At 69.0% G+C, this 55945-nt stretch carries 38 protein-coding genes and 5 pseudogenes; 20 read left to right on the plus strand and 23 right to left on the minus strand.

Annotated elements, in window-relative coordinates; genetic code table 11:
• Both FGD71_RS01040 and FGD71_RS01045 read right to left on the minus strand, forming a co-directional pair.
• Positions 1–975: serine/threonine-protein kinase (locus tag FGD71_RS01040; RefSeq protein ID WP_140935788.1), on the minus strand; the 975-nt coding region annotated here is incomplete at its 3' end.
• Positions 976–1115: 140 nt separating this feature from the next.
• Positions 1116–1559, minus strand: a complete 444-nt coding sequence (locus tag FGD71_RS01045; protein ID WP_119098468.1) for an ATP-binding protein — start codon at positions 1557–1559, stop codon at positions 1116–1118.
• Positions 1560–1692: 133 nt separating this feature from the next.
• Between FGD71_RS01045 and FGD71_RS01050 the strand changes: the two genes are divergently transcribed.
• Entirely contained in the window at positions 1693–2529 is an 837-nt protein-coding gene (locus FGD71_RS01050; RefSeq protein WP_119098469.1) for a helix-turn-helix domain-containing protein, read from the plus strand.
• Positions 2526–2732: a DUF397 domain-containing protein gene (locus FGD71_RS01055; protein WP_119098439.1), complete on the plus strand. Its 207-nt coding sequence runs from the start codon at positions 2526–2528 to the stop codon at positions 2730–2732. Before FGD71_RS01050 ends, FGD71_RS01055 begins: the two co-directional genes overlap by 4 nt.
• Positions 2733–2829: 97 nt before the next feature.
• Here FGD71_RS01055 and FGD71_RS01060 read toward each other — a convergent pair whose 3' ends face one another.
• The 4 genes from FGD71_RS01060 to FGD71_RS01075 form a co-directional block, all read right to left on the minus strand.
• Positions 2830–6009: a type I restriction endonuclease subunit R gene (locus tag FGD71_RS01060; RefSeq protein WP_119098440.1), complete on the minus strand. Its 3180-nt coding sequence runs from the start codon at positions 6007–6009 to the stop codon at positions 2830–2832.
• Complete coding sequence (locus FGD71_RS01065) at positions 6006–7340, minus strand: restriction endonuclease subunit S (protein WP_119098441.1); 1335 nt, start codon at positions 7338–7340, stop codon at positions 6006–6008. The genes FGD71_RS01060 and FGD71_RS01065 overlap by 4 nt, the downstream gene beginning before the upstream one ends.
• The gene (locus FGD71_RS01070; RefSeq protein WP_119098442.1) at positions 7337–9328 is read right to left on the minus strand and encodes a type I restriction-modification system subunit M; all 1992 of its coding nucleotides are present in this window, start codon (positions 9326–9328) and stop codon (positions 7337–7339) included. The genes FGD71_RS01065 and FGD71_RS01070 overlap by 4 nt, the downstream gene beginning before the upstream one ends.
• 100 nt (positions 9329–9428) lie before the next feature.
• Positions 9429–11639: an N-6 DNA methylase gene (locus tag FGD71_RS01075; RefSeq protein WP_119098443.1), complete on the minus strand. Its 2211-nt coding sequence runs from the start codon at positions 11637–11639 to the stop codon at positions 9429–9431.
• A 267-nt stretch (positions 11640–11906) separates the two neighbouring features.
• Here FGD71_RS01075 and FGD71_RS01080 point away from each other — a divergent pair, with 267 nt between their 5' ends.
• Positions 11907–12479 carry an Rv1352/Rv1906c domain-containing protein gene (locus FGD71_RS01080; RefSeq protein WP_240436327.1) on the plus strand — a complete coding sequence of 191 codons (573 nt, stop codon included), beginning with the start codon at positions 11907–11909 and terminating at the stop codon, positions 12477–12479.
• Positions 12480–12623: 144 nt separating this feature from the next.
• The gene (locus FGD71_RS01085) at positions 12624–14315 is read left to right on the plus strand and encodes a DUF6119 family protein (RefSeq protein ID WP_162930987.1); all 1692 of its coding nucleotides are present in this window, start codon (positions 12624–12626) and stop codon (positions 14313–14315) included.
• A 914-nt stretch (positions 14316–15229) separates the two neighbouring features.
• On the opposite strand, the gene FGD71_RS01095 is transcribed toward FGD71_RS01085, so the two are convergent.
• Both FGD71_RS01095 and FGD71_RS01100 read right to left on the minus strand, forming a co-directional pair.
• Positions 15230–17893, minus strand: a complete 2664-nt coding sequence (locus tag FGD71_RS01095) for a phospholipase D-like domain-containing protein (RefSeq protein WP_119098445.1) — start codon at positions 17891–17893, stop codon at positions 15230–15232.
• On the minus strand, positions 17890–19302 hold the full coding sequence (locus tag FGD71_RS01100) for a hypothetical protein (RefSeq protein ID WP_240436328.1): 1413 nt from the start codon (positions 19300–19302) through the stop codon (positions 17890–17892). The genes FGD71_RS01095 and FGD71_RS01100 overlap by 4 nt, the downstream gene beginning before the upstream one ends.
• Before the next feature lie 499 nt (positions 19303–19801).
• On the opposite strand from FGD71_RS01100, the gene FGD71_RS01105 reads away from it, so the two are divergent.
• Complete coding sequence (locus tag FGD71_RS01105; protein ID WP_420878221.1) at positions 19802–20413, plus strand: hypothetical protein; 612 nt, start codon at positions 19802–19804, stop codon at positions 20411–20413.
• 150 nt (positions 20414–20563) lie between these two features.
• Here FGD71_RS01105 and FGD71_RS01110 read toward each other — a convergent pair whose 3' ends face one another.
• Entirely contained in the window at positions 20564–22030 is a 1467-nt protein-coding gene (locus FGD71_RS01110; protein ID WP_119098448.1) for a WGR domain-containing protein, read from the minus strand.
• 538 nt (positions 22031–22568) lie between these two features.
• On the opposite strand from FGD71_RS01110, the gene FGD71_RS01115 reads away from it, so the two are divergent.
• Together FGD71_RS01115 and FGD71_RS01120 are read left to right on the plus strand one after the other, a co-directional pair.
• Positions 22569–23309: a YihY/virulence factor BrkB family protein gene (locus FGD71_RS01115; protein ID WP_119098471.1), complete on the plus strand. Its 741-nt coding sequence runs from the start codon at positions 22569–22571 to the stop codon at positions 23307–23309.
• A 125-nt stretch (positions 23310–23434) separates the two neighbouring features.
• On the plus strand, positions 23435–24211 hold the full coding sequence (locus tag FGD71_RS01120) for an alpha/beta fold hydrolase (protein WP_181359097.1): 777 nt from the start codon (positions 23435–23437) through the stop codon (positions 24209–24211).
• Between the two features lie 109 nt (positions 24212–24320).
• Here the strand turns inward: FGD71_RS01120 and FGD71_RS01125 are convergent, their stop codons facing one another.
• The 7 genes from FGD71_RS01125 to FGD71_RS01155 form a co-directional block, all read right to left on the minus strand.
• On the minus strand, positions 24321–24974 hold the full coding sequence (locus FGD71_RS01125; protein WP_119098449.1) for a DUF4360 domain-containing protein: 654 nt from the start codon (positions 24972–24974) through the stop codon (positions 24321–24323).
• 326 nt (positions 24975–25300) lie between these two features.
• Positions 25301–27499 (minus strand): glycoside hydrolase family 127 protein, encoded by a 2199-nt coding sequence (locus FGD71_RS01130; protein ID WP_119098450.1) that lies wholly within the window; start codon positions 27497–27499, stop codon positions 25301–25303.
• A gap of 65 nt (positions 27500–27564) precedes the next feature.
• Complete coding sequence (locus FGD71_RS01135) at positions 27565–31806, minus strand: Ig-like domain-containing protein (RefSeq protein ID WP_140935789.1); 4242 nt, start codon at positions 31804–31806, stop codon at positions 27565–27567.
• Between the two features lie 2 nt (positions 31807–31808).
• Positions 31809–33833, minus strand: a complete 2025-nt coding sequence (locus tag FGD71_RS01140; protein ID WP_119098473.1) for a glycoside hydrolase family 127 protein — start codon at positions 33831–33833, stop codon at positions 31809–31811.
• Between the two features lie 14 nt (positions 33834–33847).
• Entirely contained in the window at positions 33848–34672 is an 825-nt protein-coding gene (locus tag FGD71_RS01145; protein WP_119098452.1) for a carbohydrate ABC transporter permease, read from the minus strand.
• Between the two features lie 95 nt (positions 34673–34767).
• Complete coding sequence (locus tag FGD71_RS01150; RefSeq protein WP_240436329.1) at positions 34768–35766, minus strand: carbohydrate ABC transporter permease; 999 nt, start codon at positions 35764–35766, stop codon at positions 34768–34770.
• Positions 35767–35897: 131 nt separating this feature from the next.
• Positions 35898–37217 (minus strand): ABC transporter substrate-binding protein, encoded by a 1320-nt coding sequence (locus tag FGD71_RS01155; protein WP_119098454.1) that lies wholly within the window; start codon positions 37215–37217, stop codon positions 35898–35900.
• A gap of 287 nt (positions 37218–37504) precedes the next feature.
• On the opposite strand from FGD71_RS01155, the gene FGD71_RS01160 reads away from it, so the two are divergent.
• The 4 genes from FGD71_RS01160 (at position 37505) to FGD71_RS01175 (ending at position 45725) form a co-directional block, all read left to right on the plus strand.
• Positions 37505–38533, plus strand: coding sequence for a LacI family DNA-binding transcriptional regulator (locus tag FGD71_RS01160; protein ID WP_119098455.1), 1029 nt, complete (start codon positions 37505–37507; stop codon positions 38531–38533).
• 109 nt (positions 38534–38642) lie between these two features.
• Positions 38643–41882, plus strand: coding sequence for an ABC transporter permease (locus FGD71_RS01165; protein ID WP_119098456.1), 3240 nt, complete (start codon positions 38643–38645; stop codon positions 41880–41882).
• A 26-nt stretch (positions 41883–41908) separates the two neighbouring features.
• The gene (locus FGD71_RS47200; protein ID WP_205571066.1) at positions 41909–44764 is read left to right on the plus strand and encodes an FtsX-like permease family protein; all 2856 of its coding nucleotides are present in this window, start codon (positions 41909–41911) and stop codon (positions 44762–44764) included.
• On the plus strand, positions 44757–45725 hold the full coding sequence (locus tag FGD71_RS01175) for an ABC transporter ATP-binding protein (RefSeq protein ID WP_420878220.1): 969 nt from the start codon (positions 44757–44759) through the stop codon (positions 45723–45725). The genes FGD71_RS47200 and FGD71_RS01175 overlap by 8 nt, the downstream gene beginning before the upstream one ends.
• Before the next feature lie 38 nt (positions 45726–45763).
• Here the strand turns inward: FGD71_RS01175 and FGD71_RS48265 are convergent.
• The 6 genes and pseudogenes from FGD71_RS48265 to FGD71_RS49860 all read right to left on the minus strand — a co-directional run.
• A pseudogene (locus FGD71_RS48265) lies at positions 45764–46158 on the minus strand (oligopeptide/dipeptide ABC transporter ATP-binding protein); the annotation flags it as partial.
• A gap of 13 nt (positions 46159–46171) precedes the next feature.
• A pseudogene (locus FGD71_RS01185) lies at positions 46172–46369 on the minus strand (NAD(P)/FAD-dependent oxidoreductase); the annotation flags it as partial.
• Positions 46370–46472: 103 nt separating this feature from the next.
• Positions 46473–46805 carry an SDR family oxidoreductase gene (locus FGD71_RS50035; RefSeq protein WP_205571068.1) on the minus strand — a complete coding sequence of 111 codons (333 nt, stop codon included), beginning with the start codon at positions 46803–46805 and terminating at the stop codon, positions 46473–46475.
• Entirely contained in the window at positions 46790–47275 is a 486-nt protein-coding gene (locus FGD71_RS01195; protein WP_119098458.1) for a RidA family protein, read from the minus strand. Before FGD71_RS01195 ends, FGD71_RS50035 begins: the two co-directional genes overlap by 16 nt.
• Before the next feature lie 49 nt (positions 47276–47324).
• The coding region (locus FGD71_RS48275) for an HAD family hydrolase (RefSeq protein WP_244951186.1) at positions 47325–47699 on the minus strand (375 nt) is incomplete at its 5' end.
• A 1-nt stretch (position 47700) separates the two neighbouring features.
• Positions 47701–48261, minus strand: a pseudogene (locus FGD71_RS49860) (HAD family hydrolase); the annotation flags it as partial.
• 99 nt (positions 48262–48360) lie between these two features.
• Between FGD71_RS49860 and FGD71_RS01205 the strand changes: the two are divergent.
• From FGD71_RS01205 to FGD71_RS50040, 3 genes are all read left to right on the plus strand, one after another.
• Positions 48361–48546 carry a hypothetical protein gene (locus FGD71_RS01205; protein ID WP_119098460.1) on the plus strand — a complete coding sequence of 62 codons (186 nt, stop codon included), beginning with the start codon at positions 48361–48363 and terminating at the stop codon, positions 48544–48546.
• A 109-nt stretch (positions 48547–48655) separates the two neighbouring features.
• On the plus strand, positions 48656–49342 hold the full coding sequence (locus FGD71_RS01210; protein ID WP_119098461.1) for a GntR family transcriptional regulator: 687 nt from the start codon (positions 48656–48658) through the stop codon (positions 49340–49342).
• A gap of 1387 nt (positions 49343–50729) precedes the next feature.
• A complete protein-coding gene (locus FGD71_RS50040; RefSeq protein WP_425329656.1) occupies positions 50730–50939 on the plus strand; it encodes a DUF2180 family protein in 210 nt (69 codons plus the stop codon).
• Positions 50940–50959: 20 nt separating this feature from the next.
• Here FGD71_RS50040 and FGD71_RS50045 read toward each other — a convergent pair.
• Positions 50960–51283: pseudogene (locus FGD71_RS50045) on the minus strand (transposase family protein); the annotation flags it as partial.
• 584 nt (positions 51284–51867) lie between these two features.
• Between FGD71_RS50045 and FGD71_RS01230 the strand changes: the two are divergent.
• From FGD71_RS01230 to FGD71_RS01250, 6 genes and pseudogenes are all read left to right on the plus strand, one after another.
• Entirely contained in the window at positions 51868–52353 is a 486-nt protein-coding gene (locus tag FGD71_RS01230; RefSeq protein ID WP_119098465.1) for a RidA family protein, read from the plus strand.
• Between the two features lie 123 nt (positions 52354–52476).
• Positions 52477–53583 carry an alanine racemase gene (locus FGD71_RS01235; RefSeq protein WP_119098475.1) on the plus strand — a complete coding sequence of 369 codons (1107 nt, stop codon included), beginning with the start codon at positions 52477–52479 and terminating at the stop codon, positions 53581–53583.
• Positions 53584–53661: 78 nt separating this feature from the next.
• A complete protein-coding gene (locus tag FGD71_RS01240) occupies positions 53662–54396 on the plus strand; it encodes an SDR family NAD(P)-dependent oxidoreductase (protein WP_119098466.1) in 735 nt (244 codons plus the stop codon).
• A gap of 332 nt (positions 54397–54728) precedes the next feature.
• Positions 54729–54977, plus strand: a complete 249-nt coding sequence (locus FGD71_RS01245; protein ID WP_240436330.1) for a cupin domain-containing protein — start codon at positions 54729–54731, stop codon at positions 54975–54977.
• Between the two features lie 133 nt (positions 54978–55110).
• Positions 55111–55279: pseudogene (locus tag FGD71_RS48280) on the plus strand (IS110-like element IS110 family transposase); the annotation flags it as partial.
• A gap of 100 nt (positions 55280–55379) precedes the next feature.
• A partial coding sequence (locus FGD71_RS01250; protein ID WP_119098467.1) for an extracellular solute-binding protein occupies positions 55380–55945 on the plus strand: 566 nt, incomplete at its 3' end.

A 55945-nucleotide genomic window follows, 5' to 3' on the forward strand; every position in this document is an offset into this window, starting at 1 on the left:
GGGCACCGCGGAGCCGGGCCGCGCGGCGGCTCCGGCCCGCGCGCGGGGTGCGAACGGGCGGCGGAACACGCCGGTCGGATCGGGCGTCCCGGCAGGCCCCGCCTCGTGCTGCGCGGGCTGCTCACCCGCTGCCGGAAGGAAGGGCCGCAGCCGCTCGTACACCTCCTGCACGTCCGCGGGCCGCGCCTCGGGCGCCTTCCGCAGCAGGTGCAGTACGAGCTCCTCCAACTCGGCGGGTACGTCGGCGCGCAGCTGCCGCAGCGGCGTCGGAGCCGCGTTCACGTGCTGGAACATCAGCAGGAACTCGCTGTCCGCCGTGAACGCCAGCTGCCCGCTGAGCAGTTCGTGCAGCACGCACCCCAGCGCGTACAGGTCGGCCTGCGGCGTGAGCTGGCCGCCCCTCACCTGCTCCGGCGACATGTACTGGTACGTCCCGATCGGGCTGCCGGTCGCGGTCAGCTTGGTGACGTCGGTCCGCAGGATGGCCGCGATGCCGAAGTCCAGCACCTTCACCGTCCCGTCCCGCGAGACGAGGATGTTGCCCGGCTTCAGGTCGCGGTGGATCACCGGCACGTCGTGCGCGTACGACAGCACCGTGGCCACCTGCGCCGCGACGGCCACGGCCCAGCTGACAGGCAGCGGCTTTGGCTTCTCGGGGTGGATGTAGCCGGTCAGCGGTACTCCGTCGACCAGCTCCATCACCAGGAACAGATGCTCGTACGAGTCGTCCAGCACCGCGTCGTACACCTGCGGCACACCCGGGTGCTGGATACGTGCCGTGATCCGCGCTTCGCGCTTGAAGCGCTTGGCGAACTCCTCGGCGAGGTGCGGGGACGTGACCGACTGGCCCCTGATCACCTTCACGGCGACGGGCCGGTCCAGTACGGCGTCGTAGCCCCGCCAGACGTCGCCCATGCCGCCGTGGCTGAGCTCTTCCAGGAGTTCGTAACGTCCCGCGACCGGCTTCTGTGGCACCCATACCCCCGTCGAGTGTTCTCGCCGGCGTGCGGTGGGTCGGCGCCGGTCCGACTGGTCGGGGACAAGTCTCGTGGGTGCGGCGATCTTCCGTCCAGCGGGCGTGCCGTTTACCGGTCAGGGGCGGCTGGGATCGTCAGCTACGCCCAGGTCGTCTTGCCCGGGCCGTCGGCCCGCGGGCTCCAGGCCCAGAGGTCCGCGAGCGCGGCGACAAGGAGCAGGCCGCGGCCGTCGGTGTGGTCGCCGTCCGGGTCCGCCGGAGCTTCGGCAGGCAACCGCTCGCCGCGGGTGTCGGTCACCTCGATGCGTACGGTCCTGTCGTGGGCGGTGAGCCGCAGGTGGAAGTCGCGGCCGGGGACGTGTCCGTGCCGGACGGCGTTCGCGCACAGTTCGGCGGCGATGAGCGTGAGTGCGTCGTGTACCTCGCTGTCGTACGGGATGCCCCAGGCGTCGAGCCGCTCGCCGCAGAGGCGTCGGGCGAGGCGGGCGCCCCGTGGGGTCGAACTGAAGCGCATGGCGAAGTGGTGGGTGGGGGTTGGCAGTTGCGTGGTGGTGGTCGTGTTGCCTGCGGGATTGCTGGTCATGCCTTCACCGTTGCGTTTGGTGGCGTAGCGTGACCAGAGGTGACGCGCCGTCGCGGACGTGTTGTACGTGACGGGGCGGGGCGTGTACGTGCGGTGCGGGGGAGAGACGGTGGCGGTGCTGGTGGCGGCGACCATGCGGGACGACGAGGCGGGGCAGCGGCCGGAGGACGAGCCGGGCTCGGGTGTTGTGGCCGCGTTCGGACGGCAGTTGAAGCTTTTGCGGGTACGAACGGGGATGGACCGGGCGGCCTTTGGGAAGCTGGTGGGGTACGCGGCGGAGTCGATCGCGTCGATCGAGCAGGGGCGGCGGATTCCGCAGCCCAGGTTTGTCGACCGGGCGGATGAAGTGCTGGATGCCGGGGGTGTGTTGGTTGCGCTGAAGGACGTTCTGGCCCGGGCCCAGTACCCGGCGTTCTTCCGGGACATGGCCCGGCTGGAGGCGGAGGCGGTTGAGCTGTGCGCTTACGACACGCTTCTGGTGAACGGGCTCATGCAGACGGAGGAGTACACCCGCGCGGTCCTGGGAATGCGCCGCCCGTTGCTCGACGAGGAGACGATCGAGCTGCGCGTTGCAGCCCGCTTGGCGCGCCAGGAGATCTTCAGCCGTTGGCCTGCTCCGCTGCTGAGCTTCGTGATGGACGAGTCGGTTCTGCGAAGGCGCATCGGCGGGAGGACGGTCCTGCGCGGACAACTTGAACAGCTCCTGTTGATCGGACAAAAGCGCAACGTCGAGCTACAGGTGATGCCGATGGACCGCGATGACAACGCGGGCGTTGATGGGCCGTTCACGGTGATCGCGCGTAAAGGCGGCGAGCAGTTTGTGTACACGGAAGTCCAGGGGAGCAGCAATCTGCTCACCGATCGCGACGGGACGCGGCTCGCCGCCGCACGCTATGGGATCATCCGAAGTCAGGCTCTCAGCCCGCGAGAGACCCTTGGATTCATCGAGAAGTTGCTGGGAGAGCTATGACCACCGTCGAACCCTCAGACCGCCACTCTGGGATCGCCTGGTTCAAGAGCAGCTACAGCGGTGCTGAGGGCGGCCAATGTGTCGAAGTCGCCGCATCCGATGACGCCGTACTGATACGGGACTCCAAGCAACTCGCCGGGCCCGTGCTGGCCGTTGGGAACGAGGCGTGGGCCGGGTTCTTGGCTTTGGCGTCCGGTCGCTGACGAGCGGGAGGCCCCGCCGTAGGTGTGCGAAAGCGTGAACACTTTCAGGGAAAGTGTTCACGCTTTCGCGTAGGTGCCTCGGCCGACGGGTCCGGGACTACACGCCGTCCAGGCCCTCCTCGCTGCGGATCATGCGCCACGCGGCGCGCCGCGCGCTGCGGTCCAGGTTCGACTTGAAGTTGCGGTCGGCGCCGAAGTAGCGCTTGCCGAGGGTGTCGATGGTGGAGACGTGATCCATCATGTAGCCGTTGAACGCCTTGTCGAAGACAACGCCGAAGTTGTCCTCGTCGTTGACGACGGCGGCGGCGCGGACCTTCGGGTCGTTCTTGGCGGCGTTGAAGGCGGGGAGGACGTCCTCCTCGGTGAACTCGGTGCCGAACTTGGCGTTGAACTTGTCGATGAGTTCCGAGAGCAGTGACTTCTCCGCCTCCTTGGCGCCGCCGGAGCCATCGCCGAAGCCCTTGAGCTCGGCCGGGCCCTCGGGGCTCAGGGAGACGTCGTGTTCGCCGGTCTTCGCAACACGCAGGTGGCTGAGGTCGATCTCGCCTATGTCGACGCCGCCGTCGGCGCGGCGGGGGAGCCGGTTGAGGAGGTAGCGCCCGTAGAGGTGCAGCCGCTCCAGGTCGGGGTCGTGGTACGGCACGATCTGGGCGAGGAAGCCGTACTTGCGGACGTAGTCGTTGAGATCGGCGCGGAAATCCTCCGCGGTCTCGACGTCGTCGTCCTCCTCGCTCTCCACCAGCGCGGTGAAGCGGATGACTGCGGGGGAGAGGAGCCGGTACAGCTCGGCGTGGAGTTTCTCCCACTTGGCCTGGGAGCCGCCTGCCTTCTCCTTCGCCTCGAAGTAAGCCGTGGCGAACTCGTCCATGTCCTGCTCCGAGACGATCGGCGCGGACATGACGCGGCTCTGTGCGGTGTAGAGGAGGTTGGGGTCGGAGGGGAGGGTCTCCGCCTCTTCGAAGTACGGGCGGAAGGCGTCCTGGATGTCCTCGGCCTCGTTGACGAAGTCCAGGACGGCGAGGTCGGCCTGGGACTTGCGTTCGGCGGTGCGGTTGAGACGGGAGAGGGTCTGGACGGCGGCGATGCCGGTCAGGGTCTTGTTGACGTACATGGTCGTCAGGAGCGGCTGGTCGAAGCCGGTCTGGTACTTCTCGGCGACGACGAGGAGCTTGTGCTCCGGCTGCCCCTTGCCGCCCGCCTTGACGGCCTTGTCGTCGGTGCGGGTGTACGCGAACGCTTTGGGCAGCGCGCTCTCGGACAGCCCACCGTTCTCCTTGCTCTCGGTCGTCTCCTCGTCGTCGATGGTGAGGGAACCGGAGAAGGCGACGAGGACGCCGAGGTCGGGGTACTTGGTGTCGTACGCCCGGTCCTTGATGTAGCTCTTGATGGCACGCGCCATCTGCACGGCGGAGTGCCGTGAGGCCGTGACGACCATGGACTTGGCGCGCCCGCCGAGCCGGCCACGGGTGTGGGTCACGAAGTGCTCGACGATCACCTGGGCGTGCTGGGAGACCGTGTGCTCGTGCATGAGCGCGAACCGCGCGAGCAGGCTGTTCGCCTTGGAGGGATCGACCTCTTTCTCGTCCCGATTCAGGTTGGCGAGCTTCCAGTACGTGTTGTACGTGACGTAGTTGCGCAGGGGATCGAGGATGAAGCCCTCCTCGATGGCCTGGCGCATGGAATACGTGTGGAAGGGGCGGTAGACGGCCTTGCCGTTCTCCGTGCCCTCGGTGCCGAAGAGTTCGAGGGTCTTCGCCTTCGGGGTGGCGGTGAAGGCGAAGTAGGAGAGGTTGGCGGCCTGGGAGCGCTCGACGGCCTTCGCCTTGAGCTTGTCGTCGAGTGTGACGGTGGTCGCGCCTTCGTCGTCCGAGTCGGAGTCCAGTCCGAGGTCGCGCAGGGCGGACTTCACGGCGGTGGCGGCGTCACCTGACTGGGAGGAGTGGGCTTCGTCGACGACAATCGCGAACTGGGTGCCCTTTATCTCGGTGGGGTTGCGCTTGATGTAGTCCAGCAGCGCCGGGAACGAGTGCAGCGTGACCGTGACGATCTTGCCGGTGTCCCGGGAGAGGGCACGGGCGAGCTGCTCGCTCTTCGCACCATGCTTCTCGTCGACCTTCACGACCAGGCCGTCCGTCTGCGAGAAACTGCCGACAGTTTCCCGCAGTTGGGCGTCGAGGTTGCGGCGGTCCGTGATGACGATGACCTTGTCGAAGACGGGTTCGCCGGGCTTGACGCGGTTGTTCGCCAGGGCCTCGGTGTCGAGGAGACGCGGGTCCGTGTCGGCGTGCAGGTCGCTCAGACGGTGGGCGAGCCAGCCGATGGTGTTCGACTTGCCGGAGCCGGCGGAGGCCATGACGAGGTAGTTCTGGCCCGCGCCGTGGGTGGCCGCGTGGGCGGTGAGCTTCTTGACCACGTCCCACTGGTGGTAGCGCGGGAAGATCGTGGACTTCGTTGTCCCGCCGCCGGGCGTCTTGTGCTTCTGCTGGTGGGCGAACCGCTGGAGAAGGTCGAGCCAGTTGTCCCGCTGCCAGACCTGTTCCCAGAGGTACGAGGTCGCGTACGCGCCGTGAGTGGTGGGCTGGGGGTTCCCGGCTCCGCCAGGCCGTCCGGGGCCGTTCGAGCCGGTGTTGAAGGGCAGGAACTGGGTGCTCTTGCCCCGAAGTTGGGTGGTGACGAAGACCAGGTCCGGGTCCACGGCGAAGTTCGCGATGACCCGCCGCGTGAAGATCAGCTCGGTCGGATCGCGATCCGTCCGGTACTGCTCCTTCGCGTGCTCGACCCCCTGACCCGTGAGGGGGTTCTTCAACTCGGCCGTAGCAACCGGGATTCCGTTCAGGAAAAGGGTGAGGTCGAGGCGGTGGCCCCAGTCGGCCTGCTTGGTGGCGTAGGGGAGTTCGCGGACAACGGTGAGGCGGTTGGCCCGGTAGCCGTCGAGAACGGTGTCGTCAGCAACGAGGTTCGGCTTGAAGTAGGCGACGCGGAGCCGGACCCCACGGTCCTTGACCCCGTTCCGGAGGACGTGCAGCAGCCCGTCGTCAGCGATGGCCCGGTCCAGGCGCTGGGCAAAGCCTCGCTGGGCCTCGTTCGCGTCGCCATAGACGGTGCGTAGCTCATGCCATTCGTCGGGCTGGGACTTCCCGAGGAAGGTGAACAGCTCGTTGGTGTCCAGGCCGAGGTCGGGTCGGTAGTCCTCGGGGTTCGCTTCGCGCCAGCCGCGCTCAAGGAGGGCGGCAACTATGGCGGAGCCGAAGGCGGACTCGTCGTGCACGGGGCTCATGCCGGGACTCCGTCCGTTACGTTGCGCCCGCTGGCGGTGGATACGTCGAATTGACCGGTCACGGCGGCGGTGACTAGCGATCGGCTACGCTCGCGTAGCAATTGGACCTGACGCTCCACTAGCAGCCGATGCTGGGTTGCTTGACGTTCAATCTCATTGCACTGCGACGCAATTTCAGCCTGCTCTGACAGCTTGGGTAGCAGCAGTGGCATATTCAGTAGAATTCCGCTGTTCAGATTGGGCATCGTGCTACCGATTGCCTCAAGTTGAAAATAATGTCGCACTGCTGGGATTGACAAGTAACGTCGCAGGTAGGCAGGGTGGAAGGAGCCCTCTGCGAATCGAACTCGTAGGGAGCCGGTACCGCAGACCCATCCTTCTTCGTTCTCGGTTACAATCCCGGCGCGCCCGAGTTCACCTCGTCGTCCGAAAATGACGTCACCGGTCCGAAGGATGTGCCGATCCAGTCGTGCTCGCACCTCGTCGGATACCGTCACCTGGCTGTCTGCCACCAGGCCAGCAGGCGTGATGTTCGCCGGATTCACAATAGGCCACGCGTTATCCACGTAGTCCTCGGCGTGCAGCTGGCTTCCGAAAGGTCCGGTCTGTACATCGCAATCCACGGACCGAAGGCGTCCCTGCCGCCAACTGGAGGGAACTTGACCGAGTGGCTCGTACTCTGAGGGTCTCTTCTCGCCATGTACTGCGCCGCCGCGCACGGCGACGTCCATACGGCTGACAGTTTGCTCAACCAGCAATGCCAACGTTCTTGAACGGAGCTCTACGAGTTGGTCGAGGCGGGCCGTCTCGGCGTCGAGGAAGTCGGCGATTCGGTGCTGCTCCGCCAGCGGTGGCGAAGGCAAGGGGAAGCGCTTGATGTCTCGCTGGAAGAGATGGGGTACTCCCATTCCATCTTTTACCGCACCGATGTGCCCCTGAATGAAGGTGCTCTGAATCACGTAACGAAGGAACCGTGGCTCCATTCCGAACGACCGGAGTACTGCGATTGATCCATTCACTGTGGCAGGACGCGGAACGCGTCGCACGATGTTAACGATGCCAAGAGTACTGCCGTCCTTGGCAAGAAGCACGTCACCCGCTTGCAACTTGAGCTCGGGTGACTCGTTGAACCGGAATTCCGAGATGTAGTTCACGTTCGCAAAATCGATCTCGGAGCTCTTGATGTTCGGTGTAGCCAGGAAGGCGTATCCGTCAGGCTGGTATTCGGCTGCTGTAAGAGCCTTCCATCCGATCCGCGCATTGACAGTTGCGACGCGGTCGAGGCGGGTCGCATCCCAGCTTTGGGGCAGGGCACCAAGGGCATCACTCATTCCGTAACCTTCCCCAACAGTTCCTGGATCTCTGCCTCCAGAGCCTTCAAATCCGCGTCAATCTCAGTCAATGGCCGCGGTGGCTTGTACACATAGAAATGCCGAGTGAACGGAATCTCGTACCCCACCTTGGTCTTGCTGTGGTCGATCCATGCGTCCGGCACATGTGGGTGAACCTCACGCTTCAGATACTCATCGACGTCCTCGCCCAGCGGCACGTTCTCGTAGTCCCGCAGTTCTGAGTCCGGTTCAGGCGCACCCTTGACCTGTTGCTCCTCGCCGTCCGGGCACCGCACCCCAATGGCCTCCCGTACCGCCTTCGCGAACGGCGCCCCGGCCGGCCACAGCAGCCCGGCCCCGACCACCGCGTCCTTCAGCGCCACGAGTGCGTCGGACTTCGTCCCCCACGATGAGCCCAGCAGCGTACGCACCGCCGCTACCAACTCCGCGTTCTGTTCCAGCTTTTGCATCGGCTTCGACGCAGCCAGCGCGGCCAATGTCTCTTCCGTCACCTCGAAGCGGAGCTTCAACGGCCGCTCGACAGTGATCCGCTGGTACCCGAAGTCCGTGTTGGAGAAGACCTTCACCTTCCCGTGCAGCGGGTGCTCCGGATCCCCAGCTACAGCGAGTGCATCGCCATAGAGCCGCGTCACCGTAGCGATGTGCTCCTTGCCCAACTCCTTGCGCTTGTCGCCCAGCGACTTTCGCATCTTCTGCCACTGGTCGCGGGCATCCAGCAGCACGACCTTGCCCTTGTGCTCAGCGTCCTTCCGGTTCGTGAGGATCCAGAAGTACGTCGAGATGCCCGTGTTGTAGAAGAGCTGATCCGGAAGCGCCACGATCGCCTCCAGCCAGTCGTTCTCCAGAATCCAGCGCCGAATCTCCGACTCGCCCGAGCCTGCGGCGCCCGAGAACAGCGGCGAACCGTTGAAGACGATCGCGATGCGCGAGCCGCCCCCGCCGTTCACGTCGACCGGCTTCATCTTGTCAATCATGTGCTGGAGGAACAGGAACGAGCCGTCGTTGATGCGCGGCAGCCCCGCCCCGAACCGGCCGGACTCACCCAGCGACTTGTGCTCGTACTCGACCTCCTCCTTCACCTTCTTCCACTCCACACCGAACGGCGGATTGGCGAGCAGGTAGTCGAACTTCCGCCGCGCATGCCCGTCATCGGAGAAGGAGTTGCCGAAGACGACGTTCTCCGGGTCCTGACCCTTGATCATCAGGTCGGAACGGCAGATCGCCCACGACTCGGGGTTGAGCTCCTGCCCGAACATCTCCACGGTGGCGTCCCGGTTGAGCGCCTTGATGTGGTCGTCCATTGCGGACAGCATGCCGCCCGTTCCGCACGCCGGGTCCATGACCGTACGCACGACACCAGGCAGGTGAAGCGCATCCCCATCCGGCGCGATCAGCAGGTTGACCATCAGCTTGATGACCTCACGCGGAGTAAAGTGCTCACCAGCCGTCTCGTTGGACTGCTCCGCGAACCGGCGGATCAACTCCTCGAAGATGTAGCCCATGTTGTGGTTGGGCACGGTCTCGGGGCGCAGGTCCAGGTCCGTGAACTTGCCGATGACCAGGTACAACAACCCTGCACTGTCCAGTCGTTTCACCTGCTGTGCGAACTCGAAGCGGTCCAGCACCCCGCGGGCGTTCTCCGAGAACGCCCCCACGTACACCTGGAGGTTCTTCGCCGCGTTCTGCGGGTCCGCCGCGATCTTCTTCAGGGTCAGGCTCGACTTGTTGTAGAAGGAGTGGCCCGAGGCCCGGCGCAGAAACCCGTCCGGGTCGATCTCGCTCTCCTTGTACTGGGCCGCCAAGTCCGCGACCTTCTCCCGCGTCGGCTCCAGTACGCACTCCAGCCGACGCAGCACCGTGAACGGAAGGATCACCTTGCCGTAGTCCGACTGCTTGTAGTCACCGCGCAGGAGATCCGCGACGGACCACGCGTGGTTCGCCAACTCCGTGTGCTTGCTGCTGTTCAAGGGATTCCCCGAGTTCCTTCCGTGCCGTTCCGCCCCCGCCGTCCCGTACGGGCCGGGCGCATGCCGACAAGTGTGGTCGATGTGTGAACGTCCAAGCGCCCTATCGGGGCGAATTGACTCGCTTGGTGCGTGGGGCGAGGGCGGTCTCCTCGGACGGCAGCAGCTGCCCTCCAGTCAACCCACCCGCCAAAAGCCTCGCCGTGTCCTCCGCCAGCCTCGTCGCCCGCCCCGCCTCCGCCCTGAGTTCATGCACGCGCCGGAACGCCTCTCCGTACCGCCGCTGCTCCTCCAGCGGCAGCAACGGCACCCGCAAACGCCCAGGACTGACCTGCAGGACCGTGGTTCCCGACGACGCACCCGCGATGTTGTCGTCCGCCCCCAGGAACCCGGCGAGGAACCAGGCGTCCAGCCGCGCCGGGTCCGGGCGGAAGAGGTGGACTTGCGGACCAAGCAGCGCACCCGCGTCCTCCTTGCCCGCGACACGAGCCATGAGACCGCCCGCCGAACCGCTTCCGCCCGCGACCCCTCGTACGAGTACATCCCCGGCAGCGATGACGGGCGCCGTCTCGCTGCGCAGGTCAGCGGGGGAGCCGGTCGGCCCGGAACCCCTGGCGATGTCCGAACCTGTGAGGACCACGACGCCGTCGACTCCCGCGTCACGCACACCCCCCGCACTTTTCTCCGCCTGCCGCGACGCCTCCGGCACGGTCCGCAGCAGCGTCAGCGCACCACCGCGCGCGAGGTCCGACGCCGTCGCCGTACGCCAGGCCCGCGCCGCGGCGCCTGCGGCGCTCCACGCCGCCGAATCCGCCGCCCTGCCAAGGGACGTGGCGGCCTTGACGAGATCGCGGCGCGTGGCGGTCAACTCGGCGGACAGTTCCGCCGGGTCGGCGTCGGCCCGTGAGGCGCGTACCTGACGTGACGGGGTCAAGTCCACCAGTTCGTCCAGGAGATCGACGATGCTCACGGCGCGAGCGATGCCGGGCTCACCCTCGTACGCATCCGGCCTCTGTGTGAAGGCTTCCCACGCGCCCACTGCCTGCTCGGTGATCCCGCTCCAGTCCAGGCCCGCGGCCCGCCCGCCACCGCGCGTCCGTGTCTGTAGGGCCGTCGAGTGGTCGGCGCCGCCCCCGGCGTCCGCCGTCGCCTGCGCCGTGTCGACGAACAGCACCGACTTGCGCTCGGGACCGCCCGGTTCGGGCCGCTGAAGGACCCAGAGCTGCAGGCCGATGTGGAGCGGCGCCGCAGCGCCGGGCGGTAGCGCCAGTACTGCCCGCAGCGCACCGCCGCGTACAAGTTCCGCCCGTACGCGACGCCCTGAGGCGCGGCCGGCTGTGGCGGGTGGCAGTACCAGTACCGCGTAGCCACCCGGTACGAGATGCGCGAGCGCGTGCTGGACCCAGGCCAGCTCCGACTCGGCGCGGGCCGGGACGCCGTACGCCCAGCGCGGGTCGTACGCCAACTCGTCGTGACCCCAGTCCCGGTCGCCGTACGGCGGGTTGCACAGCACGGCGTCGGCGACGAGGTCGGGGAAGGCGTCCGCGCGGAGGCTGTCACCGGCGCGCACGGTGACCGTGGCCCGCGGTGCTGTCAGCATCAGGCTGACCGCGCTGCGCCGCGCCTGCACGGGCAGCGAGTCCTGCCCGTACAGCTCACTCACCTCGCGGCGGGCGGCAGCCGCGAGCAGCGTGCCGCTGCCGCAGGCCGGGTCGAGGACGCTGGCCGGGGTGCCGGGGAGCAGGCGTGCGGCGAGATCCGCGAGCGGTTCGGGCGTCTGGTAGGTGCCGCTGGCGGCGCTGTCCTCCAACTCCCGCTCCGCGAGCACCCCCAGCGTGGCATGTCCGCCCTCGTCCCGTACGCACAGCATCAGTGCGCGCAGTACGGCGGTGTCAGCGGCCGCGAAATGGACGGCGTCCGCGCCCGGTACCGCGCCGGCGAGTTCCGCCACTGCACCGTCTACACGTGCGGCCAGGTCGGCGTCCGCGAGTTCCGTGAGCGCCGTGAGTTCGTCCAGTGAGTGGCGCGCCGCGGCGAGTACGAGCAGCAGCAGGTCCGACGTTCCGCTGCTGCCTTGCGCACGTAGGCGGAGGGTCGTGCGCAGCTCCTCCGAAGGGCTGGCCGCGGAGGCGTGTCCCCGCGAGGCCAGCCAGGCACGCACCGCCTCAAGGTCGTACAGAGGGCTGCTCTCCGTGCCGCCCGACGGGTCCGGGAAATCGTCGTGCCGACGACGCCAGTTGCTGACCGTGGCACGCGTGACTCCCGCGATACGGGAGATCTCCGCGGCGGTGACCTGGGCGGATGGCTGGGGCATGGCGTGTGTCCTGGGCCTCTCGGTAGTGAGCAGTAAACAATGTACAGCGCTCGTCAAATCCGTCAAGGCGTTTGACGATGCTTTCATGGCTATGGTTGTCTGGTGATGCTTCCGGTGGTGGGTGCTTGCCCCGTGGAAGCCGCTCGATCGTCGTGCCTTGCCCTCGCCCGGTGCCGCGCCCTGTGCCGACCGGACGATCAAGTCACCCATGCGTGATCAAGAGATCCCGGCGTCACCCACCCGCCTCGACCTAAACGGAGATCCGTCATGACCAATCCGAACTTCAGTCCTCAGTACGGCCGGAACCCGCAGGACGGCTGGGGCCCGACGCCTCCGCTCCCGCCCACCGATCCCCGGGCAGGCAGCCGTCGAAGAGCGTGGATCATCTACGGGGCCGTCGCCCTGGTCTCCCTGTTCGTCGGCGTCGGCATAGGCGCGGCCGACGGAAGCGACGCGGCGGACGGGAGCGTCGACGAGGCGGGGTCCAAGCCCCGGCCCACGGTGACCGTCACCGAAGCAGAGAAGGCTGAGGCCGAGCCCGCCGCCACCGTCACCGAGACGGTCACCGCCAAGCCGAAGAAGACGGAGAAGGCGGGGCCCGTGAGCAGCTTCTCCGGCGAGGGCGAGTACCTCGTGGGCGAGGACATCAAGCCCGGCACGTACAAGTCGGCCGGTCCCGAGGACGAGTTCGGCTGTTACTGGGAGCGAGCCAAGGACGCCAGCGGCGAGTTCGGCTCGATCATCACCAACAACAACCTGCAGGGACCCGGCCGCGTGACCCTCAACCAGGGCGAGTACTTCAAGACCAACCGCTGCCAGGAGTGGAAGAGGGTCGGATGACGCCGCCTGGCAGGACGTAGAGGGCGACGCGCCTCGGAACCGCGGACTCAGCCTCACGGATGACAGCTCGCTCTCACCGATGCCCGTCAGGGCGTCGCCAAAGCCGCCGTATCAATGACAGGCCCTCAGGAAGGAGCCACCACCGTGCCTCTCACCCGGGACACCGCACAGCCCCAGCACAACACCGGTCACACCCGCCGCAGCACCATCTACCTCCTGCAGGACACAGGAACCGAGTCCGCCGACCTCCGGGCGGCTCTCAACCTCAGGTACGAACGCGACCACGGATTCGCGGTGGAGGACGTGACGACCGGGGGCGTGCCCGGACTCCTCTGCCACGGGGTCATCGGGCGCCACCGCCCGCCCGACTGGACCGCCGCCGTCGACACCCTCACCGGCCGAAAGCCCTCGGTGGTGAACCGCACCGCGGCTTGCGCTCTGTTGCTCCCCGTCGACGGAGAGGTCTTCGCCCTCACCTTCGGCATGGGACACCTGCTCCTCGACCAGAGCAGGATCTCCCCGGGATTCGGATTCAACTTCGTGCTGCGCGCGGCGCAGCCCGACGCGATCCGTCAGGTCACGCACAGTCTCATGGATGCCCGAGGGCGCACCGACAGGAGCTCGGCCGCTCAGGGACAGCACATCCGGACCTTCCCCATCGAGGAGTACGGCGAAGTGGTCAGCCGTCTCGTCGGCGCCATCGGCTCAACCGAACTGACCATCGGGCGGGGCCGCCGAAGGACGGCGCAGATCGCCGGCACAGACGCACTGAAGATTCACCTGGGCTCTCAACCCGCGGACCTGCTCCAGGATCTCGCGGAGATCCGCGAGATCCTCGCCCGGCAGTCCCCGGTGCCGGACTTCGAAGCCATCGCTCGGGTGCGCCCGCTCAGGCCGGGTGACCCGCGCCGCGAGACCCTTGATGACAGGCTGGACGACCTTCTCGGTGGGGGGGCGGACACCGGGAGCCTGGCGCTCACGGTCCCGGCGGCCTGTCTGGATCAGGAGGACGGTGCCATGTCGTACCGGGTGAAGGTCCGTAGTGAGCGAGAGTTGCTCCACTCCCTCGATCTCGACGGCGTGCTGGGTCTGCTCGACGGCGTCCAGCCCGGAAAGCGTCTGGCCGCCCTGTCGGACGGATACATACAGATGCACAAGGACGAAGAGGGAAGCGATCCGATCAGCGCCCAAGTGAAGGCCCACAAGTGGCTCGCTGCTGAGATCTCCCTCGGCTCCAGTCGGTACTTCCACCACGCGGGCCGCTGGTTCGAGATCGGAGACCAGTATCTCGAGGGCATCCGTCGTGAGGTCGACGCCCTCCTGACGACACGGGCCGGGGTGACACTCTTCGACTGGACCTCCGCCTACAAGGAGGAGAAGGACTACAACGAGGAGGCACGGAAGCACGGTTACGTCTGTCTCGACCGCAAGCTCATCAGGACCGCGCAACATCCGCACGGGTTCGAGGCCGCCGATCTCCTCGGCGAAGACGGCACCCTCATCCATGTGAAGCGGGCCGAGTCCTCAGCTCCGCTGAGTCACCTCTTTTCCCAAGGCCGGGTGTCCGCCGACGCCTTGCGCTTCGATGCCGAAGCAAGATCGGAGTTCGTCGGACGAGTCCGCAGCCAGGACCCGGACCATCCCATCAGCGACGATTTCACTCCCACCAAGGTCGTCTATGCGATATCCCTGAAGAGCGGGAAGCCATTGACGACACAGAACCTCTTCACCTTCGCCCAGATGTCCCTGCTGCACGCCGCCCGGGCACTGCGAGCCCAGGGCATCGACGTGGCCGTGCTCGACATCCCGACCATCGTGGACGAGCCAAGGCCATGACGGTCCCGCTCGCCGTCCTCCCTGCTGATCAGTGAGGAAGAGGACCGTGCCAACATCAGTGGCCGGTTCTCTGGTACTACCGAGGCATGGGGATGGAGCGGTTCATCGGCATCGACCTCGCCTGGGCGCCGGGCGAAGGCCCTGTCAAGCCCAACGAGACCGGCGTGGCCGCCATCGACGGGCGCGGTGCGGTGATCGATTGCGGCTGGACCTGTGGGCTCGAGGAGACGGTGTCATGGCTGGCCAAGACAGCTGCCGACGGGTCGACGCTGACCTTCGTCGACGCGCCGCTGGTCGTTGACAATCCGGCCGGCCAGCGGTTGTGCGAGCGGGAGGTCGGCCGGCGGTACGGCCGCTGGAAGGTGAGTGCGAACAGCACCAACCAGAACTCCCCCCGCCTGGCCGGAGTGCTTCTGCGGGAACGGCTGCGGGAGTCAGGCTGGTCCTACGACGACGGCAGGGGCGGGCCGCCGACGGGTGGGCTGGTCATGTCCGAGTGCTACCCGTACACGACGTTGGTCGGGGCCGCCGAGCTCGGCTATGACCGGGAGCGCCCGACGTACAAGCGCCGGCCGGCGCGCGTGCCGACGGCTCAGTGGCGAGCGGTGCGGGCCGAGGAGTGCGACACGCTGATCGCGCGTATGGCGGGCCTGGCCACGGCGGATCCCCCCCCTGCTGCTCTCGTCCCATCCGGTCTCCCGTCGCCTGCTCGACGAGCCCTCACCTCAGCGGGCAGCCGACTACAAGCATCGGGAAGACCTCATCGACGCCCTGCTCTGCGCGTGGACGGCCGCACTGTGGTCCCGGCACGGACTGGCACGCTGCCAGGTCCTGGGAGCCGACAGCCTCGCACCGTCCGGATGTGCTCCGACGATCATCGCGCCGGCCCGCCCCGAGCAGCGGCCGTCCCCTTCTCACGTGTCTGCCGCGAACAACCGGCCGATCAACTCCGGGTAGGACAGGCCCCCTTCGGCCAGAATTCTCCTCAAGGCCTCGGGCGGGCCCGCCTGGAGCGGGGCCGGTGCGCCGACGCGGCCGGGCACTGCGGAAAGGTCGCCGCCGCCGAACCGTGATTCCGGTGTGGCCGGGGGACGTACCAGGTAGGTGCGCCAGACGCGCGCCGGGGGATTCAGCAGGACCAGGTGCGGGGCCGCCCATGCGACGAACGCCCAGCGGTTCCTGCTCCGGGCCCGGACGAGCACACCGTTCGGGTGGAGTCGTCCGAGCCGGTCGGCAGCTCGGGACACGACGGGGACCGGGTTGCCGAAGGAGCCCGTGATCTCCCAGAGTCCGTCCTCGTACGAGGCTTCCCAGCCGGCTGCGGAGAGCTCCTCGACCACCTCCGCGGTGGGGTCGTCCTCCTGAGCCAGGGCAATGAGCCGCTCCACCTCGCTCCAGGGCGCGACGCGGGCCAGTGCCTGCTCGGGCGGGATCATCAGATCCTCCACCTGAGCGGGATCGGCGCGCGCGATCATGTCCTTGCCGCGTTGCCAAGCGCGGGCGGCCAGCACGTCGTGCTCGCCGCCTCCGGTGAAGGTGGCGTCCTGGCTGAGCAGCGTCATCACCACTGCCGCCACCGCGTCGACCCGTCGCCGGGTCTCGGGTGGAGGCTGCTCGTCCGCCTCGCCCGGTCCGGCTTCGGCAACGAGAGCCTCAAAAAGACGGCTGAGGCCGTTGCGCCAGCTCTGGTCGCTCTCGTTCCAGACGCCGGCGGCCAGGAGCTGGACATAGAGGTTCGCCACAAGCAGCCGTACCGGAACCGATGCCGCGGCTGATCCGTCGGGGCCGACGAGCGTCCCCACCCAGCGCTGGACCCAGGTGCGGCATCGGGCCCGCTGCTCAGGGGCGATGTGCAGGGCAAGAGGCACGCTCGTGGCCAGGGGGTCCTCGTCCTCCGTCGCGTCCTCGTACGTCTCGTCGTCCTCCGCGGTCCCGCCACCGGTGACCGCCGATACGACCCAACGTGACGACGGCACCGGCGGCAGGCCGGTCTGCAAGGTTCCGAACGCCAGATCCGTCAGCGGTGCCCCGATCATCCGGCGGCAGTCCGCGAGGTAGGCATCCCAGCGGTCGACCCCGCTCAAGGTCACCGAGCTTGCCGCCCCACCGGTCGCCGCGCTCACCCGAGGCGCGGAGGTTCCCGCGGTGAGCTCGCGCAGGCGCAGCAGATCGGCCTCGAAGCGGCGTGCGGCGCGCTCGTCGGTGAACAGCACCTGCGCCGTGTAGTCGTATCTCAGCCGGGGCCCGCTGTCGGCATCGTGGCGTCGTGCGCAGTGCACAGGGCTGTAGACGAAGACAACGGGCGATTCGACGGTGCTGCCGTCCGGCTGGACGCAGCTGGCGCGAACCGCCGCGCCCGGAACCTCGGGCTGCGGGAAGGAACAGGTCGACGTGCCTGCGGGGATGGTGCCGATCTGCGCCCAGGAGCCTGGCGAACCGTCGGGAGAAGTACTGATCGCAACGGGTGTCGACCAGCTGCGGGCCAGCGAGACATGCAGGCCCTCGCTGTCCGTTTTCGCGCCGAGCAGGACGAGTCCGCGACCGGTGGGGGTGAAGGGCCGGATGGTGCGGCCCACCAGGCTCGCGAGTGGAGTGGTGCGCCCTTCTTCGGGGAGCAGCGGCAGCGTGTCGGCGGCGAGTACCGCGAGCTCGCAGTTGCCGCGGTCGCTCGTACTGGTGCACAGCGCGGCGCCGGTGAGGTTGGGGCTTCCGGTGAGCGCGTGGCGTCGGCCGCCGGTCTGCCATTCGACGAACTTGCCGTGCCGCATCCGCGTCTCGTCGAGAAGTCGGATCTGGATCTGCGCGGAGGTGGCGGCGAGGGCAGCCTTGATCGTTTCGGCGTCGTAGCTCGACCACCGGGGCTGGAGACCGAGGGTGATACGGCGGGGGGCCAAGCGGTCGACGAGCGCGCTCAGGGCGTGGCCGGCTTCGTCGATGAACGGGGCGTATGCGTGCAGATCGTCGACGGGGCCGCGTGGCAGTTGGTCCAGCAGACTCTGACGGAGATTGTGCAGCAGCCGGGGACCGGCTTCCGGCCCGGCAGGTGCGTTGACATGCCGTTCGGTCAGGAGGGCGGCCAGTTCCGTGAGGTGACTCGCCGACCAAGGGGCCATGTCCACGGCGGAGGGCAGTTCCTCCAGCCAGTCGGCGAGGTCGGCCAGGAGCGCGTGGGAGGCGTCGTCCTCGGTTTCCACCACGGTCCACAGTTCGTCGTTGGCACCCCAGCCGGACAGTGTCGGGTTGCCCGAGCCCACGGCCAGTCGGCAGGCGTGTTCGCCGACCAGAAGCACGACCTTGGGATGGAAGGCGCCACGACAGGTGGCGAGGCCGTGCAGGTAGCTGCGGCCGGCCGTACGTACGTCGACCGGATCGTAGAGCCCTTGGGCGGCGTCACCAATGACCGCGGTGCGGGCGCCCAGGCCACGTGCGACGGGTATGGCGACCTTCTCCAGGAAGGGAAGATCGACCGTGAATCCCAGGAAGAGTGCTTCGTGGAGTGCTTGCTGATCGCTGCGTTCTGCCCATTCGCGCAGCAGCGTGACGGGGGAGGCGAACCGGGTGTGCTGTCCCGCGTTCACCGGTCTGTCCCCAGGATCCGCCGACCGTCCGCCGTGACAGTGTGACAGTCGTCCTGGAGGGCGAAGAGCCCCAGCTGCTGTGCGAAGAACCCCAGTTGGGGGATGCGGGTGCCGATGTCGGAGTCTCCTTCGTCACCGGTTTTGAAGTACCGCTCGTTGCGAAGATGCAGACGGGAGAAGATCTTCAGCCCGCCCGTCGCCGGGTCGGTGCGCAGCTTGGCGAGGGCGACTCTGCGGGACTGGGCCAGCATGTCGTCCACCAGCCGGGCGGCCAGATCGCTGACCGGCCGGTCGACGTAGTCGTTGAGGAGACCGTCCACCCACGTCGGGTCGAGGAACTCGGCCCAGCGCCGTTGCCGACCCAGGAAGACGGCACGTACGTCGTCGGACAGATGGCCCTCTCGGGACCGCAGCGCGCCCACGATCAGCAGCAGCACCTGGGTCATGGGAACATCGCCGTCCTGCTCCAGGAGCCGCCGTTCCACCGGCAGCAGTTGGCCTGTCGCGCTTTTGAGCGGCGGCAGATCGCCCAGAATCTGCCGCACATCCTTGTCCGGGGCCTGTTGCGCCAGCCAGTCGCGCAGTTCCTCGGCCGACCGGTCGGCCTCGCCGTCCTTGGATCCGATACTCGAGACCAGCGCCGCCCACAGCCGACGCCAGGCGCCGATGGAGTAGTGGCGCAGCAGCACTCCCCGCCAACCCGCTGTCTCGGGAATCGCCGCCAGGACCGGATCCGTGGTCATCTCCTCGCCGAAGGCCACGGCGGAGCGCAGCGTCTCCTGATAGCCGTCGCCGGCATGGCCGTGGAGATCGATCGCCCGGGCGAGGATACGGAGCGTCGCGCGCCGGGTGCGGTCGGAGGCCTCCCAATCCTCCGGCACATGGGCTCCGCCGGCACTGGTTGCGGTCAACACCTCCGTCAGCCACGCCCGTTCGGCCGGACATGGGACGCCGAGGGCCGCCTGCTCCGCCGCTTCCAGGTCCGCGAAGGACACGACGTCCCGCGCCGCAAGGGACAGCAGCGGGGCGAAGAGCTCCTGGACGGCGGCAGGGCACGCGTGCCGTCCCGGTCTGAGTGCTCCTTCCCGTACGTCCACCATGCCGAGCACCATGGCGGGTCCGCCGTACTGATCCCAAAAGCCCCAGCGGCGGGGCGAGTACGACTGGTTCAGCTGCTCCTCGTCGGCGGCTCGCGCGAGTTCCAGTTCCTGTGCGCAGAAACGGCGTACCCGGTCGACCCCATGAGCGGACCATGCCGTGTCAGTCTCCGCCTGATGCCGCCGCAGCGCCGCCAGCAGCACCTCGCAGCGGCGAACCAGCCGGCGGCATGCGGTGACATCCAAGGCGTTCTGTTCGGCGTGCGCCGCGATCGCCGCATACATCGAGTGGTAACGAACGTACCGGGTCACCGTGGACACCCCAGGCACCAACCGGTCCACCGCCCGCATCACGGGGCCCTCCACCGCCAGGGGATATCGCCCGGCCCGCACACCCAGCCCCTCAAGCGCCCACGCCGGCCCATGGACATCCGCTGTCACTCGCCACCCCAATCGGCCTGCCGGAGGTCCTCAATGGTCCGCTCACCGACACAACTGAGGCAAGTGGCAGGGTGAGTTGAGGACACCGGTGCGCACGGGAGTGTTGCGTGTGCGGGGACTCTTGACGCTTCAGTTCCCGGCTGGATACTGACGGCACGTGCCATGGGCTCCTCGTGTTTACGCAAACATCCAGCCCGCTCGCCAGTGAGCCCACATAGCTCCGTGCCGCTCCACCCCGCTCGACTGCGCTCCGCTTCCTCGACGGACGGACTGATCATGCCGTCATCGCCACACCCGACGGCCTCACCCCCCACAGGAGGACCTCTCAATGAGTCCACGACGGGCCATGGAGCCCGCTGAGAGAACAGTCATGCCGTGGCGCAACAAGGTGGTCATAGCCGCGCTGGCAGCGGCCGTTCTGGCTGGGCCCGGCATCGCCCAAGCCGCCCCACAGGCCGCCCCGCAGACCGCCCCGGCATCCCAGGAACAGAGGGCCGCGGCGGCCAGCATCACCTGGACCCTTGAACGGGCGAGCAACCCCACCGCGGACCAGCGGGCGGCCTACGACCTCATCACGGCGGCCATGAACGCGGCGGTGGCCCGGTACAACAACCTCAGCGACCTGGGCAAGACCATCACCGTCCGCTACGACCCGGGCGTGCCCACCGCCGACGGCAACATCAACGGAACCATCCGCTTCGGCAACCGCAGCTACATGACCCAGAGGACGGCTCTGCACGAGATCGCCCACACCATCGGCGTGGGTACGAGTTCGGGCTGGTCCTCCCTCGGCGGCAGCGGCACCTGGCGCGGCGTCCAGGCGACGGCACTCGTCCAGCGATTCGACGGTTCGGGCGCCAAACTGTCCACCGGCGGCGGACACTTCTGGCCCTACGGCCTGAACTTCGAGAACGAGTTCTCGAACACGGCGGCCGATCGTCACGTCCAGATCGTCGCCGCCATGGTGCGTGACGGTCTGTAACTCAGGGGCTGCGTGCGGGCGGTGACCGGGCGGGACTCCGCTCGGGACTCCGTACGACGTTCGGAAACGCCCGCTGCACTCGGCCCAGACCGACCTGCCGACCGCTGGAGTACGTGTCCGCCCCCCCCAGCGGTCGGCAAGCCGCCACGACTAAACCAGGCGCCTGATCTCCCCGCGCACTCGGTAGAAGCCGCCCGGGGAGGAGTGCAGCGCGTCCACCACATAGCGGGCGCCGGGCTGCCGTATCGCACGTGGGAACTGGACGTTCCAGCTCGGCTCGTAGCCGTCGGAGACCACGTGCACCCGTATGCGCCCTCCTTCCTGAACGCACTCCACGACGACCCCGCTCCCCGCCGCGGGGGCGGCAGTGACGGTGGCGACGGAGGCGGCGGTGGTCAGGGGCGCGTAAGTCGGCAGGGCAGCCGCCAGCTTGATGTCCGCGGGAACCGGGACGGTGCCCGAGTGGGCAGCGTTGATCGCGGACTCGCTCGCATCGATGCAGGCAAGCGAGCCGTCCGTGGAGACGAGGTACAGCCTCTCGTCGCGGTACTGCATGGAGAGCGCCGAACCGCCGCCCGTACCGAGCTTCCACAGCCGGGTGCCGTCGGCGCTGAAGCAGTAGACGGAGGAAGCGGAGTCGCCCGCGAAGACGTACCGTCCGCCGGGGGAGGAGGCACACGAGTACACCGCGGCGTCACACTGATAGGTGGCCTCGATCCGCCCGGTGGACTTGGAGAGCCGCTGCACGACCCGCCGCCCCGTCCCGGCGTAGACCGAGTTCTCCTCCTGCCATCCGAAGAGCACATTGCCGCTGGTCGCGGTATGCCAGAGCCGGCTGGTGCCGTCCGCCGCGTACGCCGTCACACCGCGGCTGTGCCCGTGGTACACGGTGCGGTCGTCGGCGCGCACCATCCACGCGTTGTCCCCCGACGAGTTGCGGGACCACTGGAGTTCGTCCTCATGGTCGATGACGGTCAGGCCGCCGTTGCGGTCGGAGACGTTCAGCACGCCCGCGTGGATGTCCAGCCAGAAGATGTCCACGTCATCCGCTATCTCGTAGGCCGCGAACGGCACCTTTGACGAGAGGTCGTACACCCGGCCGTCGTCACAGCCCGCGTAGATCCAGAAGTCGTCCGCCACCAGGCACTTCACACCGTCAGGCAGGGAGTAGTGCGCCAGCACCTCGCCGTCGTGGCCCAGGTTGTAGACGTCGCCGTGCTGGTTGCCGACCCAGCAGCGGTCCTCGTCCACATGGATACCGAACGCCGAGGCGCCGGTACGAAACCGCCACAGCACGGGGGCCGTAGCCCGTGCCGTGGACGGAGCGGACGTCGCCTGGCGGCGCGTCACCGGGCGGGCCGCGCGCTGCCCCGGCACGGCGGGCGCGTATCCCTTCCGTACCTTCTCGGCGATCTTCTTCGCCGCCGCGGCCTGGGCCTTCTGGGCGGTCGGGAAGGTGGAGGTCTGGCGTTGCCCGTCCACGCCGATCCGCCCGTACCGCACGGCGACCGTTGTCCCTTCGACGGTCACCTCGTAGAACTTGTGGGCACCGCCGTCCTCCTGGGACAGCTCCAGATATGTCGTGTTCCCCGATTGACGTGCCCGCACAGCAGACATGGCACACCCCTCCCCAAAGGCCCGCTCGGCCGGCGCGGCCGATCTCCAGTGACTCAAAAGCTAGTGGTCGCCACTGACATCGACTCCGCGGGCAGCCGGATCGCGCATCCGCAGTCGGCGGGGCACGCTGGAAGCAGCCACTCGCGATGCACGGGGTCGCCCGGCGCGGGTCGAGGCCCACACGCCGGTGCACGGGAACAGGACGAGGTGACCACGTATGCGCCACGGGGCCGTGTCACCACTGCGGCAGGTTTGTCGCGGCCCTGCCGGCGAGGGGTGGAACGGGGGGCACGACCCGGCTGACGGACCCGTCGGCGGTTCCCCTGAAGCTGATTCTCCGGGATCCCCGGTCCACGACGGGCCCGCCAGAAGCAGCAACCACACGAACCACAGGAACGACACGAATCACATAAGTCACAAGCGTCTCACAGGTCACGGAAATCACCTCGGCGGTCGGCGGCACCGGTCGAGGGAACTGGGCCACTTCCTCCACGTCAGGGGCACGCGCATATGGCGGCGTGCCAGGGAAGTGGAGCTGATGCACCGGGCCATGGGCTTCGCCGCGCTGGGGCTGGTGACGCTCGCCCCGCTGCTGATCGTGGTCGCGGCGGCCGCCCCGAGCCAGGAGCGCGGCTTCGCCCTGTGGGTCGTGGACGGCATGGGGCTGTCCGGGCGCCCCGCCGACGCCGTGCAGGACCTCTTCGCCGCACCCCGCAAGGTCCTGAGCACGACCAGCGTCCTGAGCGTGGTGTTGCTCGTGCTCTTCGGTGTGCCGTTCGCGGGCAGTGTCCAGACCGGCTACGAAAAGGTGTGGGGCCTGGCGGCCGGGCGCTGGCACACGGTATGGCGACGCGCGGTGTGGCTCGTCGCTCTGACGGCCTACCTCTTCGCCGAAGCGCAGAGCGGGGCCGCCCTGGGGTCGGGCACCCTGCGCTCATGGACCCGGATCGGGCTGAGTGCGTTGCTCGGCGGGCTCTTCTTCTGGTGGGGGCAGCGTTTCCTGCTCGGCGGCCGGATCCCCTGGCGCGCCCTACTGCCGGGTGCCGTCGCCACGATGGTGGGCCTGGGTGGCCTGCGCCTCTTCTCGTCCCTGGTCTTCTCGCCACTCATCGTGAGCAACGCGGTCTCGTACGGTTCGGTCGGCACCGTCCTGATCGTGACGTCCTGGCTCGTCGGTGTCGGCTTCGTCGTCTTCGGCGGCGCCCTCGTCGGTCGCTACTGGTACCTCCACGAACCGCACCACATCCCGCACCCGCACACCCGCTCCCGGAAGCACTGATGCGCCGCGGCGTCCATGAGCTGTTCGGGTGTCCGGAGGTTCCGTTCTGGTGCGCCGTGGTCGGTCGGGCAGGCCGGGTCGCAGGATCCTGATGGCGGCGGAAACGATCCGACGTTCAGGGGTTCATGGTGGCGCGAGATGTCATTCCGTACGAGGTCCAGGGCAGCGGCGCGGGGCGGGTGATCCTGCTCCATCATTGGTTCGGCGATCGGACGGCGTTCGCGCCGATGCGTGAGCACCTGAACGGCGAGGCGTTCAGCTACGCCTTCCCGGACTGCCGCGGCTGCGGGGAGGCCCAGCAGATGGCGGGCGCCTTCACGATGGAGGAGATCGCCGCGGATGTTCTCGCGGTGGCCGATGAACTGGACTGGGACACCTTCTCCGTCGTCGGCCACTCCATGGGGGCGATCGCTGCTCAGTTGGTGCTGCTGAACGCGCCCGACCGGGTCCGGTCACTCATCGGTGTCGCCCCGATGCCCGCCTCCGGCTTCCCGCTCGAGGGGGAGTACCGCGATCTGTTCTACGGTGCCGTGGAGAACCCGGCGAACCGGCGGGCCATCATCGACACCGTCACCGGCGGCCAGGAGGACGACGCCTGGCTGGACGCGATGGTGAGCCGCTCGCTGGCGCGGACCACACCGGAGGCCTTCCGCGGCTACCTGGAGTCCTGGTCGACCACCGACTTTCATGAGCGGGTGCGCGGCAACCGCACCCCTGTACTCGTCGTCACCGGTGCGCACGACCCGGTGCTGGGTGCCGACGCGGCCCGGGGTACGTGGTTGGAGTGGTACCCGAACGCCGAACTCGACGTACTTGACGGCTGCGGGCACTTTCCGACGGAGGAGACTCCCCAAGCCCTCGCCGCGTCACTCGTGCAGTTCCTCAGTCGCTTCGCGAAGTGAAGTGAAGTGAAGTGATGTGAAGTGACGGGACGGGACGGGACGTGAAGTGACGATGGCGGCTCCCCGGACGGCACCGGGTGGCGCGGTCGGGGGAGCCGCATCCCCCGGGTCACTTACGGGGGCACTCCTTCCAGGCCAGGTGGTAGATGGTGCTGATGTCGCCGTCGGTGGAGTCCATGGTCATGAAGCTGGTGCTGCCGGGCGCGGAGGTTCCCGCGTTGACGCGGAGTTCCGTGTTGATGTTGAAGTTCCGCTGCACTCCGCAGGGCGCCCAGACCAGCTGTGCCCAGTCGGTGCTGTCGGTTGCCTGCCAGTTGTCGTTGTACGGGCCCCTGAACGGATGGGTTCTGGAGTGCGTGTTCGACGACCCCTGGAAGTAGTACGAGGCCTTCTGGGTGCTGTTCGCGCCCGGCTGGAGTGAGGCGAAGCCCCGGTAGTCGACGCTCGCGATCGCGTAGGTGAAGCCCCCCGGTACGTGGACGTTGAGGTTGAGCTGGCAGTTCTTGCGGAACGCGGTGGGGCTGGCCCCGCCGCCCACCTGGGCGAGGTAGTCGCTGTACGTCACCGTGAAGGCCGTGTTGTCCGGCGAGACGGCGATGGCGGCCGTTCCCTGGGGACAGCCCGATCCGTTGACCGTGGCGACCTCGATCACGATCTTGTCCGGGGGCGGGTCCATGATCACGGAGGGTGAAGCCTGCGCGGGGATCGCGGAGGCGAACAGTGCCGCGGCGGCCGCGCCGCTCATGAGCAGTCCACCAGCCATGTTTCTCCAATCCGGAGCTTCGGTGATCCGGGCGGTGCGGGCAGGTGCCTGCGCCGCCGGGGTTGGGGGGTGCGATCTCCGTCTGCATGGAGACCGTCGCTGACCAGGTGCGTTGGATTGAGCAGGCATGCGCATGCGGGCTCGCATAGACATGGGCATGCCAAATGTGAAGCTCGCTCTAGGCCTTGTGAAGGAATCGTGAAGGCTTCGAGTCATCGCGCATCGTATGGACCCGCGCGTCGGCGTACTAGGGCGATCTCCAGCCATTCGCGCCGGAGGGCAGGCCGAAATGCCCCCCGGCGCGTTCGTTCGGCTCGCCCGGCGGCTCAGGACTCCAGGCCGGCGCGGGTCGCCGCGGCCACCACCCGGTCGCGTTCACTCCTGGTGAGCAGGCGCTCGGACAGCCAGTCGCCGGCCCCTGCGCGTACCGCACGTACGAACCTGCCGGACGTCCCGAACGGCGCCTGGTTCCAGACCAGATCGAGGAAGGTCGTGCCGTCGCCGCGGTCGCGATTGGGAACGCCCGAGTCGGCCGCGCCGAACACGATGACGGGTTCCGACCGCTTGAAGTACGCGTGGTAGTCGCTGTCGTCGCCGATGTGGAACGGCGCGAGGACCAGGCCGTGGGTGGTGAAGTGCATCGGTCTGCCCTCAGGCCGGACCGCGTCCGCCAGGTCGCCGCGGAGCGTGAAGTCCTTGTAGAAGGAGAAGGAGCGGAACGTCGGCTCCGTGCTCCGTGCCACGAGGAGGACCGGACCGTAGAACAGGGACTGTGCGGTCGGGTCGTCGGGGGCCTTCTCGATGCGCAGGCTGAAGGGGGCAGACACCCGGACACGGTCTCCGCGCGACCAACTCCGGCTCACCGTGAGGTAGCTGCCCGGCACCGCGCGGCCGGGCTGCCGGACCCCGTTGACAGTGACCGTGAAGCCCCGGGTGGCCCAGGCCGGTACGCGCAGCTTGAGGTCGAGTCGGCCGCTTCCCTCCATCACCGTGAGCGTGCTCGCCCCCTCGTCCGGGAAAGCGCTCCGCTGCGAGATGACGAAGCCCTTCTCCGGCCACTCCAGGGTGGAGGCGAGATAGAGGTTGACGTACAGCGACTTCCCGTCGGCGGAGCGGAAGTAGACCGAGTCCTGGTACTTGGTGTGGTTCTCCATCCCGGTGCCGCCGCAGCAGGTTCCGGTGTTGCCGTAGTCGCGTCGTACTCCCGGTCCCATTCCGACGAAGTACGTGACCTCGGGGCTGCCGGTGCTGCCGACGTCCCGGCGGGAGGCGAGGATCTGGTTGGTCAGGGCCCGCTCGTAGTAGTCCATGTACGCGGGGTCCTGGTCGTGGAAGAACAGATACCGGCTCAGCTTGAGCATGTTGTACGTCGCGCAGGTCTCGGCGTTCTTGTCGTCCAGGGTGGCCGCGATCGCGCCCCTGGCGCGGAACATCTCGCCCTGACCGGTGCCGCCCAGGCTGTAGGTCCGGGGGCCGACGACCATCCCCCAGAAGTTGCGGGCCGCGGCGGCGTAGGCGTCCTCCCCGGTGTGGTCGAACAGCCGCAGGTAGCCGGAGAACTGCGGGATGTGCTGGTTGGCGTGTTTGCCCTCCAGGATGTCCCGGTCCTGTGAACACGCCTTCAGCAGCGCCGTGTTGTCGAAGCAACGGGCCGCGGCGAGATGCTCCTCGCGGCCGGTGAGGGCGTACAGGTCCGCCATCACCTCGTTCATCCCGCCGTACTCACCGGCGATGTAGATCGACCACATCCGCTCCAGCTGTGCCTTCGGAAGACGGCCGAGTCTGCTGTGCACCCAGTCGCCCATCTTCGAGGCGATCTCCAGAGCCTGTGCGTTGCCGGCCAGAGTGTGGGCGTCCAGGAGACCTCTCATGATCTTGTGGCAGGTGTAGTACGGCGCCCAGATCGTCGGGTACGTCGTGTAGCTCTCCAGCAGGATGAACTGTGTCTCCGGGTACGCGGCCAGGTAGCCGGGGTGGCTGGGCCGCGGCGAGCCGTTCTCCGCCAGTGCCTCCTGGCACTGGCCGAGTGCCGTGACCAAGTAGTCCAGCTTGGCCTTGAGTTCGGCCTCGCGCGTGTCGGCGTACGCCTGGGCGATCAGGGTGAGGAAGTGGCCCCCGTAGTGGCCGCGGAGGTTGCCGTCGGAGGTCTCCCAGCCGCCGGGCGGCCGGGCGCCGCGCGTGTCGAGCCCGGCGTTGGCCCGGAAGACGGCGAGGATCCGGTCCGCCGGATACGCCCGGGCGTACTCGAGCATCAGGTCGCGCTTGCCGCGGAAGACACCGTCGCCCAGCCGCACCGCGTCCAGCGGGAACGGGCGTACGGCCCAGGATGACGGGACGGGCAGCGCGGAGCCGGCGGCGCCCGCGGTGCCCGCAGCGCCTGTGGAGCCCGTAGGGCCCGCCGTGTACGCGGCGGGCGCCGCGCCGGAGTTGGGGGCGGACGGGGACGCGAACTGTTGGGGCAGCGGAATCACGGCCGCCGCGGCGGTGAGCCTCAACAGACGGCGCCGTGAGGGGAGTTCGGACATGCTCGCTCTCCGATCGTCGATGCGTCGATGCGTCGATGCAAGGAATACGCACTGGGCGGTGGCCCTCACGAAGGCGACGCCCGACCCGTCGAGGCCGTCGGCGCCGTGACGGTGACCGTGGCCGTGGCACGGCGGTCGGTGCCCTCCACCGTCCCTCCGACCTCGAAGGTCCCCGGCTCGGCGTACTGCTCCGGCTTCACCGGATCCCAGGTGACGCGGACGCGGCTGTCCTTCGAGCCGTCGTTGTACGTCGCGACGACGGCCGCCGGCAGCCCGGGTGGCACGCCGGGCCGGGTCGTCACCCGCTCGCCCGCGATGCTGGTGATCTCGACCGCTTCGGTGAGCCGTACCCAGACCGTCGCCGTGACCGGCTGCGCGGACCGGTCCGCCAGGCCGGTGATCCGTACGCTCGTGCCGCCCTCCGCGACCTGGTCCTCCGTCAGGGCGGGCCAGGCGACCGGCGAACGGGCCGTGGAGCCGTCGGAGTAGACCATCGTGATCTCGTCCGGCAGATCGGGGATCTTCCCCCGCGGAGTCGGGACGTGCACTTCGCGGACGGACTCCGGGGTTTCGGCGTACACCTTCCATTCCTGTACGCCGAGGGAGAGCCCGGGGTGTCCGGTCAGCCGGGCCCGCAGGCTCGTCGTCGTCACCGGGGTGAAGGTGGTCCGGTTGTAGCTGTTCTCGGCGGTGCCGTAGCCGCTGGGCTGCCGGACCTCGCGCCACTCCTCGCCGTCCAGGTACTCGATCACCCAGGAGGCCGGGACACCGACGCCGTCCTCCGCTCCGGGCTGTGCGTCACGGAAGAAGTACATGTCCGAGCCGTCGACGCGTACGGGATCGTCCCAGGTGTACCGCACCCACTGGGTGCCCTCCTGCGGCCAGGTTCCCCAGCGCGGTGTGTCCGAGGACGAGGCCGGCTCCTTGCCGTCGTTGATCGCCGCGACCGACTCCCAGCCGGAGGTGTAGGAGGCCGTGGGCGTCGCGGCCGGAGCCACATTGGCCCGCGCGCCGCCGGACAGTCCCTCCGCCTTCACGATGACTGTCTTGGCCGTCTGCTTCACACCGTCCGTGGCGGTCAGTTCGAGGGTGTAGGTGCCGGATCTGGTGAACCGGGCGACGGTCGTCGGGGACCCCGGTTTGTCGAGGATGACCGTGCCGTCCTCCGGGCCGTCCACCGTCTTCCACACGGAGGAGAGTTTCCGTTCGGGAAGTCCGTCGTCCTCGACGATGCCGGTCAGCCGGACCTGGCCGGGCCGGTGGTACGAGGTGTCCTGCCATGCTTCGACATACGGGGCCCGGTTCTCGGACTCGGGGGCCGGCGCGCCGGTGCCGAACGCCTGGATCTCCTTCAGGCCGCTGCTGTGACCGTCCCGGTGCCTGAGCAGTACGCGCAGCTTGTCCGTCGTCACCGATGGGAAGCGGACGTCGTTGCGGTTGGCTCTCGGGTAAATCGGTGACTTGGCCGGTTTGGGCACGTCCTTCCATTCTGTGCCGTTCCAGAACTGCACGGTGTACATGGCAGGTTCGGAGTACCCGCCCGGCTTTTTGTCGCTGTAGAAGTAGAGTTTGACGTCGTCGACCTTCCTTGGTGCGCCGAAATCGACCTCGTACCAGTCCTCCTCCTTCCCGGAGCCTCGCGCACCCCAGAAGGGTTCGTTGATGGTGAAGCCGTCGACGGCACCGGATACTCCGTGCCCTTCGGCCTCGTACGAAGCTCGTGCGGTCGCCCCTGATGCGCTGGATGCGAGATTCTCCGCGTTCTTCGCGGGGCCGCTCAGGTCCCGCCCGGCCTTGGCGAAGAGATCGGTGACTCTTTCCTTCGCGCCGTATTCGACGTCCTGGGGCGCCTGGAGGCGGGCCTTGTTGCTGCTGCGCACCTTGGCGTCACCGCCGCCGGGGAAGGTCACCTTTCCGGTCGCGGGGTCGTAGAGGAGATGAGTGAGGGAGTCGACCGTGAAGGCGAGTCTGCCGTCGAGATATGCCGAATAGCCCTCGGGGACCTCTTTCCCGTAAGGCCTTTTCCCGTCGCCCGGTTCGTCCCAGAGGACGGCCAGCTCGCTGCCACGGTAGTTGATGTCCGTCACGGCGAAGTGCGGCCAGTCGATGTCGATCGGCCACAGTTCGATCTTCTTGTCCGAACGCGGCCTGAATCCCATCGCGTCCTCGATCACGGTCCAGTTGGTGGTGCCGAGGATGGTGTGGTGGATCCAGGACCGGTATCCGATCTTCTGCGGGTCGGCGCTGCCGTCCGCCCAGAACTCGTTCTGGTCGGGCCAGCGGTTGTCGCCGTCCACATAGTGTGCCCAGGCGTTCCAGGAGAGCAGCTTCTTGTACCACGTGCTGTCGATGTGTTTGTTCGGGTACTTCCGCAGGACCGAGGAGAGGAAGCGGAAAGTGACGGTCGAGTTGATGACCGAGAAGTTGTTGCTCCCCGGGTGTCCCTGTTCCGCGGCCTCCGCCTTGTCGGCCTGGTTGGCGGTGAAGAACGGGAAGACGGGATACTGCTTCGCGTCGGCCCACAGTCGCAGGGCTTCGAGATACTGGGGGTCCTTGTCCGGGGTCGGCATCAACCCGACGCTGTACGGATAGTAGTTGTTGATCTCCTTCCAGGGGACGAGGGAGTTCGAAGCGACGTGCCGGTGCTTGAGGAGTTTGTCCTCGGGGTCCCAGAGATACTTCAGGACGGCGTTCTTCACCCGGTCCGCGATCTGCCGCATACCGTCGGCTCTTTCGGTCTCACCGAGGAGGTCGTAGGCGCGGGCCGCCGCCGAAGCGTTGCTGTACACATACGCTGATTCGGCTCGGTCCAGATTTCCGGGCTTCCAGTCGAACGACACCGCGTCGGCGTCGTTCCCGGTCATTGCGCCCCAGTCGTACTCGATCAGACCGTTGCCGTCTTTGTCGTAGTTGGACAGTTGGCCGCGGACGTCCTTCTCGGCGTATCGCGCGAGGTTGCGCACGATGCCGTCCGGCCCGCCGTGCAGCTGGTACGACCGCCAGGCGGCCTCCGAGATGTACTGGGTGTAGCTGTTCGACCAGTTCTCGGGATCTCCCGGGTTGTCGGTGTACTTGCTGTTCTTCGACACCTCACCCGCCGACACCCAGGGGCCGTACGAATAGCTCGGGTCACGCAGGTATTTGAGGTCGTCGACGAACATGCCGACGGTCAGGGCGATCGCGTTGTTGTACCCGAGGACGCCTTCCATGGAGGAGGGGAACTGATAGTCGTTGCCCGGGATGTCGGCGTCGAGGTAGTTGTAACGCAGCAGCCACCAGCGGTAGTAGAGCGTCTTCTCGATGTTGTCGTCCGGGACGTCCATGTACGGCAGGTTCTCGGCCCACCAGCGGTTGTATTCCCTGACGTGGTCGCGGAAGGCGTTCTTCGGGGGAGCGGCCCGAACGGCGTTGTACGCGGCCTTGGAGGCGGCGATCTCCTCGGTGACGAAGCCCATTTGCACCTTGAGCGTGACAGTGCCTCCGGCAGGCACGGTCACCGAGCGCGTCAGTGCCCCGCCCTTGTCCTCGCCGCCCTCTGCCTCGGGTTTCATCCCGTCGCCCGAGAGCCGTGGGAACACCGTGGTGAGGTTGTTCTTCGCCGCGACGGTCCCCTTGAGTTCACTGCCCTCGGCGGTGGAGGTGTACGGGGACGTGGCGCGCAGGGTGAAGGCGCGGGACTGTGAACCGGCGTTGGTGAGCGCCAGATTCGTCACGGCGACATTGGCGTCGGTGATGAATTTCGTCTGGGTCAGTTTCAGACCGGTGGCCTGGTGGGCGAAGGCGCTTTGCCAGTAACTCGGCGTCTGTTTCCTGGCGTCCGCGTTCTCCTGGAGCGCGATGTTCTCGCCGTCCGCCGCCAGGGTGACGGTGTACGCGGAACGGTTGTCGATGCTCTCCCAGTACGCGACGTTGCCCGCGAAACCGAGTCGTTCGGGATTGTGTTCCTTCATGAAAACGGCGCGGCCCCGGGTGAACAGCCAGGTGCCCGCCGGGTCCTTGCCCTCGCGGGCCAGCATCCGGTCCATCCAGAAGTCGGTGCCGTCGCCGCGCTTCAGATCGGCCTGGTACTGGGCGCGCATGGTCTCGTGGATGGTGAAGCCCGCGGGTAACTCGGGGACGGGTTTCTCGGCTCCGGAGAACACCGGATAGCCGATGGCATCGTTGTCGGCGTGGGCGGGGACGGTCACCGCCGATGTCGCGAGCAGGGCCAGGGCGAGAGTCAGGGCTCCGGCGAGGAGGCCCCGGCCGCGCTGTCCGCGCCGACTTGACGGTATGTGTTCTCCGGGCTGTCTTCGGGGTTCGCGCACGACTACCTCTCTGTGGGGGTGGTGGTGTCGGGCTCCGTCGTGGGCAGCCACACCCGCATGGTCGAAGGCCCGCGGTTCGCCCAGGAGTGGTAGGGCACGAGGACGACCTCCGTACGCCCGGCAGCGGTCGTACGACCCTCCGGACGAGGGGAGGGGTGGCTGTGTGGCTCGTACGGCCACGCTGTGGCCCGCTGTTCGTTCGGTTCGCTCGCTTCGTCCGCCTCGGTCAGCTCACCGGTGACCACCACCGTGGCGTCCCTCGGACCGCCGGAGCCTTCGGCTGCGCGGCCGGGGGGCGGCCCGTCCCGCGGTGGCGTGCGGGGATCCACCCGTACCGCGTCCACGTCCCGTCCGCCGGGCAGATCCGTGGACTCCGCGCAGTACACCAGCGGTCCACGCTGTACGGCCAACGTGCCGCGGACCGCGTCGATCCGCGGATCGGCACGGATCCAGCGGGGGGAGACGGGCAGTTCCAGCCGTACTTCGTCGCCCGCCCGGAAGACCCGCGTCACCTCGGCCGTACCGGGGGCGGCCGGGCGGCGTACGCCGTCGGGGTCCACCAGCCACGCCGTGGCACCCGCCGTCCACTCGGGAACCCGTAACGACAGGATCCAGGGGCGGTCCGGGGACCGGGTGATCCGGACGGTGACCACGCCGCCGGCCGGGTAGTCGGTGCGGGTGCGGAGTCCGATGGCGCGGCCGTCGTCGAGCGTGGTGACGATCTCCGCGTCGGCGTACTGGTGCAGTTGGACGCCGTGCTCGTCGGCCGTGGCCACGTACCCCGACAGCTGGGCGAGGGTCCGGGCCACATTGGTCGGGCAGCAGGACACCGCGAACCAGGGGGCGCGCAGGCCGGAGTCGGCGCGCGGGCTGTCGGTGTCGGTCCTCAGGGCGGTGCCCCGGCGGCGCCGGTGGAGGGTGTTGGCGTAGAAGAAGGCCCGACCGTCCTCGGACGGGGAGGCCGCGACCACGTTGAACAGGGTGCGCTCGGCCAGGTCGGCGAAGCGCGGCTCGCCGGTGGCGAGGAGCAGCCGCCAACTGAGCATCACCGAGGCGACGCCCGCGCAGGTTTCGGAGTACGCACGGTCCGGCGGCAGGACGAAGTCGTCGCCGAAGGACTCGTCCCGGTGGTGCGAACCCATGCCGCCGGTCAGATACGTGCGCCGCCCGACCGTCGCCTCCCACTGCCGTGCGACCGCGGCGAGCAGCTCCTCGTCGCCGGTCTCCACGGCCACGTCGACGGCGCCGGCAGCGAGGTAGAGGGCACGAACGGCATGGCCGCGCAGCACCTTCGCTTCCCGGACCGGCAGGTCGTCCTGGTAGTACGCGCGGCCGAACTCGATGTCGGAGAGCGTGCCGTGGCCGCGCCGGGCGACGAAGAGCGCGGCCTGGTCGAGATAGCGCTGCTCGCCGGTCAGCCGGGCCAGTTCCACCAGGGCCGTCTCGATCACCGGGTGGCCGCAGACCCGTTCGATGCCGCCTCTGCCGAAGGTGGCGCAGACGTGGTCGGCTGCGCGTCGCGCGATCTTGGCCAGCTCGCCCTCGCCGCGTGCCCTGCTCTGTGCCACGCCCGCCTGGATGAGGTGGCCGTAGCAGTACAGTTCGTGACCCCATTCCAGGTCGCTGTACCGGGGTGACTGTCCCGGGCGGCCGTAGGCGGTGTTGAGATAGCCGTCCGGTTCCTGGGCCGGAGCGATGACCTCGGTGAGGTCGGCGATCGCCGCGTCCAGGACGGGGTCGGCGCGGCGCCCGGTCTCCCACGCCATCGCTTCGAGCAGCTTGTAGACATCGGAGTCGGCGAACTCCCGGCCGCGCCGGTCGCGGTCGATCCGGCCGTGCACGGCGGTCCGGAAGTTGCCGATCCAGCCGACGCGTTCCATCCACTCCCGGCAGTGGTGCAGTGTGGCCTCGGCGTTGAGCTGCTGTCGTCGGGCCCAGAATCCGCCGGTGATCCTGACTTCGTCGAGGCCGAGCGGTCGCAGCCGGCCCCGGCCCGGCGACACCGGCGCGATGGGTGACCGTGTCATGTTGCCCCTCACCTTCATCCTTTCAGCGCGCCGGACATGAAGCCGCGCATGTAGTGCCGTTGGAGGAGCAGGAACAGCAGGAGACAGGGGAAGGCCAGGACGACCACACCGGCCTCGGTGGCGCCGTAGTCGACGGCGCCCATGCTCTGCTGCCGCAGATTGGCGATGGCCAGCGGCAGCGGTGCCTTCTCGCTGTCCGAGATGAGGATCAGCGGGGCGATGAAGTCGTTCCATGCCGCGAGGAAGGCGAAGAGCCCCACGGTGATCAGTCCCGGCTTGACGGCGGGCAGCAGGATCCGCCGGAGCGCGCCCGATGTTCCGCAGCCGTCGACGAGGGCGGACTCCTCCAGTTCGCGGGGCACGGCCTCGAAGGAGATCCGCATCATGAAGGTGGCGAACGGCAGTTGGAACATGGCGAGCACCAGGCTGAGCCCGATGAGCGAGTTCTGCAGATGGAGTCTGCCGAGCAGCACGTAGAGCGGGATGAGGAGGGTGGCGTACGGGACCATGAGGATGGCCAGCGTCAGCAGGAAGAGCAGGTTCTTGCCGGGGAAGTCGAAGCGGGCGAAGGCGTAGCCGCCGAGCAGTGACACCCCGAGTGTGAGGGCGACCGTGAGCGCCGAGACGATCGTGCTGTTGAGCAGGTAGCGCCATAGGCCCGCGTCGTAGTCGAGCAGCGTGCGGTAGTTGCCGAAGCCGTAGCCGGACTCCTGTGCGGTGCCGGGCTGTCCGCTGACCGAGGCCCAGGCGTTCCACACGAGGGGGAAGAGGAAGATGACGGCCAGGCCGCCGGCGAGGACGTAGTAGGGGGTGCGGCCGAGGGCGTGTTTCAGTCCCATGGTCTCCTTTCGCGTGGCTTCTCTCGTGGGTTGTCGTGCGGCTTCTCGCGTGGGTTCTCGTGCGGCTTCTTTCGTGGGTTGTCGCGCGGCTCTGCTCACGACTCGTCCGCGTGGCGCAGGCCGCGGAACTGCAGGACGTTGAGCAGGAGCAGCACGGCCAGCACGATGATCGAGAGCGCCGCGGCGGTGCCGAGGTCGAGCCGCTGGAACGCCTCGCGGTAGATGAGCTGGACGATGGTGACGGTGCTGTTGTCCGGCCCGCCCTTGGTGAGGATGAAGAACTGGTCGAACGCGAGCAGCGAGCCGGTCGCGCACAGCAGCAGCGTCAGCGCGAGTGAGGGACGCAGCAGCGGCAGGGTGATGCGGCGGAAGATCTGCCACCGGTCCGCGCCGTCCATCCGCGCCGCCTCGTACACCTCGTGCGGTATGCGCTGGAGGCCGACGAGCAGGATCAGCATGTAGAACCCGGCGAACTTCCAGACGATGAGGAACACCGTCGACAGCAGCGCCGAGGTCGGTGAGCCCAGGAAGGAGACCGGGTCGTCGACCAGGCCGAGCCCTTCGAGGAGGGCGCTGAGCGGGCCGGTGGTGGGGCTGTAGAGGCCCCAGAAGAGCAGCGACGCGGAGGCCAGGCCGAGGGCGCCGGGCAGGAAGTAGACCGTACGGAAGAAGCCGACGCCCGGCCGGGACTCCTGGACCAGGAGGGCCAGCAGCAGCGCCAGTCCCAGCAGGACGACGGTGACGATCACGGTGTAGAGCAGGGTGAAGCGGATCGCGGGCCAGAACAGGGTGTTGTCGGTGATGTCCGTGTAGTTCTCGGGGGAGTTGATGCCTCGATCCCCGGCCAGGAGCGGCCAGTCGCTGAGCGACATCTGTCCGACGAGCAGCAGCGGCAGCACGAAGAAGACCGTGACGAACGTGGCGGTGGGGGCGGCGTAGCCGAGGCCCTTCGCCTTGCGGGACCTCCACCAAGGGCCTCCGGCCGGACCGGGAAGGCTGGTGCGGTGGGTACGGATAATGCGACGGGTTCGTAAGGTGCGACTGGTGCGGTCGGTGGAAGTACGGCGTCCGTCCGCCGCCGTCCGGTCTGACACCTGTGGCTGCATGGCTCTCCCATTACTTCGGCTGCGGGGTCCGGTGTGGCTGGTCGCGCAGTTCCCCGCGCCCCTTACGGGGCGCACCTGCAGTCGTCCACGTGCGGCCGCCACGCGTATCCGAACCCGGATCAATCCGCCAGCGAGGCCGTGACCGCCTCGTTGTCCTTGTCGAGGGACGAGCCGTCGTCGAAGACGGCGTTGCGCATCAGGGTCAGCCAGGGGCCGTTGGGGTCGTTGAAGGTCTGGCCGAACTTCAGCGCGTAGGGGGTGCGGCCGTGCTCCACGAGTTCGTTGATCGTCACGAGTCGCGGATCGGCGTCCGAGTGCTTGTTGGACGCCAGGTCGGTGCGCGCCACGACATCCTTGTGTGCCGCGACGACATCGACCTGGGCCTTCTCGCCCAGGGACCAGGCGAGGAAGTTCCAGGCCTGGTCGGCCGACTCACTGGTGGCCGAGACACCGATGGCGTCGCCGCCCACGAAGGTCGACTTGCCGCCGTCGGGGCCGGGGATCGGGGCGACACCCAGGTCGAGGTCCTTGGGCATCAGACCCAGAGTGGTCGACGGCATGGGCATCACGCCGGTCTTTCCCTTCGGGAAGACCCCGGTCCACGTGGTGCCCGTCTCCTCACGGGCACCCGGGGCCACGATGTCGTCCTTCACCCAGCCGCGATAGGTCTCGTAGACCTTCTTCGCGGTGTCGGAGGAGAGATCCGCCTTCGTCCCGTCCTTGTTCAGGACGTCCTCTCCCGCCGCCCAGATCGACGGCCACCAGGTGAAGACTCCGCAGCCGCCGCAGTTCCCGCCGAAGAACGTGCCGTTGACGCCTCCTCCGAGGGCGTCGACGGCACGGGCCTGTTCGTCCCACTCGCCGAGCGTGGCCGGCGGCTTCTCCGGATCGAGTTTCGCCCGTTTGTAGAGCTCCTTGTTGTAGAAGAGGACCGACAGATCGAGAGTGTGCGGTACGACGTACTTCTTGCCCTCGTGCGTACCGGCCTTGATGTGCGACTGGGCCAGGTCATCGGCGAAGGGCAGGGCGTCGACGCGTTCGGTGAGGTCGGCGAAGAGGCCGCTCGACGTGTAGTTGGGTACGAACACGACGTCCGAGGCGAAGAGGTCCGGCAGGTCGCGCGAACCCGCGGCGGCACCGACCTTGGCCTGGTAGTCGTCGGTGGGGATGACGGTCAGTTCGATCCGGTTCTTGTGACTGGCGTTGTAGGCCTTCACCAGGGCCTCGCTCTGCGGCCGGGTGGCCGCGCGCGTCCACATCGTCAGCTTGGTCCCGTCATCGACCCCGTCGGCGGTCGCGGCACCGCCGCCCCCGCCTCCGCCCCCGCCTCCGTCGTCTCCCGCCCCGCAGGCCGTGGCCAGACCCGTCGCGGCGATCAGTGCGAGCGTGACGACGCCGAGACGAGCGGCGTTCCCACGCGGTCCGGCTGTTCTCCCCATGGTCGATCCCCCTTGTATGGCGGCCGACGGCAGATCGGCCGGTCCTCCGGGACGGTGAATGTGGGACTGACTCCGCGACAGAAAAAGACCGAAAAGGCTTTCTGGAACGCTAAAGCCGCCCTGACGGCTCGTCAATCCCCTTGCGTCGCAGGGCTTCAAGCCCTTGTGAGTCGCTGTTGGAGAGCCATGGCCGAAACGCTTCGAGTAGGGTTTTCCTACGGCTACGGCTACGGCTACGGCTACGGCACATGGCTTCGGCTTACGGCAACGGGACAGGAGAACCCCACATGGCGCAGGCCACCGGCCCCTCTCGTCCGCAACCGTCCACCCTCGGCGATGTCGCCCGCCTCGCGGGGGTCTCCATCGCGACCGCGTCCAAGGCGCTCAACGGCCGCAGCCAGGTGCGCGCCGAGACACGGGAGCGGGTGATCGAAGCGGCCGAGCGACTGTCGTTCCGGCCGAACCAGCTCGCCCGGAGCCTGCTCGCCGGCCGCACCGGCACCGTCGGCCTGCTCACCAGTGACCTCGAAGGCCGGTTCAGCATCCCGATCCTGATGGGTGCCGAGGACGCCTTCGGCGCGGGCGAGGTCGCCGTGTTCCTGTGCGACGCGCGCGGTGACGCGATCAGGGAGCAGCATCATGTACGCGCGCTGCTCAGCCGGCGGGTCGACGGACTGATCGTGGTGGGCAGCCGTACCGACCCGCGCCCGTCATTGGGGCGCGACCTGCCCGTTCCGGTGGTGTATGCCTACGCGCCCTCCGAGGACCCCGCGGATCTCTCGATCGTCCCGGACAGTGTGGGCGCCGGCCGTATCGCGGTGGACCATCTGCTCGCCTGCGGGCGCACCCGGATCGCGCACATCACGGGAGATCCCGGTTACTGCGCGGCACGCGAGCGCGCCGAGGGGGCCCTGGCGGCGCTCGCCGACGCGGGTCTCGCGCCCGTGGGCGAGCCGCGGTTCGGTTCCTGGTCGGAGGGCTGGGGGCGGGCGGCCACCGCGATGCTGCTCGACCGGCACCCTGAAGTGGACGCCGTGCTGTGCGGCAGCGACCAGATCGCCCGGGGAGTGATGGACGTGCTGCGCGAGCGCGGCCACCGGGTGCCGGAGGATGTCGCGGTCATGGGGTTCGACAACTGGAAGATCCTGACCTCTGCCGCGCGGCCCCCTCTGACCAGCGTCGACATGAATCTCGAACAGGTGGGGCGGGCGGCCGCCCAGGCGGTGTTCGCCGCGCTCGCCGGATCTCCGCGTTCGGGCATCGAGCCGCAGGGCTGCCGTGTGGTGATCAGGGGCTCCACGGCTCCGCTGTCCTGAACCGGCCGTTCTCCTGACCGCCCCAGCTCTCTCTGATCGGTTCCACACAATTGCGAGTCCGGACGAAGAGATCCATACTGTGCCGCAACTACGGGGGGAGACCGGTGAGTTGAGCGGGAGACGTGCGCCTGCCGCCTTACGGGGAACCGGGCATCACGGACTGGTGCTGGGCGCCGCCGGGCTCGCCGTGCTGCTCGCCGCCACCGTCCTGGCCGCGCTCGCGGCGCTCACCGACCACGCCGTCGAGGGCGGGGTGCAGCGGCGGCTCGCCCGCGACCCCGAAGCCGTGGTCGACGTCTCCGGGCCGTACCGGCCGCGCGACGCGGGGAAGTTGGACGGACTCGTACGCGCCGCGGTCGACCGCACCTTCGATGACGTACCCCATCACACCTGGTTCGCGTTACGGGTCCCCGCCTCCCGATCGACCCAACTCACCGTGACCGAAGCGGACGGCCGTCCGCGTGACGACGCCAGCGTGTCCCTGGTCGCCCTCCAGGAGACGCGGCGGCACGCCCGCCTGGTGGCGGGACGCTGGCCGCGTACGGCCGCCGGGGGAGGGATCGTCGAGACCGCGCTCAGCGACGTGTTCGCCGCGGAACTCGCGCTGCGGCCCGGCGACGAGCTGCGGGTACAGCCGAACAGCGGGCGGCAGATACGGATCCGGGTGGCCGGCCTGTACCGGGCGGGCGACCGCAGTCCGGCCGTCTGGGCGAACCTGAGCACCATCTTCGGATCGCCCGACTCCGTCGCGCTGGTGCCGCGCCGGGCGCTGACGTCGACCCCGGGCCTGGCCAAGGACGCCGGGGCCCTCTGGCTGGGCGTACCGGACACCGGCGGGCTGCGGCTCGGCGACATCGGACCGCTGCGGGGACGCGCCGACGGGTTCGGCGGCAGCGACGTGTCCCTTTCCGTCTTCCGCGGTACGCCGCCCACGACCAAGCTCGTCGTCGCGTCCACGCTCGACAACGCGCTCGACGACCTGACCACCCCCATCGCCGTGGCCCGCGCCGGCCTCTACATCCCGGCGACCCTGCTCGCCGCCCTGGCCGCCGCCGCCCTGGTGCTCACCGCGCGCCAACTCGCCGAGCACCGCCGCCCCGAACTCGCGCTGCTGGCCGCGCGCGGCGCCGGAACGTCGAGGCTGGCCTGGGCGACGGCCGTGCAATGGGCGGTCGTCGCGGTGCCGGCGGGACTGGCCGCGCCGTTCCTCGCCGGGCCGCTGCTCCGGCTGCTCGACGGGGCCGGGCTGATCCCGGGCGACGTGCCCGCGACGGCGGCCATGACGGCCGGCTGGGCGGCGGCGCTGCTCGCCGTCGCGGTGCACGGCGCCGCGCTGCTGCTGCCGACGGTGCGGACCGTACGGGACCGGCAGGCGGTGCGCGGACTCCGGCTGCGCCTGGGCCGGTTCGCGGGGGCGCAACGGCTCGGCGCCGACCTGGCGCTCGCGGCCGTCGCCGTGCTCGGCTGGCTGCAGCTGCGGCAGTACCGCTCGCCGGTCACCGGCGGTGGCGTCGACCCGGTACTGGTGCTCGCCCCCGTCGCGATGACCTGCGCCGCGGCGCTGCTCGTGCTGCGGGCGCTGCCACTGGCCGCCAGGATCACCGATCCTCTCGCCCGGCGCGGCACCGGACTCGTACTGCCCCTGGGCGGCTGGCAGATCGCGCGGCGCGCCGCGCGCCATGCCGGTCCCGCGCTGCTGGTGACGCTCGCTCTGGCCGTCGCCGCGCTCAGCAGCACCGCACTCGCCATCCTGGACCGCGGCGACCACGACCAAGCGGTCTTCCAGGTCGGCTCCGACCTGCGGATCGAGCCCGGCGACGGGCTCGCCCCCGGCGAGCGGCGCACGGCGTACGCCGCACTGCCCGGGGCCCGGGCCGTCACCCCCGTGGTCGACACGAACGGCTACCTCGGCCAGAGCTGGGTCACCGTCACCGGCATCCACACTACGCGCGGCCCCGCCCCGGCCCTGCGCCCCGACCTCAGCGACCGGCCGGTGGCCGACCTCGTCGCCCCGCTCGGCCGGGACATCCCCGCGTACGGGCTGCCGCTCAGCGGCTCCCCGCGCGAACTCCCGCTGCGCGTCCGGCTGTCCGCCGACGGACCCGGCACCCCCGTGCCGGTCCGGCTCACCGTCCACTTCGTGGACGCCGACGGCCTCACCCACGCGCGGGAGGCCGTCCTCGAGGACACCGGCGGCGCGGCTCGCACCGTCCGCCTGAAGGTGCCGGCTCGAGGCGACGGTCTGCGCATCGTCCAGCTCGGCCTGAGCATGACCGGCGAGACCGTACGGCGCACCTACCGCCTCACCGTCGACCACGTGCCCGGCCTCACCCGGCCCGCCGCCTGGCACGACCTGCGCGCCGACGCCCCCGACCGGGAAGTCGCCGGATGCCCCGGGGCCAAGCCGCGCAGGCCGCCCAGGAGCGCCCCCGGCCCCGTACTGTGCTCCGACCGGCCGGCGCCCGGCGCGCTCCTGGACGCGGTGCTGCGCGGACCCGACACCGAACTCCGCTACCCGACGTGGAGCGTGCGGCTCGGCACGGACCGCGCCGAGGGGCGCCGGGCCGCGCCCGTGCTCGCCGACCGCACGCTGCTGAACTCCGGCGAGGTCCGGGTCGGCGACACCGTCACGTTGCAGCGCGCCGGCGGTGGAACCGCCCGTATCAAGGTCGTCGGAGCGATCGACGCCGTGCCGGGCGCCGATCGCGACCGGCCCCGGCTGCTCGCCGACTCCCGGGCCATGGCCGCCCAGTTCGTACTCGGCGGCGCCCTGCCCGGCGGTGAGTCCGCCTGGTGGGTGGCCGCCGACCGCGGGGACGCGGCAGCGGCGCTGCGCGCCGTGCGGGCCGAGCCCCGCCTCGGTACGGCCGTCGACGTGCCGCACGTCCGGGCCCGGCTGGCCGCCGACCCGCTGCGGCAGGGCGCGCGCGGAGCGCTCACGCTCTGCCTCGTCCTCGCGCCGGCGTTCGCCGTCGTCGGCTTCACACTGCACACGGCCCTCTCGGCACGGGCCAGGGCACGGGAGTTCGCGCTGCTGAGGGCACTGGGCGTACGGCGCGGGCAACTCGCCGCGTACCTGTGGACCGAACAACTCGCGCTGGCCGCCGTCGCGGCGGTGCTCGGCACGCTGCTGGGCACCGTACTGGCCGGGGTGATCATGCCGGTGGTCACGGTCGACGACACCGGCCGACCGGTCTACCCCGGGCTGCTCACCGAGGTGCCCTGGGTGCGTGTGGTCCTCACGGCGGGTGTGACGACGTTGGTGATCTGTGGGGTCGTGACGGTGGCGGCTCGGTTCTTGGGACGGGTCGATCTGGCGCGTGTGTTGCGTGCGGGGGAGGACCGGTGAGGCGACCGGTGAGGCGTTCCACGCGGTTGCCGCGCTCCGTTGCGTTGCGTGAGGTCCGGGGTGAACTCCCGCTGCTGGCCTGCCTCGCGGTGCTGGTGGCGTTGCTCTGCGCGGTCGCGGCCGCCGGGCCGGGGCTGCTCGAGCGGCTCGCCGGGCGGGCGCTCGCCTCCCGGCTGGAGCAGGATCAGCGGGCGGAGCCGGGATTCCAGCTCAGCGCGCGGTTCGAGCCGTTGAGGAGCACCGGCGCGGATGCCTGGGCGAACGACCTGGGCGAGGAACTGCTCCCCGTCACCGACGTGATCGAGAACGCGGCCCCCGATGCCCTGGAGGGCGGCCTCGTACACGATTCGACCCGCGTCCAACTACCGCTCGTCAACACCGCCACGTCCGCCGGGGACGTGGGACTGGGGCTGGTGTACGCCTCCGACGCACCGGGGCGCGGAGCCTATGCCGAGGGACGGCCGCCCGACCCGGACGCCGAGGCCGTCGAGATCGCCGTCTCCACCGGTACCCGCGACGCACTGAAACTACGGCTCGGGCAGGAACTCCCCCTCGCACCGGGCGCGTTGAAGGACATCGATGCCACCGCGGTCGTAGTCGGGTTCTTCACGGCGGACGGCGGGGACCCGGTGAACAGGCATTCGGCACGCGGCAATTCGACGAGCGGGAAAGCCGCGAGCGGGGACGCCGCAGGCACGGATGCCGCGAGCGGATCCCGGCTGTGGCGTGAACAGCCTCTGCTGGCCCGCCCTGCGCAGTACCCGCCGCACGGCGCCTCCGGACTCGGCTGGGATGCCCGCGCCCTCGTCGCACCACGCACCGTCACCACCCTCCAGACACAGGCCGACGCCACGCTCACCGTCACCTGGGGCATGCGCCTCGACCTCGGCGCGCGCACCGCCGCGCGGTTCGCCGACGATCAGGGACAGCGTGCACTCCAGCGGCTGCTCACCCGCTACCCGGACGACGCGCGGGCCGTCTACTGCGGTGACATCGTCGACTACGGCGGCATGTTCTGCGAGATCGGCCCGCACACCGCATCCACCCTGCAGAGCGGCACCCGGCTCCCCGACGCGGTCACCGAGTTCGGCCGGCAGTGGCGGCAGGGCCGCACCGTGATCTCGTTCGCGCTGGCGACCCTGATCGTCGTCGGACTGCTCGCCGCCGTCGTCACGGCACTGCTCGCGGTACGCCGTCGCCTCGACGCCCACCGACTGCAACGCGCGCGCGGCGCCTCCGCGGCAGGCCTCGCGCTGGCCCGGGCGGCACAGACCGCGCCGGCCGTACTGCTCGGGCTCGTGGCGGGACTCGCCGCCGCGCGGGCGCTCCCGGGCCACTCACCCGCGTACCGGAACGGGCTGCTCGTCGCCGCGCTCGTCTGGCTGCTGCTGCCCGCGCTCACCTGGCACGCCCTGCGCGACCGCGCCGCACGTCCCCCGCACGAGCCGACTCCGCACGCGGCGGGCCGCCGCCTCGTCGCCGAGGCGGTCGTCCTGCTCCTCGCCGCGGCCGGTGTGTTCGCGCTGCGGGCCCGGGGCACGGCCGGCGACGCCGGGCCCGACCCCCTGCTCGCGGCGGTGCCCGCGCTGCTGGGGCTCGTCACCGTGGTCGTCCTGGTGCGCTGTTACCCGCTGCCGGTACGGCTGCTGGCGCGCTGGTCCGCGCGGCGGCGCGGCGCCGTGGCACTCATCGCGCTCTCCCGGGCCGCGAAGGAGGCGCCCGCCCGGGCGCTCGCGCTGCTCGTCCTGGTCGTGACGCTGGCCGGAGCGGTGTTCGGCGGGCTGGTGGCCGGGACGCTCGCGGACGGGCGCCGCGAGGCCGCCGCATGGCAGGTCGGCGCCGACGCCTCCTTTCTCGAGGCGGCCCGCAATCCCGAGGTGGCCGAGCGGCTGACGCGTGCGCGGGGCGTGCGCGACACGGTCAGCGTGCGGCAGTTGCGCGTCGACCCGACGAGCGGAACCAGCGGCGCGCGGTACGGCATCGCGAGCCTCATCGGCGTCGACGGAGCGAAACTCGGCGAGGCGGCGCCCGACTCGGCCGTGGCGCGTTCACTCGACGCCGCCGGACTCACCGGGCCGGCCCGCGGCGAAGACATCCGGGTCCTGGCCACCGGGGCCCACGCCGGCGACCTGCTCACCATCACCTCGCACGGCAGGAAGCTGCGCCTGCGCGTCGTCGGCGACATCCCCGACGAGGTGCTCCGCGACCCGGCGCTCGGCCCCGTCCGCAGCGCCACCACGGCCCGGGAACGTCTCCTGCTCGCCGACAACCGCGATCTCAGGGCTTTCGACGGACGCGACTTCGAGGCCACCGCACTGCTGCTGTACGGCCCGCGGCTGGACGTGACGGCGCTGCGCTCCCTCGTGCCGCGCACCACCGCCGACGCTTCCGTCGGCGAGCTGCGTATCCGCGCCGAGGAGGAGGCAGAGGCCGCCGACGACGGCATGGTCGACGTCCTGGCGGCCGCGCACACCGTGTGCACCGCGCTCGCCGTGCTCCTCGCCCTGCTGGCCCTCGTCCTCGAACTGATGCTGTCCGCGCCGGCACGCGGCCGCACCGCCGCCTATCTGCGCACGCTCGGCCTGGGCGACCGCGCCACGTCTGCGCTGCACCTGCTGCAGCTGCTGCCGATGGTGCTCGCGGCCGTCGCGGGCGGCACCGCACTGGGGCTGACGCTGCCCGCGCTGCTCGGACCCGCCCTGGACCTTCGGGAGTTCACGGACGGACCCGCCGTCCCCGACCCGCACCCCGACCTGCTGCTGACCGCCGCCCTGGGCGTCGGTCTCGGCGTACTGGTCGTCGTGGCGGTGGGTGTGGAGACCTGGATCGGACGGCGCCGAGGGCTCGGCGCGGTCCTGCGACTGGGGAGAAACGGTGACTGAACCCCACGGACAAGACCTCCCTCACGGAAGCGACCTGCGGAAACTGGAGGAGCGGGCCCGCGACGCCCTGCGCACACCCGCGGACGACGGGCTCGTGGTGTGCGACAACCTGGTCCGCGTCTACCGCACCGACGAGGTCGAGGTCCAGGCGCTCCAAGGCCTCGACCTGGTCGTCGAGGAGGGCGAGTGCATGGCGCTCGTCGGCGCCTCCGGATCAGGTAAGTCCACGCTGCTGTCCATCCTCTCCGGGCTCGACCTGCCCACGGCGGGCCGCGCCCTGGTCGCCGGACACGACCTGCTCGCCATGCGTCGGCGCGAGCGGCTCGGCTATCGCCGGCGCACCGTCGGCTTCGTGTGGCAGCAGACGGGGCGCAACCTGCTGCCCTATCTGACAGCCCTGGAGAACGTGGCGTTGCCGATGAAGTACACCCGCGTGCCGCACCGCAAGCGGAGCGCGCGCGCCGCCGAACTCCTCGACGTACTCGGTGTCGCCTACTGCCGGGACCGGCGGCCCGCCGAGCTCTCCGGCGGCGAACAGCAGCGCGTCGCCGTCGCGGTCGCCACCGCCAACGCGCCGCGCGTGCTGCTCGCCGACGAGCCGACCGGCGAACTGGACACCGCGAGCGGCGAGGAGGTGTTCGCCGCGCTGCGCCGCGCCAACGAGGAGCTCGGCGCCACCGTCCTCGTCGTCACCCATGACCCGCTCGTCTCCGGACAGGTCCGCCGCACGGTCCGCATCCGCGACGGCCGTACGTCGACGGAGACGCTGCGCGGGCCCGACGGCGCCGGCGCCGAGGAGTTCACCGTCCTGGACCGCGCGGGCCGCCTCCAACTGCCCAGGGACTACGTGGACCGCTACGGCCTGCGCGGCCGAGTCCGCCTGACAGCGGAACCGGACCACGTGGGGATATGGCCCGACGGAGACCGCCCGGCGGGACCTGACGGCCCGGCGGGACCTTGACCTCCAACTCGCCTCAGGCAGCCTTGCGCGGTACCCGTTCAGGAAGCCTCCGACCGGTGACTCCCCTTGACGGCCGGTGTCGCCTCCAGCGGGAAGTGGCATGCCGCCGTGTGGAGCGGTGCTCCGAGCGGCGGTGAGGGGAGGCCTCGGCGCATACGTCCTCCGCGCGCCAACACCGGGTCCTGAACGAGCAGCCGGACGGTGGGTCGGCCGGTGAGGGGATCTCACCGGTGAGCAGGATGCGCCGCCTGTTCGCCCGGCCCCCGGCCGCCAGGGAGGGGGCCGCAGACAACAGCGCCGCCGTACAGGGGTGATGCGGCCGCTCGAAGACCCCCTCCGCCGGGCCCGACTCCACGGTCCTGCCGAGGTACATCACGGCGACGCGGTCGGCCACGTGCCGCACCACGGACAGGTCGTGCGAGATGAACACGTACCTGTTCGGCCTCGAAGACCGCGACCGAGAGCGACGGCTCGAGCTTCTTGGCGAAGTACGCCGCCCACAGGCCGGTATAGCCGCCGCCGACAATCGCCACGTCCACACAGTCCTGGCCGGTGAAGCGGGGGAACGAGGGCCTCTTGTCGGCCAGTTGGGCCACCCAGAAGCCGAGCTCTCCGTTTCGGGGTGGTGCCGCAAGAGCGTTCATGGTGTGTCCTTCATCTGTCTCTGGGAACCGCGTGGGCCGCTGCTAGTGCCCCGACAGGTACCGGACGCCGCTCCTTGACGGGCAAACGTTGCCCGCCGCGGCACTAGAAAGCGGTGTAGCCGCCGTCGACGGGGAGCGTCGCCCCGGTGATGTACGAGGACTCCGACGACGCGAGGAACAGGACGGCGTCGGCGATCTCCTCGGGAGTGGCGAGGCGCTGGAGCGGGATCTGCCCCTCACGCTCACGGTGGCCGGCCTCTGGGTCGGCCTGCGCCGGAAGGACGCCTCGATGACTCGGTCGACGCTGTCTTGCATCGCGTCGGCCAGCACGATCGGCGCCGGGGTGTCGATTCGCCAGACGAGGGCGTCGAGTGCCTGTTGAAGCCGGGCCACCGCCGCACTGCTCATGAGTGGCTCGCGCTACACAGCGGTGCAGATCACCTGGATCTCGACAGGGGTGTTGAGCGGCAGCCCGGCGACACCGATCGCGGTGCGGGCGTGGCGTCCGTTCTCACCCAGTACCTCGATGAGCAGTTCGCTGGCCGCGTTGGCGACGTTCGACTGCTGACCGAAGTCCGGCGTGCTGGCCACGAAGACCAGCATCTGCACGATCCGGACCCGGTCGAGATCGCCCACCGCCTGCGCAGCGGCAGCGAGCGCGTTGAGCGCGGCATGGCGTGCGAGCTCCTGCGCGGTCTCCAGCTCCACGTCCCGGCCGACAACGCCCTGACCCAGCAGCTCGCCGTCCTTGAAGGGGAGTTGGCCGGATAGGTGGATGGTGGAGCCCACCGTCCGGTGGGGCACAAGGTACGTGCTGCCGGCGAGGACGGGTAGCTTCAGTCCTAGGGCTCGGAGCCTTTCTGAAGCCGAGTCACCGTTGACGGTTTGAGGCAGGGGCCGACTCACGCCCCCACCGCCGTGCTGCGGATCATTTTCTCAGTTCTCCGCTCGGGTGTCAGGGGCGCGGCAGGCCGAAGAGGACCGGGAGGTCGGCGATGTCGGTGATCCGCTCGTAGCCGAGCCAGTGCTCGTCGTGCTCGAAGCCGCGGTCGACGTACACCTTGTTCTTGATGCCCATGATCGCCGCGGAGCGCAGGTCATACATCGGGCTCGCGGAGACGTGCACGATCTCGTCGGGTGTCACGCCGAGCTTGTCAAATGTGTACTCGAACGCGCGGAGTCGCGGCTTGTAGACGCCCATCTCCTCGGCGCTGATGACGACCTCGAACGGGGCCTTCAGGTTCTCCGCGAGGCGCACGGCATGCGCGGTGTCGCTGTTCGTGATGATCACCAGCGGGACCTCTTCGGCCAGGCGGTTCAGTGCCTCGGTNATGCGCGGTGTCGCTGTTCGTGATGATCACCAGCGGGACCTCTTCGGCCAGGCGGTTCAGTGCCTCGGTGACACCGGGGTACGGGCCCCAGGTGGGGATGCGCTCGTACACCGCCCGCGCCTCGTCCTCGCGGTACTCGAGGCCGACGTAGCGCGAGGCGCGTTCCATGGAACGTGCGACGACCTGGTGGAACGGCTGGTACGCGCCCGTGCACTCGTCGATCCGGTACGCCTTGCAGATCCGCAGGTACTCGTCGGCGACCTCGGCCGGCAGCCGGTCGCCCAGGACCTCACGCATGGCGTCGTTGATGCTGAACTTGATCAGCGTTCCGTTCATGTCGAACGTCACGAACTTGGGCTTCACATCGAATCCCACTGGTCCTCCTAGTGCTTCAGTGGAGCAGTCTGGCGCTATAGTCGATTGTCGACCAGCTTTTGGTCGATTGTCGACCAGGAGGCCTCGACTGTCAACGGCGTCAGAGGAGTGCGTCGTACAGACCCGGCCCAACGAGGACAGGGTGTACGAGCGCCGGGTGTGGCTCATCGAGCAGGCCGCGAGCATCGGCAACGTCACCGGCCTGCCAGGTGCTCGGCTTCTCACGCAAAACCTGGTACCGACTGCACGAGGAAGGCCGAACAGTCGGCGTCCGGAGACGCGAAGGTGCTGCGTCGCACGTCCTGGGCCGCCGAGCCGCGGACCGCCGCGCTCCTCTTGGTCGGCTGCACCCTGCTGCGGGTCCACAAGTATCCGCATCGCCGGAACGGCATCGGCCTGACAACCAAACGGCACCACACGGGACACCGGCCTGCGGGCGCGACCCGTGAGCCGGACAGGGCACGGCTGTGAATTCAGGGAACTCCCTGCCAGACAACCAACTTGAGGTGTGGATGCAACCAGCAGAGGTATAGTCGACAAACGACCAAGTGGTCGACAAGTACTGAGGGAGGGCAACGGGGTGGACCACAAGTTCGAGTGGCAGGAGCAGCGGTTGACGACGCCGGACGGTGTCTACCGCACACTGCGTGCCGCCATCCTCGATGGGACCGTCCCTCCTGGTGGTCAGCTGCGCGAGGCGCACATCGCCGCGGATCTCGGGATCAGCCGGTCCCCGCTGCGCGAGGCGCTGACCAAGCTGGAGGAGGAAGGGCTCGTCGTCAAGATCCCCTACCGTGGGGCGTTCGTCGTAGAGGTAAGCGCTCGTGAGGTCGCCGAGATCGACTCGGTCCGGCTACGTGTCGAGCCGTACGCCGCCGAGCTCTCGGCCGAAGCACTGCGCGGTCCTGAGCGGCCCCAGTTGCTGCAAACCGTCGAGGATCTCCGCCGGGCAATGGAGAAGGACGACATCCCGGCCAGCATCGACGCGCACCTTCGATTCCACAGGCTCTTCTACGAGCTCTCGGGGCACGGCGTCCTGCAGAGTCTCTGGAACGGCTGGGAGACCAAGCTGCGCCTCCACCTCAGCGTCGATCACCGCACCTACAGCGACGACCCGCATCAATTGGTCGTCGAGCACGAGAGGTTGGCCGCGGTCGCCCTGGAAGGCGACACCGACGCGTTCCGCCAGGAACTGGCTGCCCATTTCCCCATGGGGCTGGGGGCCGAGACGGGAGATCCAGGGGAACGCGCGCCCCGGCGTGCATGAGGCCATGCCGGCGTGCGTGAAGTGTCCATGCCTGCTCGCCACTGTGACGTCGCAGACCCATGTCGAAAAGTCAGGATCAAGCTCGCACTGTCAACGCGATCTTGTAGCGGATCTTGAGTGAAAATTGCCGGTTGCCGGCCGCCGGCACGGTAGGGCGCGCCGGGGCGTTTACGGCTGCGCGGTCAGCTGCGCGGGCGGGTCCGTTCTTCCAGGAGACGGCGGGTCGCGGCGGCCCTCTGCCATACGCACGGCTTCTCCCGCGGCGCAGTCGGCGTTCGACTCCGGTGCGCTGGATGATCGAGTAGGCGACCACGGGCAGGACCTCGGTGCAGGGCACGCCGGGGTTCGACGTCATGCTCGGCCGTGGCCTTCTCCTGGAGATCCCTCAGCAGCTGGGTGTCGTCGGCAGGCGTGGATCTCCGGCTCCAAGCCGCGCGGGCCGCGTGAGTGCAGGAACCGGTCTGCACAGCGCCACTGGTGACCACGTCGCGCCAGGGCCCCTCCGTCGATTCAATCTCCCACTCGTGCGCATACCAGACCGCCGTCTCCCGTGCGGGAAAGGCAACCTCATTCAGCGGGGTGGACGCGAAGCGATACAGCTCGGTGCAGCTGGTGCCGTCCAGGCAGGTCACCGCCACCACCGGTTCTGCCCCTGGCTTCGACCCGCTGGGCGAAGCGCCGGTATGCGGTCGGCCAGGCCGGCCCGAATCCGGAGGCAACTGCCCGCCATGGGCAGCCAGGGCGAAGCCACGAAGGCGCCCGCTCCCTGGATCTTGCGGTTACCGGCCCGCCGACGGCCACTGCCCTGAGGACGCCTCATTTCCCTCGGCGGACACCAGAACTGTCTTGCACCGCTCAACGAGCTCATAGGCCATGCGAGGCGAGGTCTGAGTGGCGCGTCCTGCTCGAAGGTTCGGGGTGAAGCCGTTGGCGGCGGCTTTGACGCCGGCGCGGCCGGGATCGCGGTAGGCCGGGAACGCCTCGCGGCACTGCTCCAGGGTCTCGCCGAGTCGTCTGTTCTCGTCGATCGGCCGGCGACTCGTCGGCCCTCAACGCTCCTGGTGGACGGGTCGGAGTTGCACCCCGGCGGCGCCGTCCGCACCGTGCCGACGTTCAACGGGCGACTCCGCCTGGAGCGCGGGTGGCGAGGCACGGGGACGCGGACCGCGCCGCTGTACCTCTGAACTGCGAAAACTGACTGATAGTCAGGTCAAGCTGCATCACCGCATCGCGCACTGGCCATACGATCACGATCGAGTCTCAGTCTTGACAAAGTCTAAACTGGAGCCTACTTTTCAAGCTCCTTGAGTAGGTGTGTGTGGCCTGGGTGGGTTTGTTCGTGCTGGTCGGCCGCCACATCCGGCCCCTGCTGAAATCGGAGTTGGACATGAGGTGCTACGACTGCCTCCAGGAGGCGCGCAGCGACATAACCGGCATCGGTGTGTGCTCGCGCTGTGGCTTGGCCACCTGCGAGAAACACGCCCGTGTACGTCAGGTACAGGTCACCCGCCAGGTCGGCATGGGCGCTGCGTCCGGCCGTATCCCGGCACGCAGGGTGGTATGCCGCACCTGCGACATGGCCGAGACGGCGCACTGACCGCATGGTGCGCTTGTCGGAGCGTCGTGGTGGGCAGGGACGGTCGTGGAGTCCACGCTGACCGCCGGACAAGTCCGTCCTGCCCTGGCGGGTGACTTCGGCGATCAGGCCTTCCGGCGGCGCGGTGAAGGGACCGGCGTTCCTCCCGACCTGCAAAACCCGCAGGCGGTCGGTCAGTTCCGAACTCGTCTGGAAATCTCACGCCACTGCGCGCCTGCCGCGAACCGCCACATCGCGTGCTCGAACTGATTCCGCAGCCGCTCAGGGTAGGGGCCGTACTTGCCCATCGGCAGGAACGACGCGATCAACCTCCGCTGTTCGTCGGTGAGTTGCCTCCACGTCACGCTCGTTGTCCTGCCGGATCCGCCTGAAGGCCGACGGCGTTCTTCCGGCTGCGAACGGGTCCAGTGTCGCCACGCGACGCCGCTGCCGAGCTCGTCACCACGGGCTTGCAGCCAGTCGCTGTAGGCCTTGCCGGAACAACCGGGCAGCAGGCCAAGCCGCTCTTGTGGCATGGGGATCTCGTCGGGCGTGAGGTCGACCATCCGTGTCGACCGCTCGAGAATCCCGCCGCCGTCAGTGATCGTCATGCGGACAGGCGTGCTGCACATGCTCGTCCACGCCGAACCGGATGGGACCGGTGAGCCGGGTCGCGCGTCGACCGTCGCTTCCAGCAGCGGCGGGTCCAGCCGCACGTGGTGTTCCGAGGTCGCAGTCGAGGCTGAAGTTTTGTATTGACAGTGCTCGACGGGCACCCATATGGTCGACAAACGACAATGCGGTGGCGGTTTTAAGCCACCATAAGGCGTTTTGCCGCCACTGTTACTCGAGAGGAGAGCCGAGTACAGATGATCAACATTCATGCGAAGCGGGTTCTCGTCGCCAACTACGAGGGTTTGTGCCCTGTTCCGTCCGCGGAGGTGGCGCGATGAGCCAGTTCGTGACTCCCGCAGCGCACACCGACTCGGCTTCCGATCGGCTCCAGGCCTTGGGGCTGGCTCTTCCCGAGCTCCGTGACAACCCGTACTACGTGCACCACCGGACGGTGGGCTCCAGCATCTACATCTCGGGCCAACTGCCTTACAAGGACGGTTGGCTGCTGGGGCAGGGCACTGTCGGCCGGGACGTGGAGCTGGAGACGGCGCGGTCACTCGCGCGCCATGCCGCGCTCAACTGCCTCGCTGCCGCTGTGCAGGCGGTGGGCGATCTGGACCGGGTCAGGATCGTGCAGATGCTGGTCTTCGTGGCCAGCACGCCGGACTTCGGTGAGCAGTCGCAGGTCGCCAACGCGGCCAGTGAACTGCTCATCGAGGTGCTGGGCGAGAACGGACGGCACGCCCGCACCGCGATCGGTGTCGCCGGGCTGCCGCTCAACACCCCTGTCGAGATCCAGATGGTCTGCACCGCTGTGTAGGGCGGGCCCGACGGCGGTGTACGCAAGTACGCGCAATATCGCGGGCCGCGCGCGTTCGGCATCCAGGGGGAGTCAGCACCCGTGCCCCTCGATCATTCCAGGCAGAACCACAAGGAGGGCAGCGTGAACCGGCTGCAACGAGCACTCGACGCTCTGGTCGAGCGGATCGACACCCCCGCGCCGATCGTGTTGGTCGACGTCATGCAGGGCAACATCGACCGCGTCCAGGGTTTCGCCGACCAGCGCAACATCAAGGTCAGGCCGCACGTCAAGACGCACAAGTGCGTGGAGATCGGGCGACGCCAGATCGAGGCCGGCGCGGTCGGGATCACCGCGGGAAACGTCGGTGAGGCCGAGGTCTTCGCCGCGGCCGGGTTCGACGACATCTTCCTCGCCTACCCGATCTGGGCCGCGGGAACGAAGCGAGCCCGGATCCGCCGGCTCGCCGAGTCCGCCCGGCTGCGGGTCGGCGTCGACAACGTCGCGGCGATCGAGGCCCTCGCCGACGCAATGGGAGACGAACCCGAGCGGCTGCAGGTCGTGATCGAGGTCGACTGCGGCGCCCGTCGTTCCGGGGCTCCGGCCGAGGCTGCGGGCGATCTCGCGCTCGCCGCCCGCAAGCGCGGTCTGGTGCCGGTGGGCGTCTTCACCTATCCAGGTCACGGCGGCGCCGGCCGGGACGTTCGCCGGCGTGCCGCGCAGGACCAGGAGGCCGCGCTCACCACCGCGGTACGCAGCCTCACTGACGTCGGGGTCACCGCTGAGGTGGTCAGCGCCGGCTCCACTCCCACCCTCGAGTTCTCCACCAGCAGCGTGATCACCGAGATCCGTCCCGGCGAGTACGTCTTCGGCGATCTGAACAACGCCCGGCTGGGCGCCTGCACGGAGGACCAGATCGCGTTGTTCGTCGCCGGCACCGTGGTCAGCGACTGGGTCCCCGACCAGGTCATCCTCGATGTGGGCAACAAGGCCCTCAGCAAAGAAGGCAGCCCCGAGATCGGCTACGGCGGCATCGCCGGCACGAAGGCGGTCCTATCCAAGGTCAACGAGTACCACGGGTTCCTCCCGCTGCCGGACGGCGAGTTCTGCCCCAGCGTCGGCACCGTCGTCCCCGTGGTGCCGAACCATGTATGCCCGGTCGTCCTCGGCTTCGAGGAACTCATCGTCACCGACAGCACGGGCACGTCGCTGCAGCGGTGGCCGGTCGACGCCCGCGGATTCCTCAACTGACCGGCACGGGACGAGACCCTCGTCCTGCCCAAGCTCGCAACCCGACGACCGACCTCCCCCGCAAGAGGAGTGCCTGACATGAGACTCAACAACGTCACGGCCCTGGTGACAGGCGCCAGCAGTGGCATAGGGCAGGCGGTGAGTTCCCACTTCCGCCGGGAGGGCGGGCGGCTGCTGCTCACCGGCCGCAGGGAGCGGCTCGACAGCGCTCAGCCCGACGACCTGTATGTTCCCGGCGACCTCAATGACGAGGCGTTCGTCGAGCACCTGGCCAAGCAGGCCGCGGAGTCCTTCGGCACCGTCGACGTCGTCGTCCTCAACCACGGCCTGCAGGCCGACGGTCCGCTCACCGAGATGGCCTGCGACGACGCGAGGAACGTACTGGAGAGCAACCTGCTCAGCGCGTTCCTGGTGATGAAGCACTTCGCGCCGCTGATGCCCGAGACCGGTGGCTCGTTCGTCTGCGTCAGTTCACGGCTGGGCATGGTCGGCATGTCCGGGCAGGTCCTGTATTCCGCCGCCAAGGGGGGCCTCATCATGCTCGCCAAGGGCGCGGCGATCGAGTGGGCCCCGCGCAACATCCGTGTCAATGTCGTCGCTCCGGGCCTGACCGCCACCCCGATCATCGAAGCGGCGTTCCAGCGCAGGCCCGACCCCGAGGGCTACCGCCGCCAGCGCGAGAGCACGATCCCGCTCCAACGCCTCGCCACCCCCGAAGAGGTCGCCGACGCGGTGCTCTTCTTCGCATCGTCGGAGTCGTCGTACGTGACCGGATCGGTCCTGACCGTCGACGGCGGGTACACCGCTTCCTGAACACCCCTGCCTGGCATCACCACCAGCAAGGGGCTGAACGACCCGCTCTCCTCTCACCTCCTGCCTTGGGCAACCGCCGATTGCGGCATGAACTGTCGAACACGCGTCGAGCACGTCCCCCCTTCGCCGCACTCGAACGGTGCCACCCACAGTGCGCCCGTGCCGACAACCGCATCCGCGCCACCGGCCACCCCGGCGCCAGCCGCGACGCGTCGTCGGCCTCCGCATATCGGGAACGGGCCGCGCCCACGAGTGCGTGCCAGACACCGCTTGGCAACGGCTCATCGACCGTGGCCGCGGCTACCAACTTCTCCAGCTCAAAAAGGAAAGACATGTCGCTCCTGAAGGCCATCGACACCGATCCCTCCTTCGCGCCGCGAGAATCCGGTCCGCTCCCGGAGCGCCTGATTTCCGGCAACCCCACGTTCCGGACCTGGGCCCAGGACGTCGCCCGTGGGGAGTCGATCCATACGGGCGTCTGGGAAGCGACGCCCGGCGAGATGCGCTCGATCAAGGGCGAGACCTTCGAGTTCTGCCACATCCTCTCCGGCAACTCACCCCCGAAGGGGGCGAGCCGGTGATCTACAAGGCCGGCGACAGCTTCGTCATGAAGCCGGGCTACGTCGGCGTCTCCGATGGACCGCTCTGCCCGTCCCTCAGCCGCAGGCCCGGCTCTGCTTCATCCCTCACGAGAGCCCTCAGGCTGCGGCTCTGGTGAGGAACGCCCCCACTCCGCTGGTCACCGCCTGTCACGGCTCCAGCCTCCCCACCGCCACTCACCCGGTCTTCTAGCCGGCGTCGCTCCGACGACAAGGTCGTCGGGGACTTCGATCCACGGCGAACACGCGCCCAAAGCGGCGATCGGCAACGCAAGCGGGCGATGCTCTGCCCGCGTTCGCCACCCTGCACCATCCCCCCCCCGCACCCGCGAGGTAAAGCCCCGCACAGCTGGTCCCACGCGTCCCCAGATGAGGAGTATTGCCATGAGTGATGCCCAGATTGGTCGCAGAGCGCTCCTGCGCGGAGCAGGCGGCCTCGCCGCCCTCGCCGCTCTTCCCTCCCTCGCCGCCTGTGGCACCGGCACCAGCCGGTCCGGTTCCAGCAGCGCCAAGGCCGACGGCAAGACGGTGGTCGTCCGCGACAGCGGCGGTTCCTACGGCGCGGCCCTGCAGAAGGCGATCTACACGCCGTTCACGCAGGAGACCGGCATCCAGGTGAAGGTGCTGAACCTGGACGACGCTCCGCTGCTGGCCCAGATCAAGCAGGGCCGTCCGCAGTGCGACCTCATCAACAACTCGATGATGTCTCACACCAAGTACGTCAAGCAGGACGCGCTGGAGACGCTGGACCTCGACCGGGTCAAGAGCGTGAAGAGCGCGAAGATCCCCGAGGCCCAGATCACCGACCACGCCATCGGGCACGCCTTCTACGGCCAGTGCATCGGCTACCGCACGGATGCGTTCGGGGGTAAGAAGCCGGAGTCGTGGGCGGACTTCTGGGACACCAAGGCGTTCAAGGGTGCCCGCGCGATGGTCCACCCGGACGGTGA

The sequence above is a fragment of the Streptomyces sporangiiformans genome (assembly GCF_005768555.2).
In the GTDB taxonomy this organism is placed as follows: domain Bacteria; phylum Actinomycetota; class Actinomycetes; order Streptomycetales; family Streptomycetaceae; genus Streptomyces; species Streptomyces sporangiiformans.

What these genes read in the sequence shown, in the direction of transcription:
- FGD71_RS01240 (WP_119098466.1), top strand. Translation starts at nt 53,662, where the DNA reads ATGAGACTCAACAACGTCACGGCCCTGGTGACAGGCGCCAGCAGTGGC.
- FGD71_RS01155 (WP_119098454.1), bottom strand. Translation starts at nt 37,217, where the DNA reads ATGGGGAGAACAGCCGGACCGCGTGGGAACGCCGCTCGTCTCGGCGTC.
- FGD71_RS01125 (WP_119098449.1), bottom strand. Translation starts at nt 24,974, where the DNA reads ATGGCTGGTGGACTGCTCATGAGCGGCGCGGCCGCCGCGGCACTGTTC.
- FGD71_RS01075 (WP_119098443.1), bottom strand. Translation starts at nt 11,639, where the DNA reads ATGCCCCAGCCATCCGCCCAGGTCACCGCCGCGGAGATCTCCCGTATC.
- FGD71_RS01050 (WP_119098469.1), top strand. Translation starts at nt 1,693, where the DNA reads ATGCGGGACGACGAGGCGGGGCAGCGGCCGGAGGACGAGCCGGGCTCG.
- FGD71_RS01115 (WP_119098471.1), top strand. Translation starts at nt 22,569, where the DNA reads ATGCACCGGGCCATGGGCTTCGCCGCGCTGGGGCTGGTGACGCTCGCC.
- FGD71_RS01105 (WP_420878221.1), top strand. Translation starts at nt 19,802, where the DNA reads ATGCCGTGGCGCAACAAGGTGGTCATAGCCGCGCTGGCAGCGGCCGTT.
- FGD71_RS01140 (WP_119098473.1), bottom strand. Translation starts at nt 33,833, where the DNA reads ATGACACGGTCACCCATCGCGCCGGTGTCGCCGGGCCGGGGCCGGCTG.
- FGD71_RS01160 (WP_119098455.1), top strand. Translation starts at nt 37,505, where the DNA reads ATGGCGCAGGCCACCGGCCCCTCTCGTCCGCAACCGTCCACCCTCGGC.
- FGD71_RS01120 (WP_181359097.1), top strand. Translation starts at nt 23,435, where the DNA reads ATGGTGGCGCGAGATGTCATTCCGTACGAGGTCCAGGGCAGCGGCGCG.
- FGD71_RS01060 (WP_119098440.1), bottom strand. Translation starts at nt 6,009, where the DNA reads ATGAGCCCCGTGCACGACGAGTCCGCCTTCGGCTCCGCCATAGTTGCC.
- FGD71_RS01065 (WP_119098441.1), bottom strand. Translation starts at nt 7,340, where the DNA reads ATGAGTGATGCCCTTGGTGCCCTGCCCCAAAGCTGGGATGCGACCCGC.
- FGD71_RS01055 (WP_119098439.1), top strand. Translation starts at nt 2,526, where the DNA reads ATGACCACCGTCGAACCCTCAGACCGCCACTCTGGGATCGCCTGGTTC.
- FGD71_RS01230 (WP_119098465.1), top strand. Translation starts at nt 51,868, where the DNA reads ATGAGCCAGTTCGTGACTCCCGCAGCGCACACCGACTCGGCTTCCGAT.
- FGD71_RS50040 (WP_425329656.1), top strand. Translation starts at nt 50,730, where the DNA reads ATGAGGTGCTACGACTGCCTCCAGGAGGCGCGCAGCGACATAACCGGC.
- FGD71_RS01080 (WP_240436327.1), top strand. Translation starts at nt 11,907, where the DNA reads ATGACCAATCCGAACTTCAGTCCTCAGTACGGCCGGAACCCGCAGGAC.
- FGD71_RS01145 (WP_119098452.1), bottom strand. Translation starts at nt 34,672, where the DNA reads ATGGGACTGAAACACGCCCTCGGCCGCACCCCCTACTACGTCCTCGCC.
- FGD71_RS01245 (WP_240436330.1), top strand. Translation starts at nt 54,729, where the DNA reads ATGTCGCTCCTGAAGGCCATCGACACCGATCCCTCCTTCGCGCCGCGA.
- FGD71_RS01110 (WP_119098448.1), bottom strand. Translation starts at nt 22,030, where the DNA reads ATGTCTGCTGTGCGGGCACGTCAATCGGGGAACACGACATATCTGGAG.
- FGD71_RS01045 (WP_119098468.1), bottom strand. Translation starts at nt 1,559, where the DNA reads ATGACCAGCAATCCCGCAGGCAACACGACCACCACCACGCAACTGCCA.
- FGD71_RS01130 (WP_119098450.1), bottom strand. Translation starts at nt 27,499, where the DNA reads ATGTCCGAACTCCCCTCACGGCGCCGTCTGTTGAGGCTCACCGCCGCG.